General features: G+C 63.8%; 57 protein-coding genes (2 of these 57 cut by a window edge). 28 read left to right on the top strand and 29 right to left on the bottom strand.

The genetic code is table 11. The features are described 5' to 3' along the window. On the bottom strand, positions 1-213 hold the beginning of the coding sequence (locus GB927_RS05345; protein WP_256115610.1) for an alpha/beta hydrolase. It extends 696 nt beyond the left edge of the window; the window shows 213 of its 909 coding nt (coding positions 1-213); its start codon is at positions 211-213; its stop codon lies beyond the left edge, outside the window. A gap of 48 nt (positions 214-261) precedes the next feature. On the opposite strand from GB927_RS05345, the gene GB927_RS05340 reads away from it, so the two are divergent. After that, on the top strand, positions 262-741 hold the full coding sequence (locus GB927_RS05340) for a MarR family winged helix-turn-helix transcriptional regulator (protein WP_256115609.1): 480 nt from the start codon (positions 262-264) through the stop codon (positions 739-741). A gap of 102 nt (positions 742-843) precedes the next feature. Here the strand turns inward: GB927_RS05340 and GB927_RS05335 are convergent, their stop codons facing one another. The 6 genes from GB927_RS05335 to GB927_RS05310 all read right to left on the bottom strand — a co-directional run bounded on the left by GB927_RS05335 (position 844) and on the right by GB927_RS05310 (position 6,324). Then, the gene (locus GB927_RS05335) at positions 844-1,158 is read right to left on the bottom strand and encodes an antibiotic biosynthesis monooxygenase family protein (protein WP_256115608.1); all 315 of its coding nucleotides are present in this window, start codon (positions 1,156-1,158) and stop codon (positions 844-846) included. Positions 1,159-1,185: 27 nt separating this feature from the next. Next, a complete protein-coding gene (locus GB927_RS05330; RefSeq protein WP_256115607.1) occupies positions 1,186-2,175 on the bottom strand; it encodes a zinc-dependent alcohol dehydrogenase family protein in 990 nt (329 codons plus the stop codon). A 61-nt stretch (positions 2,176-2,236) separates the two neighbouring features. Continuing rightward, on the bottom strand, positions 2,237-2,539 hold the full coding sequence (locus GB927_RS05325; RefSeq protein ID WP_256115606.1) for an ArsR/SmtB family transcription factor: 303 nt from the start codon (positions 2,537-2,539) through the stop codon (positions 2,237-2,239). 217 nt (positions 2,540-2,756) lie between these two features. Next, positions 2,757-3,968 carry a low temperature requirement protein A gene (locus tag GB927_RS05320; RefSeq protein WP_256115605.1) on the bottom strand — a complete coding sequence of 404 codons (1,212 nt, stop codon included), beginning with the start codon at positions 3,966-3,968 and terminating at the stop codon, positions 2,757-2,759. Positions 3,969-4,059: 91 nt separating this feature from the next. Continuing rightward, positions 4,060-5,892 (bottom strand): monovalent cation:proton antiporter-2 (CPA2) family protein, encoded by a 1,833-nt coding sequence (locus tag GB927_RS05315; protein ID WP_256115604.1) that lies wholly within the window; start codon positions 5,890-5,892, stop codon positions 4,060-4,062. A 57-nt stretch (positions 5,893-5,949) separates the two neighbouring features. Continuing rightward, positions 5,950-6,324, bottom strand: a complete 375-nt coding sequence (locus GB927_RS05310; protein ID WP_256115603.1) for a gamma-butyrobetaine hydroxylase family protein — start codon at positions 6,322-6,324, stop codon at positions 5,950-5,952. Between the two features lie 202 nt (positions 6,325-6,526). On the opposite strand from GB927_RS05310, the gene moaA reads away from it, so the two are divergent. Both moaA and GB927_RS05300 read left to right on the top strand, forming a co-directional pair. Continuing rightward, positions 6,527-7,513 (top strand): GTP 3',8-cyclase MoaA, encoded by a 987-nt coding sequence (gene moaA / locus GB927_RS05305; protein ID WP_256116170.1) that lies wholly within the window; start codon positions 6,527-6,529, stop codon positions 7,511-7,513. 24 nt (positions 7,514-7,537) lie between these two features. Further along, on the top strand, positions 7,538-8,179 hold the full coding sequence (locus GB927_RS05300; protein ID WP_256115602.1) for a DUF1176 domain-containing protein: 642 nt from the start codon (positions 7,538-7,540) through the stop codon (positions 8,177-8,179). 204 nt (positions 8,180-8,383) lie between these two features. Here GB927_RS05300 and GB927_RS05295 read toward each other — a convergent pair whose 3' ends face one another. Continuing rightward, complete coding sequence (locus tag GB927_RS05295; protein WP_256115601.1) at positions 8,384-10,924, bottom strand: methyl-accepting chemotaxis protein; 2,541 nt, start codon at positions 10,922-10,924, stop codon at positions 8,384-8,386. Positions 10,925-11,311: 387 nt separating this feature from the next. Here GB927_RS05295 and GB927_RS05290 point away from each other — a divergent pair, with 387 nt between their 5' ends. From GB927_RS05290 to mobB, 3 genes are all read left to right on the top strand, one after another. Next, a complete protein-coding gene (locus GB927_RS05290) occupies positions 11,312-12,217 on the top strand; it encodes a DMT family transporter (protein WP_256115600.1) in 906 nt (301 codons plus the stop codon). A gap of 65 nt (positions 12,218-12,282) precedes the next feature. After that, positions 12,283-12,918: a molybdenum cofactor guanylyltransferase MobA gene (gene mobA / locus GB927_RS05285; protein WP_256115598.1), complete on the top strand. Its 636-nt coding sequence runs from the start codon at positions 12,283-12,285 to the stop codon at positions 12,916-12,918. Continuing rightward, complete coding sequence (gene mobB / locus GB927_RS05280; RefSeq protein WP_256115597.1) at positions 12,915-13,439, top strand: molybdopterin-guanine dinucleotide biosynthesis protein B; 525 nt, start codon at positions 12,915-12,917, stop codon at positions 13,437-13,439. Before mobA ends, mobB begins: the two co-directional genes overlap by 4 nt. Positions 13,440-13,451: 12 nt before the next feature. Here the strand turns inward: mobB and GB927_RS05275 are convergent, their stop codons facing one another. From GB927_RS05275 to GB927_RS05265, 3 genes are all read right to left on the bottom strand, one after another. Then, positions 13,452-14,084, bottom strand: coding sequence for a glutathione S-transferase family protein (locus GB927_RS05275; RefSeq protein WP_256115596.1), 633 nt, complete (start codon positions 14,082-14,084; stop codon positions 13,452-13,454). A 148-nt stretch (positions 14,085-14,232) separates the two neighbouring features. After that, the gene (locus tag GB927_RS05270; protein WP_256115595.1) at positions 14,233-16,299 is read right to left on the bottom strand and encodes an OmpA family protein; all 2,067 of its coding nucleotides are present in this window, start codon (positions 16,297-16,299) and stop codon (positions 14,233-14,235) included. Between the two features lie 181 nt (positions 16,300-16,480). Next, entirely contained in the window at positions 16,481-18,613 is a 2,133-nt protein-coding gene (locus GB927_RS05265) for an OmpA family protein (protein WP_256115593.1), read from the bottom strand. Between the two features lie 343 nt (positions 18,614-18,956). Between GB927_RS05265 and GB927_RS05260 the strand changes: the two genes are divergently transcribed. The 8 genes from GB927_RS05260 (at position 18,957) to tolA (ending at position 24,957) form a co-directional block, all read left to right on the top strand. Continuing rightward, on the top strand, positions 18,957-19,739 hold the full coding sequence (locus tag GB927_RS05260; RefSeq protein ID WP_256115592.1) for an ABC transporter substrate-binding protein: 783 nt from the start codon (positions 18,957-18,959) through the stop codon (positions 19,737-19,739). 172 nt (positions 19,740-19,911) lie between these two features. Continuing rightward, positions 19,912-20,715 (top strand): ABC transporter permease, encoded by an 804-nt coding sequence (locus GB927_RS05255; RefSeq protein WP_256115591.1) that lies wholly within the window; start codon positions 19,912-19,914, stop codon positions 20,713-20,715. Next, positions 20,712-21,542: an ABC transporter permease gene (locus tag GB927_RS05250; protein ID WP_256115590.1), complete on the top strand. Its 831-nt coding sequence runs from the start codon at positions 20,712-20,714 to the stop codon at positions 21,540-21,542. The genes GB927_RS05255 and GB927_RS05250 overlap by 4 nt, the downstream gene beginning before the upstream one ends. 144 nt (positions 21,543-21,686) lie before the next feature. Continuing rightward, positions 21,687-21,953, top strand: coding sequence for an usg protein (locus tag GB927_RS05245; RefSeq protein WP_256115589.1), 267 nt, complete (start codon positions 21,687-21,689; stop codon positions 21,951-21,953). A 126-nt stretch (positions 21,954-22,079) separates the two neighbouring features. Continuing rightward, positions 22,080-22,745, top strand: coding sequence for a TIGR02117 family protein (locus GB927_RS05240; protein ID WP_256115588.1), 666 nt, complete (start codon positions 22,080-22,082; stop codon positions 22,743-22,745). Positions 22,746-22,826: 81 nt separating this feature from the next. Beyond that, positions 22,827-23,642 (top strand): class I SAM-dependent DNA methyltransferase, encoded by an 816-nt coding sequence (locus tag GB927_RS05235; RefSeq protein ID WP_256115587.1) that lies wholly within the window; start codon positions 22,827-22,829, stop codon positions 23,640-23,642. Between the two features lie 48 nt (positions 23,643-23,690). Then, a complete protein-coding gene (locus tag GB927_RS05230) occupies positions 23,691-24,581 on the top strand; it encodes an NAD(P)-dependent oxidoreductase (RefSeq protein WP_256116169.1) in 891 nt (296 codons plus the stop codon). Between the two features lies 1 nt (position 24,582). Next, positions 24,583-24,957 carry a cell envelope integrity protein TolA gene (gene tolA, locus GB927_RS05225; protein ID WP_256115586.1) on the top strand — a complete coding sequence of 125 codons (375 nt, stop codon included), beginning with the start codon at positions 24,583-24,585 and terminating at the stop codon, positions 24,955-24,957. A gap of 5 nt (positions 24,958-24,962) precedes the next feature. On the opposite strand, the gene GB927_RS05220 is transcribed toward tolA, so the two are convergent. The 3 genes from GB927_RS05220 to GB927_RS05210 all read right to left on the bottom strand — a co-directional run bounded on the left by GB927_RS05220 (position 24,963) and on the right by GB927_RS05210 (position 26,727). Then, positions 24,963-25,451, bottom strand: a complete 489-nt coding sequence (locus tag GB927_RS05220; RefSeq protein WP_256115585.1) for an Lrp/AsnC family transcriptional regulator — start codon at positions 25,449-25,451, stop codon at positions 24,963-24,965. A 67-nt stretch (positions 25,452-25,518) separates the two neighbouring features. Beyond that, positions 25,519-26,133 carry a uracil-DNA glycosylase family protein gene (locus tag GB927_RS05215; protein ID WP_256115584.1) on the bottom strand — a complete coding sequence of 205 codons (615 nt, stop codon included), beginning with the start codon at positions 26,131-26,133 and terminating at the stop codon, positions 25,519-25,521. 27 nt (positions 26,134-26,160) lie between these two features. Continuing rightward, on the bottom strand, positions 26,161-26,727 hold the full coding sequence (locus tag GB927_RS05210; RefSeq protein ID WP_256115583.1) for a thermonuclease family protein: 567 nt from the start codon (positions 26,725-26,727) through the stop codon (positions 26,161-26,163). Between the two features lie 169 nt (positions 26,728-26,896). On the opposite strand from GB927_RS05210, the gene GB927_RS05205 reads away from it, so the two are divergent. Continuing rightward, the gene (locus GB927_RS05205) at positions 26,897-28,432 is read left to right on the top strand and encodes a sensor histidine kinase (RefSeq protein ID WP_256115582.1); all 1,536 of its coding nucleotides are present in this window, start codon (positions 26,897-26,899) and stop codon (positions 28,430-28,432) included. 2 nt (positions 28,433-28,434) lie between these two features. Here GB927_RS05205 and GB927_RS05200 read toward each other — a convergent pair whose 3' ends face one another. Both GB927_RS05200 and cobT read right to left on the bottom strand, forming a co-directional pair. Further along, positions 28,435-28,812: a diacylglycerol kinase gene (locus GB927_RS05200; protein ID WP_256115580.1), complete on the bottom strand. Its 378-nt coding sequence runs from the start codon at positions 28,810-28,812 to the stop codon at positions 28,435-28,437. A gap of 99 nt (positions 28,813-28,911) precedes the next feature. Next, positions 28,912-29,928, bottom strand: coding sequence for a nicotinate-nucleotide--dimethylbenzimidazole phosphoribosyltransferase (gene cobT / locus GB927_RS05195; protein ID WP_256115579.1), 1,017 nt, complete (start codon positions 29,926-29,928; stop codon positions 28,912-28,914). Between the two features lie 193 nt (positions 29,929-30,121). On the opposite strand from cobT, the gene GB927_RS05190 reads away from it, so the two are divergent. Genes GB927_RS05190 through GB927_RS05175 form a run of 4 tightly spaced genes read left to right on the top strand, consistent with a single transcriptional unit; the run spans position 30,122 to position 32,359 of the window. Next, positions 30,122-30,904 (top strand): adenosylcobinamide-GDP ribazoletransferase, encoded by a 783-nt coding sequence (locus GB927_RS05190; RefSeq protein ID WP_256115578.1) that lies wholly within the window; start codon positions 30,122-30,124, stop codon positions 30,902-30,904. A gap of 37 nt (positions 30,905-30,941) precedes the next feature. Further along, positions 30,942-31,163, top strand: a complete 222-nt coding sequence (locus tag GB927_RS05185; RefSeq protein WP_256115577.1) for a DUF1289 domain-containing protein — start codon at positions 30,942-30,944, stop codon at positions 31,161-31,163. Beyond that, positions 31,160-31,858 carry a retropepsin-like aspartic protease family protein gene (locus GB927_RS05180; protein WP_256115575.1) on the top strand — a complete coding sequence of 233 codons (699 nt, stop codon included), beginning with the start codon at positions 31,160-31,162 and terminating at the stop codon, positions 31,856-31,858. Before GB927_RS05185 ends, GB927_RS05180 begins: the two co-directional genes overlap by 4 nt. A 21-nt stretch (positions 31,859-31,879) precedes the next feature. Further along, positions 31,880-32,359, top strand: coding sequence for an SRPBCC family protein (locus GB927_RS05175; RefSeq protein ID WP_256115574.1), 480 nt, complete (start codon positions 31,880-31,882; stop codon positions 32,357-32,359). 43 nt (positions 32,360-32,402) lie between these two features. Here the strand turns inward: GB927_RS05175 and GB927_RS05170 are convergent, their stop codons facing one another. From GB927_RS05170 to GB927_RS05160, 3 genes are read right to left on the bottom strand one after another with little or no spacing between them, the layout of a single operon-like run. Continuing rightward, on the bottom strand, positions 32,403-32,786 hold the full coding sequence (locus GB927_RS05170) for an ACT domain-containing protein (protein ID WP_256115573.1): 384 nt from the start codon (positions 32,784-32,786) through the stop codon (positions 32,403-32,405). A 16-nt stretch (positions 32,787-32,802) separates the two neighbouring features. Beyond that, positions 32,803-33,564, bottom strand: a complete 762-nt coding sequence (locus GB927_RS05165) for an ABC transporter permease (protein WP_256115572.1) — start codon at positions 33,562-33,564, stop codon at positions 32,803-32,805. Next, positions 33,561-34,487 carry an ABC transporter ATP-binding protein gene (locus GB927_RS05160; RefSeq protein WP_256115571.1) on the bottom strand — a complete coding sequence of 309 codons (927 nt, stop codon included), beginning with the start codon at positions 34,485-34,487 and terminating at the stop codon, positions 33,561-33,563. Before GB927_RS05160 ends, GB927_RS05165 begins: the two co-directional genes overlap by 4 nt. Before the next feature lie 611 nt (positions 34,488-35,098). Here GB927_RS05160 and GB927_RS05155 point away from each other — a divergent pair. Then, complete coding sequence (locus tag GB927_RS05155) at positions 35,099-35,488, top strand: VOC family protein (RefSeq protein WP_256115570.1); 390 nt, start codon at positions 35,099-35,101, stop codon at positions 35,486-35,488. Here the strand turns inward: GB927_RS05155 and GB927_RS05150 are convergent. Both GB927_RS05150 and GB927_RS05145 read right to left on the bottom strand, forming a co-directional pair. After that, complete coding sequence (locus GB927_RS05150; protein ID WP_256116168.1) at positions 35,447-36,670, bottom strand: extensin-like domain-containing protein; 1,224 nt, start codon at positions 36,668-36,670, stop codon at positions 35,447-35,449. The two genes, GB927_RS05155 and GB927_RS05150, sit on opposite strands and share 42 nt — an antisense overlap. 277 nt (positions 36,671-36,947) lie before the next feature. Beyond that, positions 36,948-38,768 (bottom strand): methyl-accepting chemotaxis protein, encoded by a 1,821-nt coding sequence (locus tag GB927_RS05145; RefSeq protein ID WP_256115569.1) that lies wholly within the window; start codon positions 38,766-38,768, stop codon positions 36,948-36,950. A 204-nt stretch (positions 38,769-38,972) separates the two neighbouring features. Between GB927_RS05145 and GB927_RS05140 the strand changes: the two genes are divergently transcribed. Both GB927_RS05140 and GB927_RS05135 read left to right on the top strand, forming a co-directional pair. After that, complete coding sequence (locus GB927_RS05140; RefSeq protein WP_256115568.1) at positions 38,973-39,353, top strand: acyl-CoA thioesterase; 381 nt, start codon at positions 38,973-38,975, stop codon at positions 39,351-39,353. A gap of 20 nt (positions 39,354-39,373) precedes the next feature. Continuing rightward, positions 39,374-39,964, top strand: coding sequence for a hypothetical protein (locus tag GB927_RS05135; protein WP_256115567.1), 591 nt, complete (start codon positions 39,374-39,376; stop codon positions 39,962-39,964). Between the two features lies 1 nt (position 39,965). Here the strand turns inward: GB927_RS05135 and GB927_RS05130 are convergent, their stop codons facing one another. The 3 genes from GB927_RS05130 to GB927_RS05120 form a co-directional block, all read right to left on the bottom strand. Next, positions 39,966-41,138: a DUF1501 domain-containing protein gene (locus GB927_RS05130; RefSeq protein WP_256115565.1), complete on the bottom strand. Its 1,173-nt coding sequence runs from the start codon at positions 41,136-41,138 to the stop codon at positions 39,966-39,968. A gap of 10 nt (positions 41,139-41,148) precedes the next feature. Next, on the bottom strand, positions 41,149-42,621 hold the full coding sequence (locus GB927_RS05125) for a DUF1800 domain-containing protein (protein WP_256115564.1): 1,473 nt from the start codon (positions 42,619-42,621) through the stop codon (positions 41,149-41,151). Positions 42,622-42,686: 65 nt separating this feature from the next. After that, positions 42,687-43,040: a DMT family protein gene (locus GB927_RS05120; RefSeq protein ID WP_256115563.1), complete on the bottom strand. Its 354-nt coding sequence runs from the start codon at positions 43,038-43,040 to the stop codon at positions 42,687-42,689. Positions 43,041-43,315: 275 nt separating this feature from the next. On the opposite strand from GB927_RS05120, the gene GB927_RS05115 reads away from it, so the two are divergent. Further along, a complete protein-coding gene (locus tag GB927_RS05115) occupies positions 43,316-45,313 on the top strand; it encodes a putative bifunctional diguanylate cyclase/phosphodiesterase (protein WP_256115562.1) in 1,998 nt (665 codons plus the stop codon). 4 nt (positions 45,314-45,317) lie between these two features. Here GB927_RS05115 and GB927_RS05110 read toward each other — a convergent pair whose 3' ends face one another. Then, positions 45,318-45,731, bottom strand: coding sequence for a DUF6220 domain-containing protein (locus GB927_RS05110; protein ID WP_256115561.1), 414 nt, complete (start codon positions 45,729-45,731; stop codon positions 45,318-45,320). A 3-nt stretch (positions 45,732-45,734) separates the two neighbouring features. Further along, on the bottom strand, positions 45,735-46,322 hold the full coding sequence (locus tag GB927_RS05105; RefSeq protein WP_256115560.1) for an NAD(P)H-dependent oxidoreductase: 588 nt from the start codon (positions 46,320-46,322) through the stop codon (positions 45,735-45,737). A gap of 87 nt (positions 46,323-46,409) precedes the next feature. On the opposite strand from GB927_RS05105, the gene GB927_RS05100 reads away from it, so the two are divergent. Then, positions 46,410-47,315 carry a LysR family transcriptional regulator gene (locus GB927_RS05100; protein WP_256115559.1) on the top strand — a complete coding sequence of 302 codons (906 nt, stop codon included), beginning with the start codon at positions 46,410-46,412 and terminating at the stop codon, positions 47,313-47,315. A gap of 9 nt (positions 47,316-47,324) precedes the next feature. Here GB927_RS05100 and GB927_RS05095 read toward each other — a convergent pair whose 3' ends face one another. Beyond that, positions 47,325-48,101, bottom strand: a complete 777-nt coding sequence (locus tag GB927_RS05095) for a LytR/AlgR family response regulator transcription factor (RefSeq protein WP_256115557.1) — start codon at positions 48,099-48,101, stop codon at positions 47,325-47,327. Continuing rightward, the gene (locus GB927_RS05090; protein ID WP_256115556.1) at positions 48,098-49,189 is read right to left on the bottom strand and encodes a sensor histidine kinase; all 1,092 of its coding nucleotides are present in this window, start codon (positions 49,187-49,189) and stop codon (positions 48,098-48,100) included. The genes GB927_RS05095 and GB927_RS05090 overlap by 4 nt, the downstream gene beginning before the upstream one ends. A 204-nt stretch (positions 49,190-49,393) precedes the next feature. Here GB927_RS05090 and GB927_RS05085 point away from each other — a divergent pair, with 204 nt between their 5' ends. Further along, on the top strand, positions 49,394-50,026 hold the full coding sequence (locus tag GB927_RS05085) for a calcium-binding protein (RefSeq protein ID WP_256115555.1): 633 nt from the start codon (positions 49,394-49,396) through the stop codon (positions 50,024-50,026). A gap of 53 nt (positions 50,027-50,079) precedes the next feature. On the opposite strand, the gene GB927_RS05080 is transcribed toward GB927_RS05085, so the two are convergent. After that, positions 50,080-51,024 (bottom strand): DUF3137 domain-containing protein, encoded by a 945-nt coding sequence (locus GB927_RS05080; protein WP_256115553.1) that lies wholly within the window; start codon positions 51,022-51,024, stop codon positions 50,080-50,082. Between the two features lie 111 nt (positions 51,025-51,135). Here GB927_RS05080 and uvrB point away from each other — a divergent pair, with 111 nt between their 5' ends. From uvrB to GB927_RS05065, 3 genes are all read left to right on the top strand, one after another. Further along, entirely contained in the window at positions 51,136-54,147 is a 3,012-nt protein-coding gene (gene uvrB / locus GB927_RS05075) for an excinuclease ABC subunit UvrB (RefSeq protein WP_256115552.1), read from the top strand. Between the two features lie 88 nt (positions 54,148-54,235). Further along, positions 54,236-55,036, top strand: coding sequence for a hypothetical protein (locus GB927_RS05070; protein ID WP_256115551.1), 801 nt, complete (start codon positions 54,236-54,238; stop codon positions 55,034-55,036). Then, positions 55,036-55,116 carry the beginning of a hypothetical protein gene (locus GB927_RS05065; RefSeq protein ID WP_256115550.1) on the top strand. It continues 1,023 nt past the right edge of the window, so the window shows 81 of its 1,104 coding nt (coding positions 1-81); it begins with the start codon at positions 55,036-55,038; the stop codon falls past the right edge of the window. Before GB927_RS05070 ends, GB927_RS05065 begins: the two co-directional genes overlap by 1 nt.

Raw genomic sequence — 55,116 nt, 5'->3', positions numbered from 1 at the left:
GGCGGTGCCGCCGGCAAAGGCGAGCGTCACGCGCTCAGCCTGCCGCATCCAGCCCTCGGAGCGGGCGAACAGTTCCTTCTCCTTCGCCGTACGCGGCCGGCGGCCCGGCGTCGTCGCGAACAGCCGGAACGCGGCGCGGCCGGCGGCCGTGGGAGAGACGGCGGCAGCCCCCTGGAGCGCCAGCCGGATGACCTTCAAGCCAAAGGATGCCATAGTGGGAATCCATAAAAAATGTTCAATGCTGAACAATAAAGTACAACGATGAACAAAAATCAAGCCTTCCCTTGGGATCATCCGCGCTTTCGCAGCTGGATCGGCGTGGCGCGCGCCTGCCAGCTCATGCAGCAGGCGGTGACAAGGGCGATCGCCGATCTCGGCATCAAGCCGCCGCATCTCGATATCCTGGTCAACCTCTACCGTTTCGACGGCATCTCCCAGCAGGAACTCGCGCGAAAACTGCTCGTCGGCCGCTCGAACATGAGCATGCTGCTGCCGCAACTCGAAAAGCGCGACCTCATCCTGCGCAAGGCCGACGCCAAGGACAAGCGCGTGCTGCGCCTGTCGCTGACGAAGGCGGGCCGCAGCCTTACCGAACAGGCGATGGTCATACAGACCGGCCTGATCGACCGCATCCTGTCGCAGACCCCGGAAGACCGTTGCCTGCAAGTGGCCGAATCGATGGAGGACATCATCCGCATCCTCCAGACGATGGATGCCGACGAGGTGGCCGAAGACGCCTAGGCCGGATCGACTTTTGAGCGATAAACTCTCATCGGCGAGGCTGGACAGGACTCTGCTGGCTTTTCGTTGCCACAGCTTCCGCGACGTGCGCTGTGTAAGATTTTAGACAAGATATTCGCCTGTAGCAAAAGCTGCCCCCTCGATATGATAGACCGTCGGTTCTTCCGAAAAATACCGCTGCAAGCCCATCATGAACATCCGATGGTCTTCACTCGCTTCGAAGCCCGGCGTGTGATCCTCAAAGGACTTCCAGCGCACGATGAGGTGGAATAGTTCGGGTGTTTCGATCCCTTGTGCGAGAACGTGACCGCAATATCCCTCTGCGCGGCTTAGCAACGGAGCGACCTCGGCAAACGCGGCTCTGAACGTTTCAATTTGCTCTTTGTGAACCGGGAGTTGAGCGATTTCATAAATCATGGCGTTCTCCTAAAGTGAGTTCAACGGTTAAAAGCCCGCACTTGCGAGATGAGCCGAAGGCCCGACTGCTATCGCGATTTTTCCTCGAACACCGTTGTTAGGGGTCTCCAGCCGGGCATGGGCGAGCGGAATGTCGGCAAGCGAGTAGACGGCGCCGACGTGTGGCCGCAGCTGACCGCGCTCTATCAATGCGCTCAACTCATCGAGCTTGCCGCGGTTTTGTCTCGTGAAAACGAAGTGATAACTCGCGTTCTTGCCCCAGGCCTGAACGACGTTTTGTGGCTGTGCAATGTCCACGATCGTGACAACACGGCCAAGTTGTGCGAGCGCGTCGGGGCTGCGTGACAATGTGTTACCGCCGATGGTGTCGAATACGACATCTACCCCGCGGCCAGCCGTTTCCCGCATGACAGCGTCGACATAATCTTCCCTTTGGTAGTCGATGACCACATCGGCACCCAAACTATGTGCGAACTCAAAGTTTGCTTCGCGCACGGTCGTGAACACTCTTGCTCCCATGGCCTTTGCGATTTGGATCGCCACATGACCGACCCCTCCCGCGCCGCCATGTACCAGAATGCTTTCCCCCACTCTTAGCGCCGCACGCACGACCAGTGCTTCCCACACCGTACCGCCAACCAGGGTCAAGCTTGCGGCTTCAAGGTGGCTCAGCGAGGGAGGCTTCTTCCCCACAACGCCTTCGGCAGCAACGTGGTACTCGGCATAACTTCCTGGCCCGTCAAATATTTGCGGGGTGTACCAAACTTCGTCTCCTGGAGAGAAGGCCGTCACACCCGGCCCGACCGCTTCGACAACGCCGGATACGTCGTGCCCGGTAATAGCCGGCAGTTGCACCAAATCACGATAATCGCCACGTCGGACTTGGTAATCCAACGGATTGATGGAGGTTGCATGTACCTGGACCAGCACTTGCCCCGCATGAGGCACCGGCTTGGGCACGTCGCTAAGCGCGAACGAATCCGGGCCGCCAAATGATTTGAGTGTCATCGCTTTCATTGCACATCCTCGTTTCGGTAAAAAGGAATATAGAGAATTCTCGATATTATGCGGTAGAAAATCACAGTTGCTTCCCGATGATCTCGGCAAGAGCACTGATGGTGGCTTCGTTCCGCTTGTAGTAGGTCCACTGGCCGATACGCCTGACTTCCACCAAGCCTGCTCGTTGCAGGGTTGCAAGATAATCAGACACCGTCGACTGCGACAGTCCCACGCCTTCTTGAATGCTACTGACGCAGACCCCGACCGTTAGAACGTCGCCTTCATCCTGTGGAGGGAAGTTCTTCGCGGGGTCCTTCAAACCTTTCAAGATTTCAAGGCGCGTGCGGTTTGAGAGGGCTTTGAATATTTCGAGCAATTCCATAGCCTGATAATATCGAGATTTACCGATATGTCAATGGCGGCCGTGTTTGCAGCTTTTGTAACGGGATACCGCATGGCAGCGCAGCGACGGGCTGGTGTCGCTGTTGTCCTCTACGACCTCACGCCCAGCTGCCATCGGCCAGAACCAACGAAAGGCTGATCAACCTCCGGCGATCGCGGGGACAGCGGCTTCAGTTCAACCTAAATGTCGATCCGATCTAGACCTTCGCGACCGCATCCGCCCGCGTCGATTTCAGCGACTGGAATTCCCAGAGCGCCACGCCGAACAGCACTGCGGACGCCGCCATGAAGAGCTGGTAGGGTTCGACGAAGGGCACGGCTGCGGCGAGCGCGAGAAGCGCGCCGATGCCGGCGAGATGCGATAGCGGCGCCCGTCCGCGCACCGCACGCTTGAACCAGGTATTGCCCGAGAGGAAGACGATCGGTCCGCCGAGGATGGCGCTCGCGGTCTTGAAATCGACGTGCCCATGCGGATGGGCGAGCGCGAATTCCTCTGCCACGGCCGACAGGATGATGCCGCCGACGATCGGGATGTGCGCATAGGTGAAGGCAAGCCGGGCGACGCGACCGGGCGTCGCCGAATGCTCGATCAGGTGCGCCGCCTCGCCATGGCCGAAGCGGAAATAGATCCACCACATGGTGGCGGTCGAGAAGAAGGCGGTGGCGAGCAGGATGATGGTGAAGCCGTCGAGCAGCTCCATGCCGGCGACCGTGCGGCCGGTAACGAGGATCGTCTCGCCGAGGCAGATGATGACGAAGAGCGCGCAGCGCTCCGAAATATGCTCGCCGGAGACCTGCCAGTCGCTGACCGACGATCGCCCGATGCCGGGCGTGACGAAGCCGAGCGCCGGCGCGCTGTATTCGATGATGAGCGCCAACAGCCAGAGCGCCAGTCGCGCCTCCTCCTCGACGAAGGCGCCGGCGATCCAGAACACGGCGGCAAAGGCCGACCAGGCGGTGATGCGGATGAAGTTGCGGCTGTTTTCCGGCCAGTCGCGCCGCATCACATAGGCGGTGAAAGCCGAGCGGCCGACCTGCATGGCGACATAGGTGAGCGCGAAGAGCAGGCCGCCGGTGCTAAAGGCGACCGGAATGGCGACCGACAGCATCAGGCCGAGGAACATCAGCACGAAGAGCAGGATGCGCACCGGCGCCTTGTCGGGATCGAGCCAGTTGGTCGCCCAGGTCGTGTAGATCCACACCCACCAGACCGCGAGCGTCAGCATCGCCGCCTCGACGAGGCCGAGCGCCGAATAATGCCCCGCCAGCGAATGGGAAAGCTGGATGATGGTCAGCACGAAGACGAGGTCGAAGAAGAGTTCGGCGAAGCCGACCTTGCCTTCCTGTGCGGTTCCCCGGGCACGCAGAAAGGCGGAATGGGCGAAGCGTTCGTCGTTCGTCGCCGTCATGCGGGCGGGTCCTTTTCCAAGTGTGATCGAGCCGGGCGGCGTCGACCCCATGGGAAACCACCCGGCGCGCGAAGGCAAGCCCGATCCGCGGTCAGCCGGCCTCTTCCTGCTGTTCCCTTTCGCGGCGCTCGCGCTCCTCCTCAGCTGCCGCGCGTTCGCGGGCGGTGCGCGCCGCAACGAGGTCGGCCGGCTGCGCATTGCCGCGCACGAGCTGGCGGCCGGCATAGATGCCGCCGACGGTTTCAAGTGCCAGGCGCTCGCGGTCGACATCGCGGAATTCCTCGACCACTTCAATGGCGAGATCCTCGTCCTCGCCGAGCACCTTCAGCGTCTCGCGGCTGAAGACCGTGGCGGATTCGAAGGTCTCGCGGATCTGGTAGTCGACGCCGGCATGGATGAGGTCGATGGCGTGGCCGCGGTCGTAGGCGCGCGCCAGAAGCGGCACCAGCGGAAACTCCTCGTGCACGATCTGCGCGATCTTCACCGCTGCTTCCTTGTCGTCGACGCAGATGAGGATCGCCTTGGCGGTCGCCGCACCCGCGGCATGCAGGATATCGATGCGCGAGCCGTCGCCGTAATAGACCTTGAAGCCGAACTCCGCGGCATCGCGCACGAATTCCGCGTCCTTGTCGATCAGCGAAAGCGTATAGCCGCGGGCGAGCAACGGCTGGCTGACGATCTGGCCGAAGCGGCCAAAACCGATCATCAGCACCGTGCCCTCGACATTCTCCGGCAACGTCAGCCCCTCGGTGGAGGGCTGCTGCTTCGGCACGACGCGGTCGTGCAGGATGACCATCAGCGGCGTCAGCACCATCGAGATGATGATGGTCGCCGTCAGGATCGCATTGTCCTCGCCATCGAAAATGCCGGCGGACACGGCGGCCGCATAGAGCACGAAGGCGAATTCGCCGCCCTGCGCCATCAGCACGGCGCGTTCCAGGCTTTCGGCGTGGCAGGTGCCGAGCACGCGGGCGACGAGATAGATGATCAGGATCTTGGCGATCATGTAGCCGACGACGCTCGCCACCACGAGCTGCCAGTTGGCCGCGATGACCGAAAGGTCGATCGCCATGCCGACGCCAAGGAAGAACAGGCCGAGCAGGATGCCGCGGAACGGCTCGATATCGGCTTCGAGCTGGTGGCGGAAGGACGATTCGGAGAGCAGCACGCCGGCAAGGAAGGCGCCCATCGCCATCGAAAGCCCGGAGACCTGCATGGCGAGCGCCGAGCCGAGCACCACAAGAAGCGCTGCGGCCGTCATCACTTCGCGCGCACCGGACGCCGCCAGCACGCGAAACAGCGGATTGAGCAGGTAGCGCCCCGCCAGCACCAGCGCGACGGTGGCGCCTATGGCGATGCCGACCGAAAGCCAGCGGTCGGAGGTATCCGTGGCAGCGCCCCCCGTGCCGAGCAGCACGACGATGGCGAGCAGCGGCACGATGGCGAGATCCTCGAAGAGCAGGATCGCGATGATGCGCTGGCCCTTCAGCGTCGACATGGTGCCGCGCTCCTGCAGCATCTGCATGACGATGGCGGTCGATGTCAGGACGAAGCCGGTGCCGGCGACGAAGGAGGGAATGAGCGGGAAGCCGAAGGAAAGCCCGATGCAGGTCAGCGCCGCCATGGCGCCCATAACCTGGATGGCGCCGAGCCCGAAAATGTCCTTGCGCATGCCCCAGAGCCGCGAGGGCTGCATTTCGAGGCCGATGATGAAGAGGAACATCACCACGCCGAGTTCGGCAACATGGATGATCGCCTGCGGATCGGCAAAGAAGCCGAGCCCGAAAGGACCGATCGCCAGCCCCGCCGCCAGATAGCCGAGCACGGAGCCGAGCCCGATCTTCTTGAAGACCGGCACCGCCGCCACGCCCGCCGCCAGCAGGACGACGACCTGGGTGAGATCATTTGCATTCGCTTCTGCCAAAAGGGCATCTCCCGTTGGTTGTCGGTGGACGCTACCTTCGCGAGGCAGTCCGAAATGTTACCGCGGTTTCTCCGACATATCGCGGCTCATGCCTTTCTCCGCAAGGTCGCGTTCGTAGTCGGCGAAGAGCTCCGCGCCCTTTTCCCCGAGTTCGCGCAGATAGGACCACGTGAAGATACCAGTATCGTGAAGGTCGTCGAAGCCGATGCGCACGGCATAATTGCCGGTCGGGATCATGGAGATGATCGCGACATTGCGCTTGCCCGGCACGGTCACCTTCTGGCCCGGCCCATGGCCCTGCACTTCCGCGGAGGGCGAAAGCACGCGCAAAAGTTCCGCCGAAAGGTCGAAACTCTGGTTGTCGTTGAACGTCACGACGAGGCGCTGGCGGTCCTTGGAGACCCGCAGTTCCGTCGGCCACAGATCGCTCATGCCATTCCCTTTCCATCGCCTTTGCGCGAAGGACTATGCCGCAAGCCGGGGATGTGCAAGGCGGAAAATGCTGTCATAATCGCCGCACCGGCTTGACGGTGCGCCCCGCGCGCACGACATATCCGGGAACGGAGGCTGTGTTTTGAATTGGTTTGCAGGACCATGGGATGGCGCGGGCCGCATCGCGCAGTCCGACGCACCGATGATCGACCCCTTCGGGCGGGCGATCACCTATCTGCGCGTTTCGGTGACAGATCGCTGCGATTTCCGGTGTACCTATTGCATGGCGGAAAACATGACCTTCCTGCCGAAGAAGGACCTGCTGACGCTGGAAGAGCTTACCCGGCTCTGTTCCGCCTTCATCGCCAAGGGCGTGCGCAAGCTGCGGCTGACCGGCGGCGAGCCGCTGGTGCGCAAGAACATCATGCATCTCGTACGCGAACTCGGCCACCAGGTGCAGGACGGCCGCCTCGACGAACTGACGCTCACAACCAACGGTTCACAGCTCGCCAAACACGCGGCCGAGCTTGCCGATTGCGGCGTGCGCCGCATCAACGTGTCGCTCGATACGCTCGATCCGCAGAAATTCAAGACGATCACCCGCTGGGGCGAGCTTTCCAAGGTCATGGAAGGCATCGATGCGGCGCAGGCCGCCGGCCTAAAGATCAAGATCAACGCGGTCGCGCTGAAGGATTTCAACGACCGCGAGATCCCCGAGCTGATGCGCTGGGCGCATGGCCGCGGCATGGACCTCACCCTCATCGAAACCATGCCGATGGGCGAGATCGAGGAAGACCGCACCGACCGCTACCTGCCGCTCTCCGAAATGCGCGAACGGCTCGCGGAAGAGTTCACGCTCACCGAAAACGCCTACCGCACCGGCGGGCCGGCGCGTTACGTCACGGTCGCAGAGACCGGCGGCCGCCTCGGCTTCATCACGCCGATGACGCATAATTTCTGCGAGAGCTGCAACCGCGTGCGCCTCACCTGCACGGGCACGCTCTATATGTGCCTCGGCCAGAACGACGCGGCCGACCTGCGCCTGCCGCTGCGCGCCTCGGAGGACGACGCCCTGCTGTCGCAGGCGATCGACGAGGCGATCGGCCGCAAGCCGAAGGGCCACGATTTCATCATCGACCGCCGCAACCGCCCGGCCGTCGCCCGCCACATGAGCGTCACCGGCGGCTAAGCGCTGCCCAAAAGCGAGGTTTCGGTGAAAACCCTTCTGGCCGCCCTCCTCTGCGCCGCCCTGCCCTCCATCACCTTCGCAGCCGATCGCCCGGAGGGTCTTGCCGCCGCGGAAGCCGTCGCCAAGGCCGCCTTCGGCACGGATTGCGACATGAACGGCATGACGGAAGTGCCGATGGCCGAGCCGGACGGCGAAGGCTTCGGCCATTCGGTCTATCGCTTCTCCTATCGCGCCAGCTACCAGTCGGCCACCGATCCGGAAATAGAGGCGGAACTCTACCAGCTGTTCTGCGGCTCCGGCGCCTACAATGTCCGCCACGCCTTCGTGCTGAAGGTGAGCGACACGGAATCGCCGAAACTTGTCTCCTTCGCCACGCCCGATCTCGACTATGCCTATACCGACGACGAGATGGGCAGGCTCAAGGCCGAGCCGAAGGTGCGCGGCTACCGCGCCACCGGCCTCCTGGTGAACGCGACCTACGACGCGGAAAAACGCATCATCACCAGCCACACCGCCTGGCGCGGCATCGGCGATGCCTGGGACAGTGGCACCTGGACCTTCATCAACGGCGACTTCGTACTGACCCGTTTCGAAGTCGACCCGACCTATGGCGAGCAGGACCCGGCAGTGCCGGAGAGCTACGTCGTCTACGAGGCCGGCAAATAGGCGACCCGCTTGCCGTCGAATAACAAACAAAATGCCGTGCCCTCCTCCGTCATGGTCGGGCCTGACCCGACCATCCATGCTGCGAGCACGCCGGTGGATCCTCGGCTCAAGGCCGAGGATGACGGTGTGGGGTGAGGTCGCGTTGTCAACAAACGAAAAGGCCGGGCTTTCGCCCGGCCTTTTCAATTCCAGTTAAGCCGATGCTCAGGCCGCGTAGTGCTGACGCCCGAAACCGTCCCGGGTATCGAGATCGCGTGTCTTGAAATGGTCGATCTTCTCGTTGAGGTTTTCGACGCGGCGGCGCAGGCCGTGGATTTCCGCGGTGTTCTCCTCCACCATCGCCGCGTTCTGCTGCGTGATGAGCTCGACCTGGTGCACCGCCTGGTTCACCTCGTTGATACCCTCGTACTGCGCGGCGGCGGCGGCTTCGATCTTGCCGACCAGCGTGTGGATCGACGAGATGTGCTCGTTGATGACCGTCAGCGCCTCGCCGGTCTCGGTGACGAGCGAAACGCCGTTGCGGACCTGCGCCGAGCTGTCGGAAATCAGGTCCTTGATCTCGCGGGCCGCACCGGCGCAACGCTGGGCAAGCTCGCGCACTTCCTGCGCGACCACCGCAAACCCGCGGCCGGCTTCACCGGCGCGCGCCGCTTCCACACCGGCATTCAGCGCCAGGAGGTTGGTCTGGAAGGCGATCTCGTCGATGACGCCGATGATCGTGCTGATCTTCTCCGAGGACTTCTTGATCTGGTCCATGGCATCGACCGCCTTGGACACGACCTCGCCGGAGCGCTTGGCATAGCTATGCGTCTCGTCGACCGAAACCGCCGTCTTCTGGGCGCTTTCGGCGGTGGAGCGGACGATCTCGGTCAGCTGGCGCAGTGCCCGCGAGCTTTCCTCCAGCGCTGCCGCTTGCTGTTCGGTGCGGCGCGCCAGATCGTCGGCGGAGGTGGCGAGGTTGCTGGTGCCGCCGTTGATCTCGACCGTCGTCGCACGAACGTCCGACAGCGTGACGCGCAGCGCCTCGACGGCATTGTTGTAGGTGCGGGCCATCGCGACATATTCGGCGGCGAGCGCCTCCGTCATGCTCTCTTCGAGATTGCCGGCGGCAAGCTGGCCGAGCACGTCGGACAGGGCGGTGAGCGCCTCGGTCTGGTCGGCTTCGATGCGGGCCTGCTCGCTTGCACGGCGTGCCTGCTCCTCGGCCGTCAGCTGGCGCTGGGTTTCCGCTTCCTGTTCGAGGCGCACGTTTTCGCGCGCGGCATCGCGGAAGACGGCGACCGAGCGCACCATGTCGCCGATCTCGTCGCCGCGGTTGCGGCCGTCGATGCTGATGTCGAGATCGCCGCTCGCCAGCCGCGACATGGCTTCGTTGACGCGACGCAGCGGTCCACGCAGCGTTTCGACGAGCATCAGGCCGCCGATGATGGCGAGCAGCGTGCCGGCGACCATCGCGATGATCGAGACGTTGGCCGAGCGCTGGCTGTCCTTTTTGCCGGCCTCCTGGGCGCTCGACACGAACTGCTCGAGCGTCTGGCTGGCATCCGCCACCGAAGCGGAGGCAGCGACGCGCGCGGCCTGCCACTTCTCGCCGACGGAGATCAGGTCCTGCGTGCCCTTCTCGATCTTGACGAGCGAGGGCGCGAGCTTGTCCGAAAGATCGCGTAGCGCCGCATTCTTCGTGCCGAGCTTTGCCAGTTCCGCGGCACTTGCGGCCACGGCCTTCACGTCCGCAAGCACGGCGTCGCGGCTCGGCTGGTCGAGCTTGCGGTGCAGTTCGCTGATATGCAGGCGGGTTTCGTCAATGCCCTTGAAGGTGTCGCCCATCAGCGTGATCAGCGTCTTGAGCAGCACGATCTCCGCATCCATGCCGACGAAGCGCTTGGCGGCGGTGTCGGAGTTCTTGCCGGCTTCCTTCAGGAAATCGGCATCGAACTTCGCGAGCTTGGACAGCACCGGCACGAATTTCGCCTTTTTGGCTTCCGCGTCGTCGGTGCCTGCAAGGATAGCCTGTACCGCGGCGACTTCCACCTCGAAGACCTTGATCTGTTCCAGCGCCTTGGGCGAGGCGATCGCCTTCGATTCGGCAAGCTGCTTGAGAAGCTGCGGCAGGTAGGTCTCGGCCGCCTTCACCTTGTCCTCCGGCTTCATCGCCAGCGCGACGGGCTTGCGGAACTTGCCGATGCGTTCGGCAAGGCCCTGATAGGCGGCGGCATCGAACAGAAGAGCCTTGGCGAAGGCTTCCTTCTCGCCGGATTCGCTGCGGATGACGCCGATCTGCTTTTCGGCAAAGGCGCCGTCCTTGGCCATCGCCGCAAGCGATCCTTCGAGCTCCGCGGTCACGGCGTTGCGCTCCTGGTCGATTGCCCAGAGCGTCTCGGTCTGGGCGCGCATGGTGCCGGCCAGCGCCACGACGGAGGCGATCTTGGCCTTTTCGCCCGCATCGGGCAGCAGCGCGTCGAGATCGTGGATGCCGGCATCTTGCTCGTCGATCCGCGCAGAGAGCGCGTCGCGCGTCTCCTGCGCGGGCTTGTCGACGAAATCCTGCAATCCGCTGCGCAGGTTCTGGAAATGCGACAGGCTGTTGATCGTCTCGCGGGTGACCGTCATGTGGCCGTTCAGCGTGCTCGCGGTGAAATAACCGACAAGGCCGATACCGGCGATCAGCGCGACGAGAGGAATGACGAACAGCAGCACCTTTGTAACGATGCGGCGCTGCTGGAGCAGGCGGTCAATGAAGGACATGGGTTCCCCGACGTTTTTATGACGACCAAGATCCCGTCGGGTGTCTGTCAAAGCCGAAGGGGCCGCTCGGCTCACCATCGGGAGCGCGGCCGGCACTTCATGTCGGGGCATTCGGCCGATCTTCCACCAGACGGCCTGCCCTCACCCGTCGCATCATGCGATCGTTCATTGGGATGACGCAACGATAGGTGGGGAAGCTTAATGAAATGCTTCGCCAAAGCAGCAGAAATTCAAGCTGTTGCGCCGAAATCGTCATCGTTTCGTGCCCAAAACACGCTCATTCGCCGCTTCCTTCGGCAACCATCCCGTTTGTTCCAGTCGATCTAGTGATGGCACCCGGCCGACAATGTGCCTATGAGGGAAGGACAATCGCCTGGAATCACCCGCATGAACTCCACCGCAAATGCCAAGGGCGCCCTCTTCATGGTGGTCGCCATGGCCGGCTTCACCTGCAACGACGCACTGGTCAAATCCGTCACCGATGCCATGAATGTCGGCCAGATCATGTTCGTGCGCGGGCTGATGACGACCGTGCTCGTCGTCGCCATCGCCTGGTGGATGGGCGCACTCGGCTCCTGGCGCGTCGTGCTGCAGCCGGCGCTCTTGCTGCGGCTCGTCGCCGAAATCCTCGCCTCGCTCGCCTATATTTCCGCACTCGGCGCCATGCCGCTCGCCAACACCGCCTCGATCCTCCAGGCGCTGCCGCTCGCCGTCACCCTCGGCGCCGCCCTCTTCCTCGGCGAAAAGGTCGGCTGGCGGCGCTGGCTGGCCATCATCGCCGGTTTTGCCGGCGTGCTCATCGTCATCCGCCCCGGCCCGGAAGGATTTTCGATGGCGGCGGTCTATGTCATCGCCTCGGTCGTGGGTGCTGCGGCGCGCGATCTTGCGACCCGCCGAATCGACCCGAACGTCTCCACCCTCTTCATCAGCGTCATCACCGCAACCTCGATCACCGTCGTCGGCGGGGCGCTGATCGTGCCGATGGGCGGCTGGCAGCCGATGTCGGGCGATGTGCTTAGCCGGCTAGCGATTGCCAGCGTGCTGCTGCTTGTCGGCTACCAGGCGATCATCCTTGCCATGCGCACCGGCGAAATCTCCTTCATCGCCCCCTTTCGCTATACGAGCCTCATCTGGGCGATCGCCATCGGCTTCCTGTTCTTCGGCGAGATACCGGATATCTGGATGACGGTCGGCGTTTTGATCATCGTCGCCTCCGGCCTCTACACCTTCTATCGCGAGAACCGCCGCCGGGTGCCGGCCGTCGCACAGGAGTCGAAGCCGGAATCGCCCTGAAAGGGTTGCGAGCCAGAGCCGCACCGACTAGATCGGATGGGAACCAACCTGCCGATGGGAGCGAGATGGCACCGGCACAAGCGATATTGGGCGTGATCCTCGCCGGCGGGCTTTCCTCCCGCATGGGGCAGGACAAGGCGCGCATCCGCCTCGGCGGCGCCGCGCTCATCGATCGCGCCGCCCGGCGGCTGCGCCCGCAGGTCTCCGCCGTCGCCGTCAATGCCAACGGTCCCGTGCTGTTCGAGCGCGGCGAGGAACTGCCGGTCTTCGCCGATCTCGATGCCGCGCGCGCCGGCCCGCTCGGCGGCGTGCTCGCCGCCCTCGATTACGCGAAACGCCACCACCCGCAGACGAGCCACGTCGCCACAGTGCCGACGGATAGCCCGTTCTTCCCGACCGATCTCGTCGCCCGGCTCGCCCGCGTCGTCGACACGCCGGAGCGCATGGCCGTCGCCCGCTCGGTCAGCGGCCTGCATCCCGTCTTCGCGCTGTGGCCGGTCACACTCGCCACCGACCTCTCGGAATGGCTCGCAGGCGGCGGGGCGTTGCGCGTGCGCAGCTACCTCGAACGCCACCAGGCGCGCGACATCACCTTCCCGCTGATCGACACGCCGCGCGGCGAATTCGACCCGTTCTTCAACATCAACACGCCGGACGATCTCGACGAGGCGGAAAACTGGCTCTGGGTGCTGGAGCGATGACGCGGCCAAAGATCTTCGGCATTGCCGGCTGGAAGAATTCCGGCAAGACCGGGCTTGCCGTGCGGCTGGTGACGGAGCTCGTCGCCCGCGGCTACCTGGTCTCGACCATCAAGCACGCCCACCACGATTTCGACATCGACAAGGTCGGCGCCGACAGCTACCGCCACCGCCAGGCCGGTGCGCATGAGGTAACCATCGTCTCCGGCACGCGCTACGCCATCATGCATGAGCTGCGCGGCGCGCCGGAGCCGAGTTTCGAAGAAATCCTCGCCCGCCTTGCCCCCTGCGACCTCGTGCTGATCGAAGGCTACAAGCGCGAGCCGATCCCGAAGATGGAGGCCCGCCGGCTGGAGGCCGCCAACCGCGTCCCGCTTGCGCCGGAAGACCCGCATATCGCGGCCATCGCCGCCGATCACCCGGTCACCGACACCACGCTGCCCGTCTTCGATCTCGACGACACCAAAGCGATCGCCGATTTCGTCGTGGCAGTAACCGGCCTCGCAAGCCCCTCAACCGTCTGAAGCGATCCGCCGTCAGGCGGCTGACTGGACGTCCGCGAAGGCTTTGGCAATGCGCTGCGGCGCCTCGGGACGCGCATACATCCGCTCAAGATAGGCCTGGAGACCGGGACAGCCGTCCAGAAGCTCGCATTCATTGGCCCAGTCGAGCACATAGGCGGTGACGCAATCGGCGACGCTCATCCGGTCGCCGACGATGTATGTACGCCCCTCCATGTGGCGCTCCAGCACCTTTGCCATGGCCGAAAACTCTTCCCGGGCGAGCGCGATATCGCCGGGCAGGCGCTTGTCCTCGTCATACAACATCGTGTGTTTGGTGATGCGCCACACCGGCTGTTCCAGCTCGGTGACGGCGAACAAGGCCCAGCGATAGGCCTGCGCTCGTTCTTTCAGGTCGGCCGGCATCAGGCCCTTGGCGCCGTACTTCTCCGCCAGATAGAAGACGATCGCCGCGGATTCCGTCAGGACGAGATCGCCATCCACCAGGACAGGGATTTTCCCGGCCGGATTGAGGCGCAGAAAATCGGGCTGGTAGTTTTCGCCGGCCATCACGTTAACGGGCACGAATTCGAATTCAGCATTGAGCGTCTGCAGTGCCCACAGCGCGCGAAGCGAGCGCGTCGGGCCAAATCCATAGAGTTTCATCATCGCGGTTCTCCTCCAGCTTCTTACCGTTTCCAAAGGACGCCTGAAGAATGCCCGAGCCGACAGCCGGCGCCAGAAAAACTTTCCGCGCCAAAAAAGAAGGCCGCGGGATTTCTCCCGCGGCCTTGTTCATCTCGTTGGCTAACGCCGATTATTCGGCCATCGCCACCGGCTTCACCAGCGGCGTGACGCGGCGGATGGTGACGCGGCGGTTGAGCTGTTCCGAAGCATCGGTATCGATCTTCAGGAAGCGCTCGCCGTAGCCCTGCGTCGCCAGGTTTTCCGGCGCGATGTCGTAGACGTCGGTCAGGATGTTGGCGACGGCCTCGGCGCGTTCGTCCGAAAGCACGAGGTTCGATTGGTCTGAACCGACGGCATCCGTATGGCCCTCGATCAGGAAGGTCTCGCCCGGATCCTTGTCGAGGATCTCGTTCATCGCATCCGCGACCCGCTTCAGCGTCGAGGCCTGGTTCATGGAAATATCCGCCGACCCGGTCGCAAAGGTGATCGTATCGAGGTCGATACGGCGCACCTTGTCGCGGATACGGGCGGAATATTTTACCTCGTCGAGCGTGTAGACACGCTCGACCGGCTCGACCGGAGGCCGCTCGAGAAAGTCGCGATAGTCGGCCTCGTCTTCCGCCGACGTGTCGATGATATATTCATCGACCGGAATCGTCAGGCGCATCGGCGGCAGGCGTTCGCCAGGATCGACGAAGGTCGGCCGGCTGTCGCGGTCGATTTCCGGGGCGTAGTACATGACATATTCGCGGCTGCCGCCATCGATGCGCGAGCGCTGGATGATGTCGCCGTAGCGGTTGCGGATGGTGACGACGCGGTCGCCATTTGGCCGCACGATGACCTCACGGACGCGGCCGTTCGGCAGATCCTCGTAATAGGTCTCCGTGGCGCGACGCGACAGGCGCCGCCCGTCGTCTGAGCGCACAATGATGCCACCGTCGAAATTGATCACGGTGCGGTCATCGATCTCGCGCTCGACGCGCCAGCCGTCCCGCTCGTCGTAGCGGGGCCGGCGGTCACGGCGCTCGCCGCGCTCGCGGTCACCCGATTCGTAGCGAACCCGGTCGCGACCCTCCCAGCCGACCTGCGCATCCCGGTCGGACTCGGGAATGCGCACGACCTCACGCCGCTTTTCTCTGCGCTCCCGGCGCAGTTCCTCGCGCGAGCGGTCGCGGCGGTTGTCCCAGTCCTTGTCGCTGTCGAGCACGGCGGCACCGTCGGTGAACGGCAGCTCGATCGTGTCCGTCGTGCCGGACGGGTCGCGCGCGATGCGCTCGCGGTCCTTGTCGCGCTCGCGGCGCGGTCGGCCGGCCGTCTCGTCCGGACGCTTGCCTTCCCGCTCGGCCTCGCGCTGCTTTTCGCGGCGTTCCTGGCGCACCTTCTGGTCGTCCTGCTTCTGGTTGGCTTCCGCCTCACGCTGTTTCTTGCGGCGTTCCTCGCGGGCACGCTGCTGGTCCGCATCCTGACGCTGCTGATCCGCCTCGGCATCACGCTGTTTCTGGCGCCGTTCTTCACGGGTCTTCTGCGTGTTTTCCTGCTTTTGGCGGTCCGCTTCGCGCTCACGCTGATCCTTGCGGTCCTCAGCGCGCCAGGTTCCCTGGTTTTGCTCCTGCTGCTGATCCGCTTCGGCTTCACGCTGCTTCTTGCGGCGTTCCTGGCGATTTTCCTGCTGCTGCTGGTCCGCCTCGGCTTCGCGCTGCTTCTTGCGACGCTCCTGGCGGTTCTCCTGCTGCTGCTGGTCGGCTTCAGCCTCACGCTGCTTCTTGCGGCGCTCCTGGCGGTTTTCCTGCTGCTGCAGGTCGCCTTCAGCTTCGCGTTGTTTCTTGCGGCGTTCCTGGCGGTTCTCCTGCTGCTGCTGGTCGCCTTCAGCCTCACGCTGCTTCTTACGGCGCTCCTGACGGTTTTCCTGTTGCTGCTGATCGCCCTCGGCTTCACGCTGTTTCTTGCGGCGCTCCTGGCGATTGTCCTGCTGCTGTTCGGCCTCGCGGTTGCGTTCGCGCTTGTTCTGGCCGCCGCCCTGCTCCTCGCGATTGCGCTTCTTGCGAATGATTTCTTCTTCTTCGCTCTGCACAGTCGTCACATCGGATTTTTCGACTTGCGGCAGCACCGGCCGCACCATGGCCGCTTCGACCGGCTGCCAGACCAGCGAAAAGATGGGCAGGGCCACCGTCGCCAGAAGTGTTGTTCTCTTAGCCATTGGCGTTTCCTCGTTTGCCAGCGTTTGACGCACTTGCTTCAGGGTTTGGGGCGATTTTGTGTTTCAATGCAAGCCGCCACTGTTCAAAAAGACGCTAAATCATCGCAGATGAATCCGCGCTGAATGCGACATGGCCGCCGGCAATATACCGGCGGCCATATTAGAACGCTTGAAAGCGCGATCAGTTCGCCCGCGCCATCGGGCGTACCAGCGTCGTCACCCGGCGGATGGTGACGCGGCGGTTCTGCTGTTCGGCAATGCTCGTCTTCACCTTCAGGAACCGCTCGCCATACCCCTGCGTCTGGAGGTTTTCCGGCGGAATGCCATAAACGTCCGTCAGCAGGCTCGCGACCGATTCGGCGCGCTCGTCGGAGAGAACGAGGTTCGACTTGTCCGAACCCACCGCATCGGTGTGGCCTTCGATCAGGAAGGTCTCGCCCGGATCCTTGTCGAGCACCTTCTGCATGGCGTCGGCGACGCTGCGCAGCGTGCGGGCCTGGGACATCGGCACTTCCGCGCTCGCCGTGGCGAAGGTGATCGTGTCGAGGTCGATGCGGCGGACCTTGTCGCGCAGGCGGGCCGAGTGCTTCACCTCGTCGATCGTGTAGACGCGCTCGACGCGCTCGACCGGCGGCTCGGACAGGAACTCGTAATAATCGCGGTCCGGATTGCTCGACGTGTCAATGATGTAGTCGCTGACCGGAATGCGCAGGCGCATCGGCGGCAGCTCGTAGCCGACATCGACGAGGCCCGGACGCGGCGAGTCGTCCTCCAGCTCCGGCGCATAGACGAGGATATATTCCCGCCCGTCCCGGCCGACGCGCGAGCGCTGGATGATATCGCCGTACCGGTTATAGATCGTGACGATCTGCACGCCGCCGGGGCGCACGATCGTCTCGCGCACGCGGCCACGGGCGAGGTTGTCGTAATAGACCTCTTCCGAATCGCGGCGCAGGCGCGGCCGGTCGTCGCCGCGCACGATCAACTGGTCGCCGACCTCAAGCACCGTGCGGTTCTCGACGCGCTCAATGACGTTGACCTGCGTGACGCTGTTGTCGATCGTCGTGTTGTTGTTGATGACCGTATTGTTGATCACGGTGTTGTTGATGATGTTGGTCGTCTCCGGCACCTCGAAGTCCGGCGCGCGCTTGACGCGCCTGCCCTCTTCCCTGTTGCCGGCCTCGATCTTGCCCGAGACGGCCTCGCGCACCTCTTCGGAAATCGCCGTCTGGGCGGAATCATCCGAATCGGGAACCGGGGCCTCTTCTTCCTGGGCGCGCAGCTCTTCGCGCTGCTTGCGTCGTTGGTCGCGGCTCTTCTGGCCGCCGGAATTGTCGGCGTCCTTGTCGCTGTCGAGCACGGCCGCACCGTTCTCGACGGGCAGCACGACGGTCTCGTCGCTCTTGCCCGGATCTTCGGCGATCTCCTGCTTCTGTTCTTCCGTCAGCGTGTCGACCACCTCCGGCACCGGCTCGGTGGCGGGCGTCTCGCCGGTCTCGGCCGTCGCGGGTTGCTCTGTGCCGGTCTCGGCCGGGGTTTCCTCGCCGGCGACCGCGGGCTGCTCGCCCTCGCCGGTGGTCGGCTGCTGTTCGCTCTCGCCGGTCGTGGTCGCCGGCTGCTCTTCGCCCGTCGTCGTTTCGGCAGCGCTGCCATCCGGCTGTTCTACTGGCTGCTCGGCCTGCTGGTCTTCGGCCGGCTTTTGCTCTTCCGCAGCCTTCTGCTCTTCCGCCTGGCGCTGCTCCTCAGCCGCGCGCTGGGCCTCGTCCTCGGCGGCCTTCTGTTCGGAAGCAGCCTTCTCTGCGTCCTCCGCGGCTTTCTGCTCGTCGGCCTGGCGTTGCTGCTCTTCTGCGGCGGCACGCTGGGCTTCGTCTTCCGCAGCCTTCTGCTCTGAAGCCGCCTTCTCGGCCTCTTCGGCGGCCTGCTGTTCTTCCGCGGCCGCGCGTTGCGCTTCTTCCTCGGCAGCCTTCTGTTCGGCAGCGGCGCGCTCCGCCTCCTCGGCGGCCTTCTGCTCGTCCGCAGCGGCGCGCTGGGCTTCCTCTTCCGCAGCCTTCTGCTCGGCGGCGGCGCGCTCTGCCTCTTCGGCGGCCTTCTGTTCCTCGGCCTGGCCCTGCTGTTCCTCTTCAGCCGCGGGCTGGGTATCCTGCTGTTGCTGCAGCAGTTCTTCCTCGCTCGGCTGGCCCTGGCCCTGGTCGGTGCTCTCCTGCGCAACCTCGAACGGCTTCATCAGCGCATCGGCGAGCGTCGGCGTGGCGATCAGCGCGCTCGACAGCACCGGCAGTGCCACGGTTGCGAATAGTCTGGAGCGGAAACTCATTTTTTCTGTCCTCACGGTGTCCCGTCTGTTGCATCGAGAGGGGTGCATCCGGCTCTTTCGGCCGGTGGGTGAACCCGTCATGGTCGTCCAAAGGCCTAGCCATCGGCGCCTTAACCCTGCCTGAACGGCTCCGGTTGACGCAGGAGATAGGTCGCGCCGCCAGCCCGGCCAGTGGAGGGGCCGTGAAATTGTCGGGGAAACCGGGCGGAAAGACGGCTGAAAACCAGTTGATTTTTTGGCGAAAATTGGTCGATTATCCGACCCAAGCGGGCAGCCCTGCCCGCTTCACATCAAGGCCCGGACAACAAGAAGAACCCGAGAGCCTATAATAGAGAGGATCAAAATGCGTATTTCCAAACGTTTCACGCTTGCAGCTTCGGCTGCGGTCATCGCCCTCTTCGCCTCCTCCGCGATGGCTGAAGGCGAGAAGATCGTGATCGGAACGGAAGGCGCCTACCCGCCCTTCAACAACCTCGAATCCGACGGCACGCTGACCGGCTTCGACATCGATATCGCCAAGGCGATGTGCGAGGAAATGAAGGCCGAATGCACCTTCGTGACGCAGGACTGGGACGGCATCATTCCGGCACTCATCGCCAAGAAGTTCGACGCGATCATCGCCTCCATGTCGATCACCGAAGAGCGCAAGCAGCAGGTCGACTTCTCCAAGAAGTACTACAACACGCCGCCGGCCATCGTCGTGCCGAAGGATAGCGAGATCACGGAAGCCACCCCGGAAGCGCTCGCCGGCAAGCTGCTCGGCGCCCAGGGCTCGACGACCCATTCCAACTATGCCGAAGCGCATATGAAGGATTCCGAGGTCAAGCTCTACCCGACGGCTGACGAGTACAAGCTCGACATCGCCAACGGCCGCATCGACGCCGTGATCGACGACGTGGTGGTGCTCTCCGAATGGCTGAAGTCCGAGGATGGCGCCTGCTGCAAGTTGCTCGGCACCCTGCCGATCGATCCGGTCATCAACGGCGAAGGCGCAGGCGTGGCCGTTCGCAAGGGCGACACGGCGCTTGCCGACAAGTTCACGGCAGCGGTCGCGGCAATCCGCGCCAATGGCAAGTATCAGGAAATCAACGCCAAGTACTTCCCCTTCGACGTCTACGGCGACTGATCGCGGCACGTACTGCTTCATGCGGGTTTTTTCTGACCCCATCAGCAGAATGCACGGGCGGGAGGGCTTGCTCTCCCGCCCCTTTTGTTTGAGAACTTGTACATAAAGAAAAGACGGGCGCATAAGGCGCCTTAACAAGAAGCGCGAAGCGCGCATCGGGGGTTCTTCTGGCATGAGCGGGTTTTTCGCCGCCATCGTCGAGGCGGTATCCGCATTTCTCGGGATCATCGATCCCCTCTGCGGACCGATCGGCATCTTCAATCTATTTGCGGGCAATACGCTCCTGGCATGCGGCGACGCCGGCTGGGGCGACGAGATCGCGCTGGGCTTCCTGGTCACGGCCAGCCTCGCCATCGCGACCCTGCCCGTCGGCCTGTTCTTCGGCTTCTTCATCGCGCTGGCTAAACAGTCGGAAGAACGCTCGCTGCGGCTTTCGGCGAACATCTACACCACGCTCTTCCGCGGCCTGCCGGAGCTTCTGACGCTCTTCATCGTCTACTACGGCCTGCAGATCCTCGTGCAGAACCTCATGGCTGCGGTCGGCTATGACGGTGCGGTGGAAATCAACGCCTTCTTCGCCGGCATGATCGCGCTCGGCGTGGTGTTCTCCGCCTATTGTTCGGAAGTGCTGCTGTCGGCCTTCAAGGCGATCCCGCGCGGCCAGTACGAGGCGGGGTATGCGCTCGGCCTGCACAAGGGCCGCACCATGCGCCTGATCGTCCTTCCGCAGTTGATCCGCGTGGCCCTTCCCGGCCTCGGCAATCTCTGGATGGCGCTTCTGAAAGACACCGCGCTGGTCTCCGTCATCGGCCTGCCGGATATCCTGCGCCAGACGAGTGTGGCCGCACGCGTCACCAAGGAAGCCTTTGAGTTCTACGCCATCGCCTGCCTGCTCTTCCTGGTGCTCGCCTTCCTGTCCTCGCTGGTCTTCTCCTCGATCGAAAGCTGGGCCAAACGGTCGGAGGCCGCACGATGAGCTACGTCACCACCCTCATCCCGCCGCAGGCTCCGCCGCCGGCCCCGCCGAAAACCTTCACCGCCGGCCGCTTCTTCGGCAATATCTTCATGGGCGTCTGGCTGGCGCTGACCGTCGGCATCTTCCTGATGATTGTCGGCGGCTGGGATCCGGAAAAATTCACCAAATACGGCCCGAGCTACCTCTCCGGCCTCGGCGTCACGCTGCTGCTCGTGGCGCTGTCGGTGGTGCTCGGCGGTCTCATTTCGCTGCCGCTCGCCTTCGCGCGCATGTCGAAGAACCCGGTCTTCTCGTGGATTGCCTACGGCTACGTCTATTTCTTCCGCGGCACGCCGCTGCTCACCCAGCTCTTCCTCGTCTATTACGGCCTCGGCAGCTTCTCCGCCGAGTTGAAATCGCTTGGCCTCTGGTGGTTCTTTCGCGATGCCTGGAACTGCGCCCTGCTCACCTTCACGCTCAACACCGCCGCCTACCAGGCCGAAATCCTGCGCGGCGCCATCGAGAGCGTGGCGCGTGGGCAGCATGAGGGCGCCGCCGCCCTCGGCCTGCCCAAGAAGGTCGCCTTCTTCAAGGTGATCCTGCCGCAGGCGCTGATCGTGGCGCTCAGGCCCTATGGCAACGAGATCATCCTGATGATCAAGGGCTCGGCCATTGTCGCCATCGTCACGGTCTTCGACCTGATGGGCGAGACCCGCCGCGCCTTCTCGCGCACCTTCGACTACCAGGCCTATCTCTGGGCAGCGCTTATGTATCTCCTGATCGTGGAGCTGCTGCGCAATCTCTGGGCCTGGCTGGAACTGCGCCTGACGCGCCATCTGAAACGGTGACACCCTTGGCAGCACTCGCAGGCGAGAGCTGCCAAGGCCCTGTTTTCAAAGAAAAATTCTCACTATCCATCAAAAATCAATATTTCATTAACCCTGTAAGCGCTCAATCATAGGGACCATCATTCACCAAGCAATGAGGTCCCTATGACGAACGACATGGCAATGCAGCTCAAGGGCTACGGGATGACCACGGCCCAGATCCTCTACCGCATGCCGGATCACCAGCAGTTCCTGCAAACCTATATCTGGCAGCACTACGACCTCGCCCCGGATTTCCCGGAGATGAAGCGCTTTCTCAAATTCTGGCAGGAGAAGCTGGACGGCCCGCTGCATTCGGTGCGCTACGTCCACCGCCGGCTGATCTCGGCGTCCGAATGGCGCGCGCTGAAGGGCGAATTCATCATTCACTGACGAAACGATGAAAATCCCGGCGGGCTGTCGACAGACCGTGTATGAGTGCCGGATCGCCGCTGACGATTGTGGCCCGAATGGCCACTGCCGCCAGCATTGAATATCCCGGTACGCACCTTCGAGACAATGCGAAAGACCGCACGGTACACCCTGTTCGTCGTCCTGGTGATCGCCGTCGCGGTTACGATCGGCACGCTGTTTCCGCGACCGATCTGGCATGACGGCGAAACCGCGAGGACGCGCGATATTCTCGTCCTGTCCAATCCCATCCACACGGATATCGCCATACCGCTCGATGACAATACGCGCGCCACTTTCGCCTTCCTTGCAGAATCCGGAATGCCGCTCGCACATCCCGACGCACGATGGATCATCTTCGGTTGGGGTGGTCGCGCCTTTTATCTCGAAACACCGACCTGGTCGGATCTGAAACCGATTCCTGTGTTGAAGGCATTCACCGTCGACAGCGCGGTCATGCATGTGGACGTCGCCGGAGACATCACACCCAACGGCTCTTCCATTACCCGTTTCCAGATTGGAGATGACGGCTTCAAACGGCTGGTCGGCTTCGCGTCGGACAGCTTCGCGACCGACCCCAATGGTGATCGGCGGCATATCCAGAATGCAGGATACGGAACAAACGACCGCTTCTTCGAGGCCAAGGGCTATTTCAACGCGCTGATCGGCTGCAACACCTGGACGGCACAGGCGCTCCGCGCAGCGGGACTGCGAACGGGTCTGTGGAACCCGGTTCCAAAGACGCTGTTACTGTCTCTCGACCTCTATAACTGAAAGCTGACGCCTTCTCTAACGGGAGATCTACCCACGGCAGCGGCATTGCCAAAGTCCCGCCCGGCCCTTATGAGACCCGCCATGACCAAGATCGACGAAGACGCGCTCGCGGACGCCTACAACCGCGCCCTTTCGCTGGAAAAATCCGGCGATTTCGATGCCGCCGCCAAGGCCTATGCCGACGTGCTGGCGCTCGACCCCGAGGACCATGGCGGCGCCGCCGTACGGCTTGCCTCGATGGGCCGCGGCGAGACGCCGGAAAAGGCGCCCGACGCCTATGTCACCACCCTCTTCGACCAGCATGCCGAAGTCTTCGACAATGTGCTGGTCGAGCAACTCGGCTATTGCGTGCCGCTGCTCGTGCGCCAGCGGTTCCAGGCGCTCGGCCTCGGTCCCTTCAAGCGCGTGCTCGACCTCGGCTGCGGCACCGGCTTGACCGGCGGGGCGCTGCGCGACATGGCGGAAGACATTACCGGCGTCGACCTTTCGGAGAACATGGTCGAGATCGCGCATGACAAGGAGCTCTACGAAACGCTCTACGTCGCCGAAGCGATCGATTTTCTCGAAGACAACGACGACGAGCCCTTCGACCTCATCACGGCGACCGACGTGCTGCCCTATCTCGGCGCGCTCGAACCGCTGTTCTTCGGCGTCGGCGAAAACCTCGTTGCCGGCGGCCATTTCATCTTCTCCTCCGAGACGCTGCCGGAAGACACATTTGCCGGCCGGCCCTTCATGGTCGGCCCGCACCAGCGTTTCGCACACGGCGCCGGCTATGTCCGCCAGCGCCTCGACGAAACCGGTTTCGACCTCGTCGAGATGACCGACATCACCGTGCGCATGGAGGAAGGCGAGCCCATCCCCGGCCATCTGGTGCTTGCCAAGTATCGCGGCTGACGAAACACTTTCGCTGAAATCAATGATCCGCTACACCTCCTGCCAAAGATTGCAGGAGGTTACGGCATGGCAAAGGTTGCATTCATCGGTCTCGGCGTCATGGGCTATCCCATGGCTGGCCACCTGAAGGTCAAGGGTGGGCATGAGGTGGCGGTCTACAACCGCACCTTTGCCAAAGCGGAAAAATGGGCAGCCGAGTTCGGCGGCAAGGCCTTCGCGACGCCCGCCGAGGCCGCGAAGGATGCCGATTTCGTCTTCACCTGCGTCGGCAACGACGACGACCTGCGTTCCGTTACGATAGCCAAGGACGGCGTGCTCGACGGCATGAAACCCGGCGCCATCCTCATCGACAACACCACCGCCTCGGCCGAGGTCGCCCGTGAACTCGACGCCGCCACCCGGGCCAAGGGTTTTAGCTTCATCGATGCCCCCGTTTCCGGCGGCCAGGCCGGCGCGGAAAACGGCGTGCTCACCGTCATGTGCGGTGGCGAGGAAGAAACCTTCGAAAAGGCGAGACCGGTCATCGACGCCTATGCCCGCATGGTCGGCCTGATGGGGCCGGCCGGCGCCGGCCAGCTTGCCAAGATGGTCAACCAGATCTGCGTTGCCGGCGTCGTGCAGGGGCTCGCCGAAGGCATCCATTTCGGCAAGCAGGCCGGGCTCGACATGGAGAAGGTTATCGAGGTCATCTCCAAGGGTGCTGCCGGCTCCTGGCAGATGGACAACCGCCACAAGACGATGATCGCCGGCAAGTATGATTTCGGCTTTGCCATCGACTGGATGCGCAAGGACCTCGGCATCGTCCTGTCCGAAGCCCGGCTCAACGGCGCCAAGCTCCCGGTCAGCGCCCTCATCGACCAGTTCTACGGCGACGTGCAGGACATGGGCGGCAACCGCTGGGACACGTCGTCCCTGCTCGCCCGGCTGGAGAAGAAATAACATGGCGCACCATCGCGCCCTGCTCGCCGTCGCGGCCCTGGCGGGCCTCGCAGCACCAGCACGGGCGGACGATAGCGCCGCGCTGGCGCTCGCCACCGCGCTGCACCAGAAGATCGCGCAATGCTGGAATGTCCCGGCGGACCTTCCCGCCCATGTCGAAGCCGTCCGGGTGGCTTTCACGCTGACGGAAGCAGGCGAGCTCGATGGCGCGCCCAAGGTGGACGGCCCCGTCGCCGGCGATCCGGCGACGAAGACCTTCGTGGCGAGCGCCGTGCGCGCGGTCGTGCGCTGCGCGCCGTTCACGGGCCTCGAAAAGCTCGCACCCTACGACACCTGGAAATCGGTGTCGGTGACCTTCAGGCGGCCGGAGATGTAGGCGCCTTACTCTTCGCCGCTCTTCTGGTTGTCCACCATCATGTAGTCGAGCGGCAGCTCGGTCGTGTACTTGATCTGCTCCATCGCGAACGCGGAAGAGACGTCGCGGATCTCGATGCGGGCGATCATGCGCTTGTAGAAGGCGTCATAGGCGCCGATATCCGGCACGACGACGCGCAGCAGGTAATCCACTTCGCCGCTCATGCGGTAGAACTCGACGACCTCGGGAAACTCGACGATCACCTCGGAAAAGCGCTTCAGCCATTCCGTCGAGTGCGAATTGGTGCGGATCGAGACGAAAACCGTAACCTTGGTGTTGATCTTGATCGGATCGAGCAGCGCGACGCGCTTGCGGATCACGCCGTCCTCTTCCATCTTCTGGATGCGCCGCCAGCACGGCGTGGTCGACAGACCCACCTTCTTGGCGAGGTCCGCCACTGCCAGCGTAGAATCTTCCTGCAAAAGGCGCAGGATCTTGCGGTCCAGACGATCCATCGATTTCCCCTAACGAAATTTAATTCCCTCATATACCGTGATAGCGGCAAAATGAAAGAAATGCATTTCATTCCGTAAGAGTTTTCACCCGCTTTCGCAACTCCGGAAGAACCTCTTGCTCAAACCACGGATTGCGCTTCAGCCAGCCGGTGTTGCGCCAGCTCGGATGCGGCAGCGGCAGCACCGCCGGCCCCTCGTTGCGCCCGAGGTGGCGCCGCCAGTCGCGCACCGTCTCGGTCATGCTCGCGGCCTTCGCCGCCCCCAGGTGCCAGGCTTGCGCATATTGGCCAATCGCCAGCACCAGCTCGACCTGCGGCATGGCGCCGATCACCCGGGCGCGCCAGAGCGGCGCGCATTCGCGTCGCGGCGGCAGGTCGCTGCCATGGGCGTCGTAGCCCGGAAAACAGAAGCCCATCGGCACGATGGCGAATTTTGCCGGATCGTAGAATTCCTCGCGCGTCACGCCGAGCCAGGTGCGCAGCCGATCGCCCGAGGCATCGTTGAACGGCAGGCCGCTGCCATGCACCCGCAGCCCCGGCGCCTGGCCGGCGATCAAGATGCGCGCAGTTTCGGAGATGACCGCGACCGGCCGCGGCTCGTGCGGCAGGCGGTGGGCGGGCCCCCTTGCCGGCGCGTCGCGACAGAGCCGACAGGCCGCAATCGCGGCGCGAAGTTCTGCCAATCCCGCATCATCCATCGCGTCGTCCGTTCAAATCAGTCCCAATGCGCCCAGAATGCTGCCGAGCACGCCCGGTTCCGCATCATGCACGTCTTCCTGCGGCCGCCCGTTCGTGCGGCGCCATTGCTGCGGCATGTCGAACTCGGAGCCCCACAGCCCCTTGCGCTCGGCCTTGGCGAACTGTTCCTCGTCCTCATAGCCGCCATAGGCAACCGCCAGCCCCTCCCGCACCATGCGCTCGCCGAGGTCGCCCTCCAGCGTTTCGCAGCGCGCGAGCCAGCGGTTGTACTTGTCGGTGCCCTCGGTGCGGCAGGTAATGGCACCGCCGCGCAATAGCTCGGCGAGCCGCGAGCGCGCGGCAACGCCACACCGCCAGTCGGCGCCGTCGCGCTTGCAGACCTGCGTCAGTTCCGGCGTATCGATGCCGACGAGGCGGATGCGGTGACCATCGAGCGTCAGCGTGTCGCCGTCCGCCGCGCGCGCGGCACCGGTGATCGTCTCGCCGGTTTCGCCGCTCACGCGCGCCACCACGAGCGCCGTCAGCGCCAGGATCGCCATCGCCACGCCGACATCACGCGCGCGCCTCGTAAGTCCCATGCAACCCCGTTCCTGTCCTAGAGTCCTGACGTTTCGTCATATGGCGGCGCGAGGCCCAATTCACGTTACGGAAAATGCCGGAATGGTTCGCAAATGGTTTATGCGCGGCAGCATCTTCTTAAGGATTCGACCCTAGAATTCAACGCTGTCCGTAACAGTTGCAAGTGTGATGAGTACCGGCGTCAGTACCTCGACCGACAAGATCATCGTCGACAAGTCGCGCAGCCACCGAAACAAGGCTGTCTCGCGGGCTGTCCGCACGACTCGCGAGCGGTTGCAGACGGCGACGGGGCTGGCGCCCGGCTTCGAGCGCGAGATGCTGCAACTCCACATCGCCTCGGCCGCACAGAGCGCGCTCGCCGTGCCTGTCGTCGTGGTGCTGATCGCGGCCGGCGGCATCTATCTCACGCAGGAAATCGGCCTGATCGCCTGGGCGATCCTGGCGCTCAGCGTGCATGCGCTCGGCATGATCGTGGCGCGCCGCGCCCGCAAGCAGGAAATCACCGCCGACAACACGCGCCGCTGGCAGCAGATCTTCCTCATCGCGCAGGTCTTCATGGGCCTCACCTGGGCCGCCTTCGCGTTGCAGACCTGCGGCCAGTGCTCGGGCGTCACTTTCGATTTCTACAAGGGCTCCTCCCTGCTCGTGGCGCTCGCCGTCACCGCCATCAGCACGCTGATGCTGCGCCACGCCGTGCTCTATGCCTTCCTGCCGACGGTCGGCGCGCTTTCGATTTCCGCCCTGTTGCGTCCGGATCCTGCAACGGTCGGCATGGCCGCGATCATCGCGGCCGCCATGATGTTCCTCGTCTTCATGACGCATCGCCTGCGCCACACGAGCGCGCAGCTCCTCTCATCGCAATCGGAAAAGGACGACCTGATCGCCGAGCTGGAAGTGGCGAAATCCATGTCCGATGAGGCTCGCCGCCGGGCGGAGGAAGCCAACCTCGCGAAGTCCCGTTTCCTCGCCTCCATGTCGCATGAGTTGCGCACGCCGCTCAACGCCATCCTCGGTTTCTCCGAGGTCATGTCGACGGAGGTGCTCGGGCCGCTCAACAACCCGGTCTATAAGGAATACACGTCCGATATCCACCGCTCCGGCCAGCATCTCCTCAATCTCATCAACGAGATCCTCGACCTGTCGCGCATCGAGGCCGGGAAATACGACCTGTCGGAGGACTCGGTGCACCTCGTCGACATCGCCGAGGACTGCATCGGCATGGTCCAGCTCCGTGCCCGCGCAAAAAACATCACCATCGCCGAGCAGGTCGAGGGCGACATGCCGGCGGTCTGGGCGGATGAGAAGGCGTTGCGCCAGGTCATCCTGAACCTTCTGTCCAATGCGGTGAAATTTACGCCCCAGGGCGGCGAAATCCTCGTCAAGGCCGGCTGGACGGCCGGCGGCGGGCAGTACGTCTCGATCAAGGATAACGGCCCCGGCATTCCGGAAGAGGAAATCCCGGTCGTGCTTTCGGCCTTCGGCCAGGGCTCTATCGCCATCAAGAGCGCCGAACAGGGCACCGGCCTCGGCCTGCCGATCGTCCAGGCCATCCTCGCCAAGCACAATGGCGAGTTCATCCTGAAATCGAAGCTGCGCGAAGGCACCGAGGCGATCGCCATCCTGCCGGCAAAACGCGTGCTCCAGAGCCTGCCCGCCGTCACCGAGACGCAGGCCGTCGCCCCCCGCAAGAAGAGCTTCGCCTGAGTTCAGATGAACTTGGAGGCGACGACGTAGCCGGCGTAGACGGCATTCGAGATGATCAGGCAGAAGACGGCGAAGGACCCGAGATCCTTCGAATGTTTGCCCATTTCCGAAATCTCCGGCGAGACCCGGTCGACGATCTCCTCGATTGCCGTGTTGAGCGCCTCGAAGGCGACCATCAGCAGGAAGAGGATCGCCATGGCGACATATTGGAAGAACGAGGCACCGACCACGGTGAAGAGCACCATGGCGACGCCGAAGGCGATCAGCTCGTGGCGGAAGGCGGATTCGCTGAGCAGGCGCCGCGCGCCGTCGGCGGAATAGGTCGCCGCCGCAATGAGATGGCTGAAGCCCGTCTTTTTCTTGATTGGTGCCTGACCCATTCCAACATCCTGATTCTGCCGCGCCCATAAAGCATGCCCGTATGACGGGAATGCCCTGGGTCTCATTCATACCATTTGGGGCTTTTTGCCGACCGCGCTTTAAGAACGGTTGCTGACGCCCGCCTGAACGAAGGTCGCCATGCCGGAATGGCAGGCCGCCGCCGCCTTGACGATGCTGGCGGCAAGCGCCGCGCCGGTGCCCTCGCCCAGCCGCATGCCGAGCGCCAGGAGCGGCGTCTTGCCGAGCTTCTCGATCGACTTCAGGTGGCCGGGTTCGGCCGAAACATGGCCGATCAGGCAATGGTCGAGCGCCGAGGGATTGGCGGAGCGCAGGATGGCGCCGGCGGCGGTCGCGACATAACCGTCGAGGATAACCGGGATCTTCTGCATGCGGGCGGCCAGGATGGCGCCGGCCATCGCCGCGATCTCGCGCCCGCCAAGGCGGCGCAGCACTTCGAGCGGATCGGACAGGTGCGCACGATGCAGATCGACGGCTTTTTTCACGGCCGCGACCTTGCGCTTCAGCACCTCGCCTTCCGAACCCGTGCCGGGGCCGACCCATTCCTCCGCCGTGCCGCCATAGAGCGCGAGGTTGATCGCGGCGGCGATCGTCGTGTTTCCGATGCCCATCTCGCCGATGCAGATCAGGTCCGTGCCGCCGGCAACCGCCTCCATGCCGAAGGCCATCGTGGCCGCGCAGTCGCGCTCGGAAAGCGCCGCCTCTTCGGTGATATCGGCGGTCGGGTAATCCAGTGCGAGGTCGAAAACCTTCAGGCCGAGATCATAGGCGACGCAGATCTGGTTGATCGCCGCACCGCCGGCCGCAAAGTTCTCCACCATCTGCGCCGTCACCGAGGACGGATAGGGCGTGATGCCCTGCTTGGTGACGCCGTGATTGCCGGCAAAGATCGCGACGAGCGGGCGCGTCACGGCCGGCGGACGGCCGGTCCAGGCGGCGAGCCAGAAGGCGATTTCCTCCATGCGGCCGAGCGCGCCCGGCGGCTTGGTGAGCTGCTTGTCGCGTTCACGCGCAGCCACGAGCGCTGCCGAATCGGGACCGGGCAGGTTGCGCAGCAAATCACGAAAATCATCGAACGGCAGGCCGCTGGCACTCATCTTGGGGAATTCCTTGCTTTGGGCTTTCGAAGGCGGGTTTGGTGGCGTCTGAAGCAATCAATTTTACGCAGTTCCGGCGCGCAAAACGCTCACGCACTTTTGCTGGAACTGCTCTAATAGAGGCAGGGCGCGAATCCGACAACCGCATTTGCAGCGGCTTGCCTCGCCCTTTTGCCGGGAGGGGCTCTTCGACGTGGATATCCGGGATTTCATTGACGACACGGCTCGCTCGGTCGCCTTCCTGTCGCGCGTGCCGGTGCCGCAGCGCCATTTTGCCGGCCATGACGGGCGGCTGTCGCGCGCGGTGCGTGCCTTTCCCCTCGCCGGCCTGCTGGTCATGCTGCCCTCCGCCGCACTCGCAGCCGTCCTGGCGGCGATCGACGCCCCGCCGCTGCTTCTCGCCTTCGCCACGCTGGCGCTCCAGGTGCTCGTCACCGGCGCGCTGCACGAGGACGGGCTTTCCGACAGCGCCGACGGCATCGGCGGCGGGCGGGATCGGGAAAGCGCGCTTGCCATCATGAAGGACAGCCGCGTCGGCTCCTACGGCGCCGTCGCCCTCGTGCTCTCCTTCGGGCTGCGCGCCGCGGCGATCGCGGCCCTTGCCGCCGTGCTCACGCCCTCCGGCCTCGGCATGGTGCTGCTTGCCGTGGCCGCCGCCAGCCGCACCGCCATGGTCTGGCACTGGTCGCTCCTGCCGCCCGCCCGGCGCGACGGCGTCGCCGCGTCGGTCGGCGAGCCGGACAAGGGTGCGACGACGATGGCGCTCGTCAGCGGCATCCTGCTCGCCGCCCTGCTGCTCCTGCCGCATGGCACGCTGCTCTCGCTCGTCCTCACCCTCATCGCCGCCGCCGCGGCCGTTCTCGTGTTCAACCGCATCGCGATGCGCAAGATCGGCGGGCATACGGGCGACACGATCGGCGCGACCGAGCAGCTCGCGGAAATGTCAGTGCTCTTCGCTCTTGCCCTCACGCTCTGACCCACCGATATAGGAGGGGCAAACACCCGGAGACGCGATGGAATCGCCCTGCATTCTCGTCTGTTCGATCGATATGGTGACCGGCTACTGTTTCGGCTGCGGCCGCACGCGTGACGAGATCGGCGCCTGGACGCTCTATAGCGCGGAGGAGAGGCGCGCCATCATGGCGGCGCTGCCGGCGCGGCTTGCCACCGTCGAACGCAAACCCCGGCGCGAAACGCGCCGCACCCGCATGGCCAGGGAGCGCGGCGACGCATGAGGTTCTATTTTCTTCTCGCCATCCTCGCCGTCGGCCTTGCCTTCCTGATTCTCAACCATGACAGCGGCCGCACGATGGGCATGGACAACAACGATTTCGGCCGCCTCGTGACACTGTCGGCCATCGCTACGATGATGGCGGCGGGCATCCTGGCCGGCCGGCGGCAGATCGGCGAAAGCGTGCGCCAGGCTGGCATCTGGCTGCTGATCATCCTCATGCTCGTCGCCGGCTATCTCTACCGCTTCGACCTGCAGGACTTCGGCAACCGCCTGACCGCCGGCCTCATCCCCGGCCGCGCCATCTTGACGACGAGCGCCAGCGGCGAACAGATCATGGTGATCCACAAGGGCGTCTCCGGCCATTTCGAGGCCGACGTATCGATCGACGGCACGCCGCTGCGCATGCTCGTCGATACCGGCGCAAGCTCGGTCGTGCTCTCTTACGAGGACGCCATGCGCCTCGGCATCAATCCGGACAACCTAGTCTTCTCGATCGACGTCTCCACCGCCAACGGCCGCGCGCTTGCCGCCCCTGTGACGCTGCGCGAAGTCGCGATCGGCCCGATCCTGCGCGGCACCATCCGCGGCATGGTCACCGAACAGGGCCGCCTCGACCAGAGCCTGCTCGGCATGAGCTTCCTGGAAACGCTCGGCTCGATCGAGATCGCGCGCGACGAGTTGCGGCTGAAGGACTAAACGGCAAGAAAAGGAGACGGCATGAGCCCCAAGCCAACCGGCCACGTTCGTGGCAATGACCTGATCCTCACGCGCACGTTCCGCGCGCCCGTCGATGACGTCTGGAGGAGCGTGACGAAGTCCGAGAGCACCGCACTCTGGTTCGGCAGTTGGGAAGGAGATGCCGGCCCGGGCAAGATCGTGCGGCTGCAACTTCTCCATGAGAAGGGCCAGCCTTGGACGAACCTGATGATCGAAGAATGCGACGCGCCAAGCCGGCTGGTCGTCACGATGAAGGATGACTTCGGAGACTGGCGCATCGAGCTGACAATGACGCAGACGGACGACATGACCGAGCTGCATTTTGTGCAACGCCTCAGCGACAGGAAACTCGCGGGCGACGTAGGTCCGGGCTGGGAGTACTACCTCGACATGCTGGTCGCGGCGCGCGAAGGCGAGGCGCTTCCGTCATTCAACGATTATTACCCGTCGCAGAAGGCTTACTACTTGGAAGGCATGTGACAATCGGCACGCCTCCGCAGGAGGCACTTGATCGCAACAGCCCTTACAGCAGCGTGTGGCCGGCCGCCGTCAGCAGATCGCGCGCCTTCTCGAGATCGGCCGACTTCACCAGCAGGTGATCCCCGTCGAAGGTGGAGACGACGAAAATCCCCATCCTGTTCTCGGAAAGCGGTGCGATCACGGAGAGCACGATCCCGGTCTCATCGAAGGCGAACGGCCCGACGAGTTTGAAGCAGGACCAGTCGCCGTCCTTGAGCACACCGTGCGGCACGCGCTCCTCGCGGCAGACGATGGAAAGCTCGTCATCCGTCCGGCTGATGCTGACGAGGCCGGCGCCATCCGCCCAGGCCGGAATGGCATCGGACGCGCCAAGCCGGGCCACACAATAGGCGCCGTCCAGGCCCTTGAGTTTTACGCGTGCGGCCATGGCAGCAGGACCCTTCTCAGTTCTTCAGCTTGTAGCCCGTCTTGAATATCCACGCCGTGATCCCCAGGCAGACGACCAAGAAGCCCAGCACCGTGACGAGGCTGACGACCGGGTTGACGTCGGCGATCTCGTAAAAGCTCCATCGGAAGCCGGAGACGAGGTAGAGCACCGGGTTGAAGTGGCTGACCGTCTGCCAGAAGGGCGGCAGCATGTCGATCGAGTAGAAGCTGCCGCCGAGGAAGACGAGCGGCGGCACGATGAGCATCGGGAACAGGTTCAGCTGCTCGAAATCCTTGGCCCAGATGCCGATCATGAAGCCGAACAGGCTGAAGCTCACGGCGGTCAGCACGAAGAACAGGATCATCATCAACGGGTGCTTGATCGATATGTCGACGAAGAGCGAGGCGGTGATGAGGATGATCGTGCCGACGATCAACCCCTTCGTTGCCGCTGCCCCGACATAGCCGATGACGATCTCGATCATCGAGACGGGCGCGGAGAGGATCTCGTAGATCGTACCGGTGAATTTCGGGAAATAGATGCCGAAGGAGCCGTTGCCGATACATTGGTTGAGCAGCGTCAGCATGATGAGGCCGGGCGCGATGAAGGCGCCGTAGGGCACGCCCTCCACCTCCTGCATGCGCGAGCCGATGGCGGCACCGAAGACGATGAAATAGAGCGAGGTGGTGATGACGGGCGAAACGACGCTTTGCACAAGCGTGCGGCGCGTGCGCGCCATCTCGAAGGCATAGATGGATTTGATCGCCTCGAAGTTCATTTTCCCTCTCCCACCAGTTCCACGAAAATGTCTTCCAGCGAACTCTGCTCGGTGGAGATGTCCTTGACCCGAAGGCCTGCCTGCGACAGCGCGGAGAGCAGCGAGGAAATGCCCGTGCGCTCGCCGGATGTGTTGAATTCATAGGTAAGCCGCGTGCCCGCCTCGCCGAGCGTCAGCCCGAAGGGCGAAAGCGTATCGGGAATGGCACCGACAGGCTCGCCGAGCTCCACGGTCAACTGCTTGCGCCCGAGCTTTGCCATCAGCGCCTTCTTGTCCTCGACCAGCAGGATTTCCCCATGGTTGATGACGCCGATGCGGTCGGCGATCTCTTCGGCCTCCTCGATATAGTGCGTCGTGAGAATGATCGTGACGCCGGCCGCGCGCAGCTTTTCCACGAGCAGCCACATGTCCTTGCGGAGATTCACGTCGACGCCCGCCGTCGGCTCGTCGAGGAACAGCACTTTCGGCTCGTAAGACAGCGCCTTGGCGATCAGCACGCGCCGCCGCATGCCGCCTGAGAGGTGGCGCAGCATCGTGTCCTTCTTGTCGAACAGCGAGAGGTCGCGCAGGATGCGCTCGATCAGCGCCGGGTCCGGCGCGCAGCCATGCAGGCCGCGCGAGAAGGCGACGGTGTTCCACACCGTCTCGAAGGCGTCGAGCGTCAGCTCCTGCGGAACGAGGCCGATGATCGAGCGGGTCTGGCGGTAGTCGCGCAGGATATCGTGCCCGGCGACGGTGACGCTGCCGCCGCTCGGCGTGACGATGCCGCAGATGATCGAGATCATCGTCGTCTTGCCGGCGCCGTTCGGCCCGAGCAGCGCGAGGATCTCGCCCTCCTCGATATCGAGATCGACGCCTTTCAGCGCCTTGAACCCCGATGCGTAGCTCTTGGTGAGATTGCGAATGGAAACGATGGGCGCCATGAGATGGTCCGGAATGGAGGAAATTCATGCGGAAGGACACCCTATATGGCGCGTCCCTTGCCGAGTTTCACCCGTGCAGCGCAAAAAATTCGCTCAGCCATCGCTGCTGACGCGGAAGCGTGGCAGAGAGCGCCAACGCGAACAGGAGAGGATCGGCGATGGGCGGCACGAAGGGCTCCGAGGGAGACCACCGTGGGGCGGCGGCGGGCGAAAATTTCGCTTGGCACGGGTGCCCAATTGTCATCAAACCGTGACCCACTTCAACCATCGTCTGCGCGAGGCCGACGGGACGATCCTGCACCCCGCTCACCCCAACGTCCCCACTGCCCCTGGCAGCGACCTTGCTCCCGGACCCTGAGGGAGCCCTATCGGCGGTCCCCATCCGCCCGCTTCCCCCGCGGAAGCCCCGCATGCATCCTCGCCGACGCACCGGCGCGGGTGATGGAATGTGACGTTCCAGGCAGACGCCTCCAAGCGTGCTGCCGCCCCTTTTCGACCGGCGCCCCGCCGGTCTTTTTTTGCCCGCTCGCCATCACGAGGCGTTCTTCGGGAACTTGTCCGCGCCGCACCCATTTCGTCCAGCAGGAGCAACTACCTCGGGAGATGAGACGATGACATTGCGCAAGGTCTATGCCCATCTGAGCTGTTCGGATCTCGACGCCAGCATCCGCTGGTTCTCCGCCATCTTCAACCGCGGACCGGATGCCCATCCCATGGAAGGGCTTGCTGAGTGGCACCATCAAGAGACAGCCGGTTTCCAACTCTTCCAGAATGCCAAGGATGCCGGTCACGGCACCCTCACCCTGATCGTGGGCGAGCTGGAGGCAGAGCGGGAGCGGCTCGACGGCGCCGGCCTATCACCGGGCGACGTGGAGGCCGCCAGCTACGTCAAGCTGATCCGCCTCAAGGACCCCGATGGAAATCTCGTCGTGCTTGCGCAGGAAACCGCACAACCAGAATCAGAGGCTGCAATGCCGGTAGCCGGATTTGCGGGCCCGTAGGTCGAAGTGGAAATGGTCCTTGTGGTAGCGGTCGCTGCCCGGGCCGAGCACGGTGGAGAAGTATTTGCAGCTATCGCTGCGCACCGATTTCAGCAGACCCTTTTCGCGGAAGGCGAAGAAGCCCTTCTTCTCGATGGCGATCGCCTTGCCGTTCTTCAGCACGATCTTGCCAACGTCGATCGCGTTGCCCTTGGAATGTTCCGACATGGCCGCACCGCGCTGCGAGTTCATCGTGCGGCAGGAATAGGAAGACATCTGGTGGATGGCCGCGACGCCCGAGAGGTAGCGCGTGCGCGACGACGGAACGAGCTCCTGCTTCACCCAGCGCGCAAAGGCCTCGGTGATCTGGCAATTGACGTTCGCCGCCGGCTTGATCTGGATACCGCCGGAAAGTCCCGACAGCTCGACCGGCCACGCGATGCCGCAGGAACGCCCCTTGGAAATCCGCGGCACGTCACGAAACTTCACGCCGAGTTTCTGCAGCCGCTGCCGGCAGGCCTTTTCCGAGGCCGGCATGCCGCCCATGGTTTCCGGTATCTGCATCGGATTGTTCAGCCGCGGCAGGAAGGCGACCTGCTGCTCCTCCTCGACCGCCGGCATGCGGCGCGTCGAGCCCTTGGCCGGAACGCGCACATAATCGCCGCTCTCGGCCGGCGTGCCGAGCTCCATGCCCGCCTCCGACATCGGTAGCGTCTCCGGCTCGCCGAGCTGCTGCGGCGTGTCCGTGCCGATGCCGTCGACGACCACCTGCGTGACATTGCCCTCGGCGATCTCGTTGGCCTGCGCTTCCGCCAGCCCCTCGACGCGCTGGACGCCGAGCCCCTCGTCCATGTTGACGCCGCCTTCGGGAACCGTCAGCACGCCAGAGGAGGCCTGCACGGGCTCGTTGATGCCCATCGCCTCGTCGCTGTCGATCATCGGCAGGCGCTTCTTCTCGGCGACCGGTTCCGGCAAGGCCGTGTCGGCGGCGCCAAAATCGTCGGACGGATAGGAAGAGACGTCGTTGCCGGTATCGCCCATTTCCCGGGCCGGGCGGCGGTTGCCATTGTCCGCCGGCATGATCGCGCTGACGCCGGCACCGTCGATATCGTCGGGCGGGGTCAGGCCGCCCGAACAGGCGGCAAGCATGGCCGGGATGAGGAGCAGGCCAAGTGGTCTGCGAAGACGAGCTACAAACGCAATACCCATTGTCACTTCCGCCTGGCAGCCGCCTCGCCCTATCGCGAAGTCCCGGTTGCGCACACCTTTGTCCGGTGATGGTGCAGGCCGCTTTTGTCCGCATTCCGGACGACAGGGCCTCAAACCGGACGCGCAGGCCGATCCGCCTGCATTTCCAGGCAATTTTGTCGCAACAGGGTAAAGGAACCGTTGTCAGCCGACCCGCGACATTAACGGGTGCAACGAAAAACCCCGGCGCTTGTGGCGCCGGGGCAAGGTCGTCCGGAGATCGTCTTTTGCTTTATGCAGCGCGGCGCCTGTGGTCTGCCGCTCCGGCCGGGTTCAGCCGGAAGTTTCCGAGCAGCGTCTTCAGCTGCTCGCTTTCCTGGGTCAGCGTCTGGCCGGCGGCGTTGGTTTCCTCCACCATCGCGGCATTCTGCTGGGTCATCTGGTCCATCTGGTTGACTGCGGTATTAACCTCGGCAAGGCCGGTGGCCTGCTCGCGGGCGGCCGTCGCAATCGACGTCACCTGGTCGTTCACCTTGTTGACGAGCACCTCGATCTCGGTCAGCGCATCGCCCGTCGAGCGCACCAGCGCCACGCCGGTGCCGACCTCTGTGGCGGAGTTGCTGATGAGGCCCTTGATCTCCTTGGCCGCATTGGCCGAGCGCTGGGCAAGCTCGCGCACCTCCTGCGCCACGACCGCAAAACCGCGCCCCGCCTCGCCCGCACGCGCCGCTTCGACGCCGGCGTTCAGCGCCAAGAGGTTGGTCTGGAAGGCGATCTCGTCGATCACGCCGATGATCTGGCTGATGCGGCTGGAGGCGTCCTCGATGCGGCTCATCGCGGCGACGGCGTCGCGCACGATCGTGCCGGAACGGCCGGTCGACTGTTTGGTCTCGGCCACCATGCGGCTGGCTTCCGCCGCACGTTCGGAGGCGTTGCGCACGGTCGCGGTAATCTCGTCGAGCGCCGCCGCGGTTTCCTCCAACGAGGCCGCCTGCTGTTCCGTGCGGTGGGAGAGGTTATTGGCCGCCTCCGCAATGCCGCCGGCGCTGCCATGCACGATCTCGGTGGAATGCGCGATGGCATTGATGACGCTGGACAGCGCATCGACGGCGCGGTTGAAGTCGTCGCGCAGTTTTGCATATTCCGGCGCGATCGCGCCGATGGAGACCGTGAGATCGCCATTGGCAAGGCGCTCCAGCGCACCGCCGACGACATGCATGGCATCCGCCTGGCTCTGGCTCACCTGGCGCTGGCGGCGCTCGCCCTCGCTGCGCTCCTCGTCAAGGCGAACCTGCTGCTCGCCCTCGCGGACCCGAAGCTGCGCGCGCTCGGCCACCGACTGGCGCAGCACCGATACGACCTTCGCCATCTCGCCGATCTCATCCTTGCGATCAGTTTCCGGCACCTCGCCGGACACATCCTCGTCGGCAATCGCCTGCATCGACGCCTGGAGACGGCGCACGGGGTTCGTCACGCTCTTCACGATGCCGTAGGCCGCGAGCATGATGACGAGACCGCCGATGCCGAGGATCATCGCCGTCTCGATCGCGTTGCGGCGGAACATGGCGGCAAGGTCGTCCGCATAGACGCCGGTGCCGACGATCCAGCCCCAAGGCGCGAAGCCTGCGACATGCGAATATTTCAGCACCGGCTCCTCGAAGCCCGGCTTCGGCCAGTAATAGTCGACGAAATCCTGGCCGGTCGGGCTGGATTTCACGGCCTTCACGAATTCGGTGAAGATGTGCTTGCCCGTCGGGTCGGCCATGCCGGTCTGGTCCGTGCCGTCAAGCGCCGGCTTGATTGGATGCATGATGATCACGGCGTTCATGTCGTTGATCCAGAAGTAGCCGCTGTCCTCGTAGCGAAGCGCGCGCACGGCGTCCTTCGCCCGGGTCTGCGCCTCTTCGCGCGTCAGCGTGCCGGCCGTCTCAAGCTCATGGTAGTGCTTGAACAGCGTCAGCATGCTCTGGTCCATCGCCGCAAGTTTCGACTTGCGCTCCACGACCATCGCATCCTGATAGTGATAAAGGCTGTAGACGAGCGCCGCCGCGAAGATGGTCAAGGCAAGACCGACAAGCAATGAAAGACGCGTGGATATTCTGAAATTCTTCACCGGGCTCTCCTCGACATTCCAGGGCGCAATGCTCCTCATACCGAAAGTCCGGGAAACCCTTTAAAATCATCTAAAATTGCAATCATCAATTCTTAGAGTCTGAGCATACTCGAAAATGCGCTTTGCACGCTCCGACGCGACGCATGCTCCCTCTTTCTCCCTCGCGCGCATTCGGCTAGACCGGAGGAAAGTGGAGACGACCCGATGACCCTGACGCCGAACGGACAGCTCACCCTTCGCACGCTCGCCATGCCGGGCGATGCCAATGCCGCGGGCGATATTTTCGGCGGCTGGGTCATGGCGCAGATGGACTTGGCTTCCGGCATCCGCGCCGCCGAGCGCGCGCAGGGCCGCGTCGTCACCGCCGCCGTCAAGGAAATGGCCTTCGACCTGCCGGTGAAGATCGGCGACACGCTCAGCATCTACACCCATATCGCCCGCGTCGGCCGCACCTCCATCACGCTGTCTGTCGAGGCCTGGGCGCAGCGCTACCTCACCACGACGCTGGAAAAGGTGACGGGCGCCACCTTCGTCATGGTCGCGCTCGACAAGGACGGCCACCCGACCCCCGTTCCCGTCGAATAAACGCCGCCCGGAGGCTGAGCATGGAGCACACGACCCCGGACCCCGCCATCTTCAGCCATGTGCGCGTCGTGATCGGCATGGTGGTGAGCCTCAGCCTCGCTCGCGTGCTGACGGGCGTCGCCCTCTTCATCCAGCATCCCGGCAAGATGAAGGTCTACCCGGTCCACCTCGCCTGGGCCGGCTTCCTGCTGATCTTCCTCCTGCATTTCTGGTGGTGGGAATTCCGCCTGCAGGCGCTGACAACGATCGGCTTCGGCGTCTATCTCTTCCTGATCAGCTATTGCTGCCTGTTCTTCATGCTGGCCGTGCTGCTGTTTCCCACAACGCTCGACGACTATGCCGGCTACGAAGACTACTTCTACTCCCGCCGCAAATGGTTCTTCGGCGTGCTGGCCCTGGTCTTCGCCGTCGACCTGCTCGACACCGCCTTGAAGGGCGAAGCCTATTTCGGCTCCTTCGGCTACGAATACCCGATCCGCAACATCACCTTCATCGCCCTCTGCCTCATCGCCGCCGGAACACGCAATCGCACCTTCCACACAACCTTCGTAAGCCTCGGCATCGTCTATCAACTAAGCTGGATTTTCCGCGCGTTCGATGTGCTGGAATGAGCTATCCGCGCAGGTAGGCCCCGGATTTATCGAACGACAGGCCCGGAAAGACCGCGCTTTCCAGGTCGCGGGTGGACACGCCGAACTGCTGGCGCAGCATGGCGGCCGCAAGCTGGCGAAGATCCACGGTGGGCTTGAGGTCGCGGCCGTCCAGCAGGTCGCCGTCGGAAAGCGACGGCCAGTTGCGATAGACCTTGCCACCCGCAACCGCACCGCCGGCAAGAATGGCGACGCCGCCCGTGCCATGGTCCGTGCCTTCCGAGCCGTTTTCGCGCGCCGTCCGCCCGAATTCGGTGATCGCGAGGATCGCCGTCCTGCGCCAGATCGCCGGGGACAGGTTCGCCTTCAGCGTCGTGATCGCCGTTGCGAGGTCCGTGACGGGCCGCTTGAAGGTCCGCGCCTGGCTCAGATGCGTGTCCCATCCGTTGATGGAGAAACTGGCAATGCGATGGTCGGCCGACAGCATGCCCGCAGTGAGCTTCGCAACCGACCGGATGCCCGCGCTTCGCTTCTTGTCCGTGCCGTGGATCGTGTCCGACAGCATGTCCGTCTCCGCCGCCTCCCGCATCGCCGCCGCGAAGGCCGGATCGTTGCGATAAAGCCGCACGAAGAAGGCCTGCTCGTCCTCGGCCAGCGCCAGATCAGCGCGCGTCGACCAGACATCGACGGGGTTCGTGCCCGAGAGGATCAGCTCGGCAGTCGTGGTGATGTCGATTGCCTTGCGGTCGGCAGCCCGCGGAATGCTGGCAATGGCGCGGTTGAGCCAACCCGTACGCTCATCCTTCACCGCGGCCCCGCCGCTTTCCAGCATGTCCTGCCCGTCGAAATGGCTGCGGCCGGCACGGTAGGGCGTCGAGGTCGCATGCACAAAACTGAGTTCACCGGCTGTCCAAAGCGGCATCAGATCCCCCGCAAGCGGATGAAGGCCGAAGAAGCCATCGAGATCGATAAGGCCGTCCTCCGGCGTCAGCGCCAGCTTGGGCCGCAAAAGCCGCAGCGCCGGCTCGCCATAGGGCTGCACCAGCGCCAGCCCGTCCATCGCACCGCGCAGCACGATCGTCACCAGCCGGTTTTCGCCCGGCATGGCGGCAAAGCTAACGGGCGTCACGAGCGGCGAGGCGGCGAGGCAGCAGGCGCCTGAGAGGAAAGTACGGCGGTTGATGTCGCTCGTCATCGCGCTCCCTCTAACGCCGGTTGAATTCGGGAGAGGCCAGCACCATTGCCAACCCCACCACGCGGTTCGGCGCGCGCGAAACAGTCTCGATCGTGTCCGCCCGCGCCGCATCCGCCATCGTCGCTTCCAGCAGCATACGCGGATCGTCGGTCCCGCCAAAACGCGCGACAAGCCGACGCGCCCAGGCGATGCGCTCGGTGAGTTGGCTTCCGGTGACCCAGGCCGAAAGGTTTTCCTCCCAGCCTGCCGGGCTCGGCGCCGACCAGATCGGCTGGCCGAGCCGGTCGATGATGCCGACGGAGAGCGGATTGGCCCCGAGCGCCGGCTTGCCCGCTGCGGTCATCGTCGCCACATCCTGCAATGCCGTAACGTCGGTCGCTGGTCGCACCCCAGCCTTCTTTGCGTCTTCGCCCGGACCGAGCGCCTCCGCCGGCACGTTCAGTGCACGAAGCGCGGCAACGACGAAATCAAACGGCTGCCGAGCCTTCCGGCCCTCCTCTTCGAAACTCAGCGGATGCTCCAGCATCGCCCGGTAGACGTCGACCAGTTGCCCGCCGCTTCTGCCCCAGACCTTTACCATCGCGTCCACCACCGGCTGCGGCGGGTCGTCGGCGATGAAATGCACGACAAGCTTGCGACAGATATGCCGGCGGGTCTCCTTGCGGTCGGCGAGGTCGTCAAGCAGGGCGTAGACCTGCTCGATCTGCCGCGCCCGCCCGCCGTAACTTTTCCCAAGCACCCGATAGCTGCCGGGCTCAGCCGAGCGCGTGCGATAGACGGTCTCGTAGACCGGGTTGCGGAACCAGAGCCCCGTCAACACGAAGGCCGTCGAGCGCACGTCCTTCTGGCTGTAGCCGCTCCCCGCCCCCATCGTGTGCAGCTCGATGAGTTCGCGCGCCAGGTTCTCGTTGAGCCCGCGCCCCGACTTCAGGCCGACCGGCGAATTTGGCCCGATGGAGCGGGTCTGGTCGAGATAAGCAAGCATGGCCGGATGCAGCACCGCAGCCTTCAGCAGGTCCGAAAAGGATCCGCCGAGATTCGGTCGGATGGCCTCCGCCTCGTGCAGGCCTGCGAGAATGCGCATGGCACCGCCCTTGCGCGCATTGATCGCGAAATGATCGCCCCAAAAAGCGGCAAGCCGCTCGAAAAAACCGTTCGGCGAAAAGACCGCCTGGCGAACCTTCAGGTGCTGGTCGCGCCGGAAGGCGTTGGCCATGACGATGTTGTAGGGATTGACGCTTTGCTCGCCGACCATCACGAGCATGTTGGCATCGCGCGCCGCATTATAGGCCTGCTGAACCTCGCGAAAGGCAGAAAAGCGCGCCCGACGCCCGGCAATGCCTTCGAAGGGGAAAAGGCAGGTCTCGCGGGTTCCGCGCTCGACCTGCCGGATCAGCGCCTCGACGCTCTCCGGCGGCGTCTCGCCCGGTCGCCGGCCGTAACCGAAACGTATGGCGGCCATGGTAGAGAAAGATGTCGTCACGCGAACCTCATCTTATCCGTCTTCCATGCTTGCGCCCGATTGCGACCGTTTTGGGAACGTCGAAACTATCCCTTGAACACGAAGGCCGCCCCCGCGGCGATCAGCACGAAGCCGATGGCGTGGTTCCAGGTGAGGCTTTCCTTCAGCCAGAACACCGAGAAGCCGGCGAAGACGATCAGCGTAATCACCTCCTGCATCGTCTTCAATTGCGCGGCGGAATAGACTGCGGAGCCGAAGCGGTTTGCCGGCACCGCCAGGCAATATTCAAAGAAGGCGATGCCCCAGCTTGCCAGGATCGCGATGAACAGCGGCGAGGACTTGAACTTCAGGTGGCCGTACCAGGCGAAAGTCATGAAGACATTGGAGAGGCAGAGCAGCACGATCGGCCAGACGGCCGCGGGGGTGAGGCTGAAGGGCATCGACGAATCCTGAAACCGAGAGCATTTCCATCCGAAGCGACATTGCTTCGGCGTTGGACAATGCGGCCAAACAAAAATCGAGAACATTTCCGGTGAATCAAAGCTCACCGGACATGTTCTAGAGAGATCTGCGACCGGCATAACCGAGCCGCCGCCGCCGTCAAGTCCGCGCCGTCATGGATTCTCGCGATCCCCTGTTAAGACAATCTTATGCCCACCACCACACCATCCGCCCCAGCCGCTCGGACGGCACAGTTTTAAAACCGGGAACCCAAATGACGGATGCGACCCGGTTGATGCCGGTGGATGAACCGACTAGACGCCAGATCATGTCCGCACAGGCCCTGTCTGTGCTGGACAGCATCGTGCTGTCGCTCTCCGCCAACAGCTTTCTCGCCGCAACGACGGCCGCCGTGCTCTGGCTCGACGGGCCGAGCGTCGAAATCCTGCTATGGCTCGCCGCCGTGCTGGCGATCAACCTGGCGCGTTATGTCGGCGTACGCATCGTCAAGCGGCTGAACTGCGCGGTCGAACGGCCGCAGCGGGCGCTGAAGGTGCTGTCGCTCGGGGCGCTCGGCGGCGGCATCGCTTGGAGCCTGCCGCCCTTCATCGGCGCCGTGCATGGGGCGAACGGCCTCAACCCCTATCTCATCTTCATCATCGGCGGCATCTGCGCCGGATCGCTGATGCAGAGCACGGCCTATTCCCGCACGGCGCTGTTCTTCGCCGGCCCGCCGCTCGCCTCCGCTTTCATCTCGCTGCTGGTCTCCGGCACGACGGAGGCCCTGGTCATCGCCGCCGATGCGCTGCTGCTCGCCGTCATGATGGTGCGCGCCAGCCAGCTCAGCGAGGCGGGCTTCATCCGCAGCCAGATCGACCGGCTGAAGGCCGTCGCACTCGCCTCCTCGCTTTCCGATGCCAATGCCGAAATCCGCCAGTCCTACCACCAGCTTGCGTCCCTCGCGAACCGCGACCCGCTGACCGGTCTCGGCAACCGCGCGCTCTTCAACCAGCGCCTGCGCGACCTGCTCGACAGCGGCGTGCCCTCCGGCACGCTCGCTTTGCTCGCCATCGACCTCGACCGCTTCAAGGCGATCAACGACACGATGGGCCACGGTGCGGGCGACGCCGTGCTCGTCGAGATCGCCGGGCGGCTGACCGGGCTCACCGGCCCGACCGACACGGTCGTGCGCCTCGGCGGCGACGAATTCGCCGTCATCATCGAGGGGGAAGAGGCGGAAATGCGTGGCCGGGAGATCGGCGAAGGCATCGTGCGGCTTGCCGGCAATCCCATCCATATCGACGACCGGCCTGTCACCGTCGGCGCCAGTGCGGGTCTGGCGCTCCATCCGCAGCACGGCGAAACGGCCGACCATCTTTTCGCCAGCGCCGATATTGCGCTCTATGCCGCGAAGGAAGGCGGGCGCCGCCGGCTCGGCCTGTTCAATCCGGAGCTGAAGGCGCGCATCGAGCGGCAGCGCCTGATCGAGGCGACGCTGACCGAGGCGATCGACAAGCGGCAATTGATGGTGGTCTTCCAGCCGCAGGTGGAGCTTGCCACCGGCCGCGTCACCGGTTTCGAGGCGCTGCTGCGCTGGGCGCATCCGGAACTCGGACCGGTCAGCCCGCCGGATATCGTGCGCGCGGCCCATGCCTTGCATATTTCATCCGCGCTGACCGGCTATGTCGCGACGCGCGCCGCCGAGCTGCTGCGCACCCTGCCCCGCCTCGGCCTGCCGGAGGCGGCGGTCGCGGTGAACGTCTCTCCGCGTGAGTTTTCCGGCGACACGCTGTCGCGCCTGCTGATCGCCATCGCCAGCGAGCACGAGGTCTCACCCGCGCTGATGGAGATCGAGATCACCGAGGAGGCGACGCTCGACACGCAGGCGGCGGGTGCCGAGCTCGCCCGGCTGGAGGCCGCCGGTTTCCGCCTCGCTGTCGACGATTTCGGCATGGGCCATTCCTCGCTCGCCTATCTCGTCAGCCTGCATATCGACCGGCTGAAGATCGACCGCAGCTTCGTCAAGGGCATCGCCACCAGCCGGGAGAACCAGGCGCTGATCGCCGCGCTCATCGGCATCGGCCGCGCACTTTCCATCGATATCGTGGTGGAAGGCGTGGAGGAGGAAGAGGAAGCCGAAGTGCTGCGCATGCTCGGCTGCCGCCATGCCCAGGGTTATCATTTCGCCCGCCCCATGCCGGCGGCGGAAATCCCGCGCTGGCTGGACCAGCATGCCGTGCGCTTCGGCCGCAGCACGGCCGGCGCGCCGTAAGGTTTCATCGCGCCGTCCGCGCCCGGTTGCGCTCGACCTTCGCCACGAGGACGAGCGAGGCGACGAGCATCAGGCCGCCATTGAAGGGATGCAGCGCCTGCAACAGGCCGGAGCCAAAACTCTGGCCGCTGACGATCAGAACGACCTGGAGGACATAAAGCACCACCAGCAGCCCCGTCCACCAGCGCAAGGCCCGCGCCGGGCGTGCAAGCCATGCCGCCAAAGCCATCGCGGCAATCGGCAGGAAGATGGCAAGGCCGAGCCCGCCGTGCCACGCCCAGAACAGGCCGTCCTGGAAGAGCGCCAGCCCTGCCAGCAGGTATTGCGCGAGAATGCCGGCCGGCACGGCGCGTGCCGCCCGCAGGAACCAGAACGGCACGACGGGCCGCGGCTGCGGCGCAGAAGCGATCGTCGTCATGGCTCACCCCCAGGCTTCCACGAGATAACGCCGGGGATCCTCCTGCGGCTCGCTCGCTTTGCGCCATTCTTCGAGCAGCGCCATGTATTGCAGCCCCGCCCTGCGCAGCGACAGGTCGTCGAGCTTGTCCGCCCGGTAGGTGAGATGCGGCGGCTGCCACGGCAGGCCGCAGCGGTGTGCCGTCGCCTCCAGCGGACGCAGCAATTCGGCCATGGTGAACTTGTTGACGCCGGCCGGGGCATAGGCTTCCGGCACATTCCCGGCCGTCGCGACCACGAGCAGCGGCTTGCCTTCCATGAGGCGGCCTTCGGTCTCGTAGGCCATGTAAAACATGCGGGTCAGCACGACATCCTGCCAGGCCTTCAGCAGCGGCGGCGTGGAATACCACTGGATCGGAAACTGGAAGACGATGCGGTCGGCCGAAAGCAGCCGGGCCACTTCCTGGTCGGCGTCGATCTCGCCATCCGGATAGAGCGAATAGAGGTCGATGACCTCGACTTCCGGCAGTCGCAGGGCGGCGCCGGCAAGCGCGGCGTTGGCGCGCGAACGACCGAGATCGGGGTGGAAAAGAAGGATCAATGTCTTGCTCATGGCGGCATCTCCGTGTTGACGCCCACAGAATGCCGCGGACAAAGAAATCACTCCAATGGATGATTTATATATGCTATTATTGACAGCATGAATTTAAGATCGATCGACCTCAACCTTCTCGTCGTGCTCGACGCGCTGCTCGACGAGGCGCATGTTTCACGCGCCGCCGCCAAGCTGAACCTCTCGCAGCCGGCGACCTCCAGCGCGCTGGAGCGCTGCCGCCACCTCTTCGGCGATCCCCTGCTGGAGCGCGGCAAGGGCGGCATGCGGCTGACGCCGAAGGCGGAGGCGCTGCGCGATCCGCTGAAAAACCTGCTCGTCGGCATTGCCGCCGTCGTCGATGCGCCGGAAGAGCCGCTGCACGAGATCCGGCAATGCGTGCGCGTCGTCACGGCGGATCATCCCGGCATCCTCATCACCGGCCCACTACACCGGGCGCTCGCCCGCTCCGCCCCCGGCATCGATATCGTCATCCAGCCCTGGCACGGCGCGCCGGCGGCGCTCGAATCGCTGGCCCGCGGCGCGAGCGACATCGCCGTCTCGGTGTTCCCGAGCCTGGACGACGCCGCCTTCCACTGTGAGACGCTGCTCGACGAAGACTATGTCGTGGCCATGCGCAACGACCATCCCGCCGCCGCGGGCTTTTCCCTCGATCGCTGGCTCGACTATCCGCACATCATCGTCTCCGGCCGCGGCGAGACGCGCAGCGGGCTCGACGACCAGCTTGCAGCGCTGGGAAAATTCCGTCGCGTCGGCATCGTCGTCCCGAGCTTCCTGATGGTGCCGCCGCTGCTGGAGGAGAGCGACCTTATCGTCATGATGCCGCGCCATTGCCTGCCGCCGGATGCCGCAAGCCGCTTCCACATCGTGGAGCCGCCCATTCCAGTGCCCGGCTTTCCGCTGCACCTCGCCTGGCATCGCCGCCGCGACAAGGATCGCGCCGTGCAGCACGTCGCCGATCATCTGCGCGATATTCTCACCAGCGCCGTCTGAACCGCGGCCTCATTCCTGGATCAGGCCGTCGCGCACCACGCGCAGATAGGTGCGACCGACCTTGACCTCGCTTTCGTCGCGCAGCACGACGTGCAGCACGCCGAGCGGCCCGCGCTTCACCCGCGTCACCTGGTCCCGCCGCACGATCGCGCTGCGGCTGACGCGCAAAAAGTCCTCGGCGGGCAGCCGGCGCTCCAGCCCGGCGAGGCTCTCGTTGTAGAGGAAGGTGCCCTGTTCCGCGTGGAGCTGCACATAGTCGCCATCCGCCTGGAACCGCGTCACCTTTTCCGCCGGAATGCGGATCGTCTCGCGCCGCGATTTCACCCAGAACTGCGTCGGCCGGGCGGATTGCTCGCGCAGCGCCTTGCGAAGCGCCGCCACTGTTTCGCGCAGCTCCTCCACCGTGTCCCGGTTCTCGCGCGCCGCGATCGCCGCCTGCGCGCGGCCGAGCGCCTGGCGCAGCCGCTCCGGCGTCACCGGCTTGGTCAGATAGTCCACCGCATTGCATTCGAAGGCGCGGATGGCGTGATGGTCGAAGGCGGTGACGAAGATCGGCAGCGGTGTCTGCGGCGCCATCTGCTCCAGCACGTCGAAACCGCTGCCGCCGGGCATCTGGATGTCGAGCAGCAGCACATCCGGCGAAAGCGCCGCGATCTGCGCGATCGCCTGCGGCACGTCGCCCGCCTCGCCGGCATGGATCACGCCGTCGATGGTTGCAAGCATGCGGGCCATGCGACGGCGCGCGATGGGTTCGTCATCGATGATAAGAACGGAAATTTCGGTCATGCGGTCCTGAAAGGCATTGTCAACGTGACGCGGAAGCGGCCGTCGTCAGTGCGGCCGTAATCCAGGCCGCTGACGCCCGGAAAGCGCCGCGACAGCCGCTCTCCGACATTCTTCAAGCCGATGCCGAAGCTCTCGCTGCCCGGCAGCGGATCGCCGCCCGCCATGTCGTTCTCGACGTCGAGCCGCAGCCGGCCCGCCTCCGCCCTGGCGCGGATGACGATCGCCACGCTGCCCGTCTTGCGGCCGGCGCCGTGCTTGACGGCATTTTCCACCAGCGGCTGGAGGATGAGGCTCGGCACCAGCACCTCGCGCAGCGCCTCCGGCACGTCGATTTCCACCCGCATGCGATCGGAAAAGCGCCGCCGCTCGATGGCGAGATAACCGGCCTGCAACGCGATCTCTTCCTCCAGCAGCAGGTCCTGCAGGGGATCAAGCGCCAGCGTCGTGCGCAGATAGGCCGACAGCGACAACACCATGTCGCGCGCGTCGTCGCGCTCCCCCTCCTCGATCAGCCCGGCCATGGAATTCAAAGTGTTGAACAGGAAATGCGGGTTGAGCTGATAGCGTAGCGCCCGCATCTGCGCCGCCATCGCCTCCTCCCGCATCTGCGCCAGCCGCCGCTCGCGGTCGCGCAGCTCGAAACTGTAGGAAAGCGCGAGAAACAGGCAGCTCCAGCCGAAAAACAGCGATGTCCCGTGGATCATCACATAGGCGGCGATCTGGTTGTCCCAGATGGCCGGCTCCGGATAGACGCAGACGATGTAGATGACATAGTCGATGAGACAGTAAAGCACGCCGCCGACGAGCGACAGCACGAAGCAGAGCGCCGATTTGACCGGCAAGGCGAGCGCCTGAAGCCGGATCAGCAGCGCCGTCAGCAGCGCCGCCAGCAGCGCGGCCGCCGCAAGCAGAAAAACCTTGCCGATTGCCGATTCGATCGGGTCCGTGCCCGCCAGCCCCCAGAGCAGGCTGGAACTCAGGAACACCGCAACCAGATAGAGCCCACCGAACCGCACGGTTGCCCGTTGCAGGTCCGAATCAGGGCGCTCGGTACGGGGGATATAGGGGAGGCTCGGCGCGATGGTCATCTCATCGATAATCCGTTTTCCCTTTGAGGTTGTCGAGTGCCGTTCGGCGACGAAAACCGACGGTTCGTCGAAAGAGCAGCAGTTTGCCGGCCCTTAAAGCCGCTTCATCGCGCCGATGCTTCACAGATCACGACGCGCGCGACCATTGATGCGAACCGGCTGGTCGCAGGACCGCCGCTTATTTCACGATACCGGAGACATTCTATGGCTACCCTTAAAGGTGACAACAAGAACAACTTCCTCCTCGCAGATCCGCTGAACAGCGACTCCGTCTACAAGATCTATGGTTACGGTGGAAACGACCAGATTTTCGGGAACGATCGCGCGCACAACATCATCGACGGCGGTACCGGCAACGACGCCATCTATGGAGGCAATTTCAAGAACACCATCAACGGCGGAAAGGGCAACGACGACATCCACGGCGGCGACGGCCGCGATGTCATCACCGGTGGTGCAGGTGTGGACAGGTTGTGGGGCGGCGGCAGCGGTGACCGTTTCGTCTTCAAGAGCGCCGCCGAAATCGGCAGGGCGGAAGGCCGCCGCGACGTCATCGAACAGTTCAAGGCCGATAGCTTCAACGGTCGCGACAAGATCGACTTCTCCGCGATCGACGCCATCGCCGGCACCAAGAAGAACGACGCCTTCACCTGGGTCGCCAAGGAAGGCGCCGCCTTCAGCGGCAAGAAAGGCGAACTGACGTGGACGGAAACCGAACTCAGCAACGGCCACTACACGAAGCTCGTCATGGGCGACATCAACGGTGACAAGAAAGCCGACTTCATCCTGGAAGTCGAAGCATTCGGCAATCTCTACAAGGGCGATTTCATCCTCTAACCATCCTCCCAGGACTGACACGAAGCGCCGGCCCCTGCCGGCGTTTCGTTTGCCTACCCGATCTTGCGCACCAACTGCGCCGTCGCCAGCAACAGCACGAGATCGCGGATCATCGGCCGGATATGCCGGTCGAAGTCGATGGGCGTGTCCACGGACGGCAACTCGAAAAAGTCCTTCTTCGTCGGCACCAGCAGGTAACATTGCCTCTGGTTGAGGGCGATGCGCACCACGTCGTCCCGCCACTCGCTGGCGAGATAGTCCAGCGCCTTGGCGAGCGTGCCCTGCACGAGGGGCGTGGCGGCCTCGGGCCGGTCGGTGCGGAATTCGTGCGAAGCGTCCACCTCCGGGTTGCCGCTCGTGACGAGCGCGAGCGCGGTGCCGCCGAACAGGTTTCGCATGAAGCGGTGCACCGCGTTCGGCTTGCGCGCCGCCAGCAGCAGGCCGGGAAACGCCTCCTCGCGTTCGAAGTGGAAGATTACGCCCTTGAACGTCGTCTCGCGGCTCTTCCCGCTGCCGGTGCTCAGCTCCGTTTCCGACAGCGTGAAGGCGAGCCCGTCATGTTTTCCGGCGATCATGTCGCCATGTTCGCTGCGGCTGCGCCTGACGAAATCCTTGTCCGGCATGCCGGAGAGGAAATGCGGCGTCGCGCCGTGCACATATTGCACCTCATCGACGAAGCCGAAGACGATCGGCAGCATGCGGTCGCGCAGGTTCTGCTGGAACGCCTTGGCCGGTGCCAGGGCGAAGCGCCAGACGAAGCCGCCCGCCACGAACAGCAACCCGAGCACGATGCCGACAACATCCGACTCGATCTCCGTTATGGCCAGATAGCTGGCAAAGCCCGCGAACACCAGGAAGCCGCCGAATATCAGCACCACGCGGATATACATGTGGTGGGTCACCCCGCCTCGCGAGGCATTGTAGCTCGCCACCGCGGCGTGCAGGTCCTCCAGCGCCGCTTCCTTCGGCATCAATGCCGCTTCATCCACCTTGTCCATGATCGCCCCCGCCAACCTTGGAAGATAACGCACGGGGACGGCCGCAAATTCGTTTCCCTTTTGTACTCATGCCCTCTTTTCTTTCCGGATGACTCTCTCCATATTCCCCGCATGGCCAGATCACCGAAGAAACCCTCGCCCTCGAACCCCGGTTTCGAGGAAGCCCCGCAATCGCCTTTCGAGGGAGAACCCCTTTCGGGCAGCGTCTCCGATTGGGTGAAGCAGCTCGAAGCCGAGGCGGAAGCCGCGAGCATCGAGAGCCGCCGCGAGGTCGCCTCCAAGGCCGGCAAACACCGCAAGACGGTGGAGAACGCCGCCCGCCGCCATACGGAAAACGTCACGGTCTCCAAAACCTCGCGCGGCGTCTCCATCGGCAGCTCGTCCGATCCGAAGACGCGCGCCGCCGCCGGCCTCAATCCGGTCTCGGGCATGGATACCTCGCTGGAGGACGCCGTCTCTTCCAATGCCGGCACGGCCGTCACCGCAACGGTGGAAGCGCTCTCAGCGCTCATCGAGAGCGGCAACCCGCTGTTCAAGGACGGCAAGCTGTGGACGCCGCACCGTCCCGCCCGGCCGGAAAAGTCGGAGGGCGGCATCCCCATCCGCATGATCAGCGAATACCAGCCCGCCGGCGACCAGCCGACGGCGATCCGCGACCTCGTCGAAGGCCTCGATTCCGGCGAGCGCAGCCAGGTGCTGCTCGGCGTCACCGGCTCCGGCAAGACCTTCACCATGGCCAAGGTGATCGAGGCGACGCAGCGCCCCGCCGTCATCCTCGCGCCGAACAAGACGCTCGCCGCGCAGCTCTATTCCGAGTTCAAGAACTTCTTCCCGGAAAACGCGGTCGAATATTTCGTCTCCTACTACGATTATTACCAGCCGGAAGCCTATGTGCCGCGCTCGGATACGTTCATCGAGAAGGAATCCTCGATCAACGAGCAGATCGACCGCATGCGCCACTCGGCCACCCGCTCGCTGATCGAGCGCGACGACTGCATCATCGTCGCCTCCGTCTCCTGCATCTACGGTATCGGCTCGGTCGAGACCTATACGGCGATGACCTTCCAGATGCAGGTCGGCGACCGGCTCGACCAGCGCCAGCTCCTCGCCGACCTCGTCGCCCAGCAATACAAGCGCCGCGAGATGGATTTTCAGCGCGGCAGTTTTCGCGTGCGCGGCGACACGATCGAAATCTTCCCCGCCCACCTTGAGGATGCCGCCTGGCGCATCTCGATGTTCGGCGACGAGATAGACGCGATCACCGAGTTCGATCCGCTGACCGGCCAGAAGACCGGCGACCTGAAGTCGGTGAAGATCTACGCCAACTCGCACTACGTCACCCCCCGCCCGACGCTGAATGGCGCCATCAAGGCGATCAAGGAGGAGCTGAAGCACCGCCTCGTCGAGTTGGAAAAGGCCGGCCGCCTGCTGGAGGCGCAGCGCCTCGAACAGCGCACGCGCTACGATATCGAGATGCTGGAGGCCACCGGCTCCTGCGCCGGTATCGAGAACTATTCGCGCTATCTCACGGGCCGCAAGCCCGGCGAGCCGCCGCCGACGCTCTTCGAATATATCCCCGACAACGCGCTGATCTTCATCGACGAAAGCCACGTCACCATCCCGCAGATCGGCGGCATGTATCGCGGCGACTTTCGGCGCAAGGCAACGCTGGCCGAATACGGCTTCCGCCTGCCCTCGTGCATGGACAACCGCCCGCTGCGCTTCGAGGAATGGGACGCCATGCGCCCCGACACGATCGCCGTGTCCGCCACGCCGGGCGGCTGGGAAATGGACCAGTCCGGCGGCGTCTTCGCCGAACAGGTCATCCGCCCGACCGGCCTCATCGACCCGCCGGTCGAGGTGCGCCCGGCGAAAAGCCAGGTGGACGACGTGCTGGGCGAAATCCGCGAGACCAGCCAGGCCGGCTACCGCACGCTCGTCACCGTGCTCACCAAGCGCATGGCGGAAGACCTCACCGAATACCTGCACGAACAGGGTGTTCGCGTGCGCTATATGCACAGTGATATCGACACGCTGGAGCGCATCGAGATCATCCGCGATCTTCGTCTGGGTGCTTTCGACGTACTGGTCGGCATCAACCTGCTGCGCGAAGGCCTCGACATTCCGGAATGCGGCTTCGTCGCCATCCTCGACGCCGACAAGGAAGGTTTTCTGCGGTCCGAAACCTCCCTCGTCCAGACCATCGGCCGCGCGGCGCGTAACGTCGACGGCAAGGTCATCCTCTATGCCGACCAGATCACCGGCTCCATGCAGCGCGCCATGGAGGAGACGACCCGCCGCCGCGAAAAGCAGGTCGCCTACAACGAGGCCCACGGCATCACCCCGGAATCGGTGAAGGCGAAAATCTCCGACATCCTCGACTCGGTCTACGAGCGCGACCACGTCCGCGCCGACATTTCTGGCGTCTCCGGCAAGGGTTTTGCGGATGGCGGCAACCTCGTCGGCAACAACCTCCAGACCCATCTCAACGCGCTGGAAAAAGCCATGCGCGACGCCGCCGCCGATCTCGACTTCGAAAAGGCCGCGCGCCTGCGCGACGAGATCAAGCGCCTCAAGGCCGCCGAACTGGCCGTCATGGACGACCCGATGGCGCGCGAAGAGGCGAAGGCCCAGGAAAAAGGCGGGGCAAAAACCCCATCATCCTCGGCCGCCACGCGCACATCCAAGACCAAGGACGCCGCCGCCGGCAGCCTCTTCCAGAAACCCTCGCTCGACGACATGGGCCCGGGCACCGACACCGAACGCCCGCTCTTCCGCAAGCCCGAGCTGAATGAGATGGGCCGCGACATTGCCGAACCCGCCGGAAAATCGCTGTTCCGCAAGAACAGCCTCGACGAAATGACCGTCGGCCGCACCGAAAAACCCATCGCCGGCCGCACCGAAAAACCCATCGCCGGCAGCACCCCCACCCGCCCGGACGAAACCCTCGCCAGCAAGAAACGCACCGGCCCCTTGCTGGAAGGCCAACCGGAACGCGCCGCCGGTGCGGAGGATGCCAAGCCCGTTCGCCGGGGGAAGATCGGCGCCGGGAGCTATGAGGATCCAGGTGACGCTAAGCGCAAGGGGCGGACCAAGGGGAAAACGGGGCGGCCGGGGCAATAAACCAAAAATTGCAGTGGTTTCATGCTGCAATTTTAAAAAACCTATATATTATCGATGCCTACTGGGAGCACACGAGGTATAGGAATAGATGGTCAAGAGGTCAGCCGAGAGCAGGTTTTCGGATTTTTTGCTACATGCGAACGAAAAAATACCGGAACTTCCTTTGGTACATATTTCAGATGGTTATCACCTTCTAGATATACTCCAACCTGGCGTCATTAGAGCGACGCCATGTAAAGTTTTTGATAGAGACATTCTCTATATGTTTTATGGAAAACCCGCCTACAGAACAAAGCACAATGGAAATGCATTTTTGTCATGCCACTTACCATGTGCATTTATTTTTAAAACAGACAATATTTCAGAGAGAATAAAATCCGTATTTCCATTTGATACTGGGGCGTTCCACAATAATTTCTATAAATCATTTTTCCACAATAGCTCCCTTATAACCGACTTTTTACTACCCCCATCAATTGAATCAGCTAAGCGAGTTGTCAGCACGTTCTACTGCTCCAATCATGAATACTACTGTGGATCATCAAGAAAGAACGTAGATATTCCGTTACTGAATTTTGAAGCGGAAGGTTACCATGAGCTTTCGCGGGCTCCCGCTCATCCCGACGCCAATTCAAAATTCTCACCAGACGAGCGGGCGTCAGCTATAGAAGTTCATTTTCATGAAGATGTTGATCTTGCGGATCGCCTTCTTGGTTGTGTTTTACCAGTAACATTCCTCGACGATGAGACAGTCAAAGAAAACCTCGATAAATTAAATCCAGAAATAATAAAAACTTATTCCACAATAAACAAACATACATCGGAAGCAATAGCGGGTAAGCTTTACGAAATCGTGGAAGAAATATACAAAGCAAAAGGAATTGTTTAATGAAATTTCTCGCCTTTTATAGAATTCTTCCGAAGTCTCCAGCGCCTGTAATCCCCATATTCACCGATGGAAAAAATAAT

Source organism: Shinella lacus, from assembly GCF_010994755.1.
GTDB classification, from domain to species: Bacteria; Pseudomonadota; Alphaproteobacteria; order Rhizobiales; family Rhizobiaceae; genus Shinella; species Shinella lacus.
Note: the sequence above shows the minus strand (reverse complement) of the source record. Positions and strands in the feature narration are given on the sequence as shown.

What these genes read in the sequence shown, in the direction of transcription:
- GB927_RS05140 (WP_256115568.1), top strand. Translation starts at nt 38,973, where the DNA reads ATGACCCTGACGCCGAACGGACAGCTCACCCTTCGCACGCTCGCCATG.
- mobB (WP_256115597.1), top strand. Translation starts at nt 12,915, where the DNA reads ATGACGCGGCCAAAGATCTTCGGCATTGCCGGCTGGAAGAATTCCGGC.
- GB927_RS05325 (WP_256115606.1), bottom strand. Translation starts at nt 2,539, where the DNA reads ATGGAATTGCTCGAAATATTCAAAGCCCTCTCAAACCGCACGCGCCTT.
- cobT (WP_256115579.1), bottom strand. Translation starts at nt 29,928, where the DNA reads ATGAGTGCCAGCGGCCTGCCGTTCGATGATTTTCGTGATTTGCTGCGC.
- GB927_RS05260 (WP_256115592.1), top strand. Translation starts at nt 18,957, where the DNA reads ATGCGTATTTCCAAACGTTTCACGCTTGCAGCTTCGGCTGCGGTCATC.
- GB927_RS05290 (WP_256115600.1), top strand. Translation starts at nt 11,312, where the DNA reads ATGAACTCCACCGCAAATGCCAAGGGCGCCCTCTTCATGGTGGTCGCC.
- GB927_RS05170 (WP_256115573.1), bottom strand. Translation starts at nt 32,786, where the DNA reads ATGGCCGCACGCGTAAAACTCAAGGGCCTGGACGGCGCCTATTGTGTG.
- GB927_RS05130 (WP_256115565.1), bottom strand. Translation starts at nt 41,138, where the DNA reads ATGACGAGCGACATCAACCGCCGTACTTTCCTCTCAGGCGCCTGCTGC.
- GB927_RS05155 (WP_256115570.1), top strand. Translation starts at nt 35,099, where the DNA reads ATGACATTGCGCAAGGTCTATGCCCATCTGAGCTGTTCGGATCTCGAC.
- GB927_RS05320 (WP_256115605.1), bottom strand. Translation starts at nt 3,968, where the DNA reads ATGACGGCGACGAACGACGAACGCTTCGCCCATTCCGCCTTTCTGCGT.
- GB927_RS05330 (WP_256115607.1), bottom strand. Translation starts at nt 2,175, where the DNA reads ATGAAAGCGATGACACTCAAATCATTTGGCGGCCCGGATTCGTTCGCG.
- GB927_RS05240 (WP_256115588.1), top strand. Translation starts at nt 22,080, where the DNA reads ATGCGAAAGACCGCACGGTACACCCTGTTCGTCGTCCTGGTGATCGCC.
- GB927_RS05335 (WP_256115608.1), bottom strand. Translation starts at nt 1,158, where the DNA reads ATGATTTATGAAATCGCTCAACTCCCGGTTCACAAAGAGCAAATTGAA.
- GB927_RS05090 (WP_256115556.1), bottom strand. Translation starts at nt 49,189, where the DNA reads ATGACCATCGCGCCGAGCCTCCCCTATATCCCCCGTACCGAGCGCCCT.
- GB927_RS05110 (WP_256115561.1), bottom strand. Translation starts at nt 45,731, where the DNA reads ATGACGACGATCGCTTCTGCGCCGCAGCCGCGGCCCGTCGTGCCGTTC.
- GB927_RS05120 (WP_256115563.1), bottom strand. Translation starts at nt 43,040, where the DNA reads ATGCCCTTCAGCCTCACCCCCGCGGCCGTCTGGCCGATCGTGCTGCTC.
- GB927_RS05210 (WP_256115583.1), bottom strand. Translation starts at nt 26,727, where the DNA reads ATGGGACTTACGAGGCGCGCGCGTGATGTCGGCGTGGCGATGGCGATC.
- GB927_RS05235 (WP_256115587.1), top strand. Translation starts at nt 22,827, where the DNA reads ATGACCAAGATCGACGAAGACGCGCTCGCGGACGCCTACAACCGCGCC.
- GB927_RS05275 (WP_256115596.1), bottom strand. Translation starts at nt 14,084, where the DNA reads ATGATGAAACTCTATGGATTTGGCCCGACGCGCTCGCTTCGCGCGCTG.
- GB927_RS05085 (WP_256115555.1), top strand. Translation starts at nt 49,394, where the DNA reads ATGGCTACCCTTAAAGGTGACAACAAGAACAACTTCCTCCTCGCAGAT.
- GB927_RS05310 (WP_256115603.1), bottom strand. Translation starts at nt 6,324, where the DNA reads ATGAGCGATCTGTGGCCGACGGAACTGCGGGTCTCCAAGGACCGCCAG.
- GB927_RS05270 (WP_256115595.1), bottom strand. Translation starts at nt 16,299, where the DNA reads ATGGCTAAGAGAACAACACTTCTGGCGACGGTGGCCCTGCCCATCTTT.
- GB927_RS05200 (WP_256115580.1), bottom strand. Translation starts at nt 28,812, where the DNA reads ATGGGTCAGGCACCAATCAAGAAAAAGACGGGCTTCAGCCATCTCATT.
- tolA (WP_256115586.1), top strand. Translation starts at nt 24,583, where the DNA reads ATGGCGCACCATCGCGCCCTGCTCGCCGTCGCGGCCCTGGCGGGCCTC.
- GB927_RS05165 (WP_256115572.1), bottom strand. Translation starts at nt 33,564, where the DNA reads ATGAACTTCGAGGCGATCAAATCCATCTATGCCTTCGAGATGGCGCGC.
- GB927_RS05255 (WP_256115591.1), top strand. Translation starts at nt 19,912, where the DNA reads ATGAGCGGGTTTTTCGCCGCCATCGTCGAGGCGGTATCCGCATTTCTC.
- GB927_RS05205 (WP_256115582.1), top strand. Translation starts at nt 26,897, where the DNA reads ATGAGTACCGGCGTCAGTACCTCGACCGACAAGATCATCGTCGACAAG.
- GB927_RS05115 (WP_256115562.1), top strand. Translation starts at nt 43,316, where the DNA reads ATGACGGATGCGACCCGGTTGATGCCGGTGGATGAACCGACTAGACGC.
- GB927_RS05095 (WP_256115557.1), bottom strand. Translation starts at nt 48,101, where the DNA reads ATGACCGAAATTTCCGTTCTTATCATCGATGACGAACCCATCGCGCGC.
- GB927_RS05100 (WP_256115559.1), top strand. Translation starts at nt 46,410, where the DNA reads ATGAATTTAAGATCGATCGACCTCAACCTTCTCGTCGTGCTCGACGCG.
- moaA (WP_256116170.1), top strand. Translation starts at nt 6,527, where the DNA reads ATGATCGACCCCTTCGGGCGGGCGATCACCTATCTGCGCGTTTCGGTG.
- GB927_RS05160 (WP_256115571.1), bottom strand. Translation starts at nt 34,487, where the DNA reads ATGGCGCCCATCGTTTCCATTCGCAATCTCACCAAGAGCTACGCATCG.
- GB927_RS05295 (WP_256115601.1), bottom strand. Translation starts at nt 10,924, where the DNA reads ATGTCCTTCATTGACCGCCTGCTCCAGCAGCGCCGCATCGTTACAAAG.
- GB927_RS05245 (WP_256115589.1), top strand. Translation starts at nt 21,687, where the DNA reads ATGACGAACGACATGGCAATGCAGCTCAAGGGCTACGGGATGACCACG.
- mobA (WP_256115598.1), top strand. Translation starts at nt 12,283, where the DNA reads ATGGCACCGGCACAAGCGATATTGGGCGTGATCCTCGCCGGCGGGCTT.
- GB927_RS05180 (WP_256115575.1), top strand. Translation starts at nt 31,160, where the DNA reads ATGAGGTTCTATTTTCTTCTCGCCATCCTCGCCGTCGGCCTTGCCTTC.
- GB927_RS05185 (WP_256115577.1), top strand. Translation starts at nt 30,942, where the DNA reads ATGGAATCGCCCTGCATTCTCGTCTGTTCGATCGATATGGTGACCGGC.
- uvrB (WP_256115552.1), top strand. Translation starts at nt 51,136, where the DNA reads ATGGCCAGATCACCGAAGAAACCCTCGCCCTCGAACCCCGGTTTCGAG.
- GB927_RS05105 (WP_256115560.1), bottom strand. Translation starts at nt 46,322, where the DNA reads ATGAGCAAGACATTGATCCTTCTTTTCCACCCCGATCTCGGTCGTTCG.
- GB927_RS05070 (WP_256115551.1), top strand. Translation starts at nt 54,236, where the DNA reads ATGGTCAAGAGGTCAGCCGAGAGCAGGTTTTCGGATTTTTTGCTACAT.
- GB927_RS05080 (WP_256115553.1), bottom strand. Translation starts at nt 51,024, where the DNA reads ATGGACAAGGTGGATGAAGCGGCATTGATGCCGAAGGAAGCGGCGCTG.
- GB927_RS05220 (WP_256115585.1), bottom strand. Translation starts at nt 25,451, where the DNA reads ATGGATCGTCTGGACCGCAAGATCCTGCGCCTTTTGCAGGAAGATTCT.
- GB927_RS05265 (WP_256115593.1), bottom strand. Translation starts at nt 18,613, where the DNA reads ATGAGTTTCCGCTCCAGACTATTCGCAACCGTGGCACTGCCGGTGCTG.
- GB927_RS05135 (WP_256115567.1), top strand. Translation starts at nt 39,374, where the DNA reads ATGGAGCACACGACCCCGGACCCCGCCATCTTCAGCCATGTGCGCGTC.
- GB927_RS05250 (WP_256115590.1), top strand. Translation starts at nt 20,712, where the DNA reads ATGAGCTACGTCACCACCCTCATCCCGCCGCAGGCTCCGCCGCCGGCC.
- GB927_RS05340 (WP_256115609.1), top strand. Translation starts at nt 262, where the DNA reads ATGAACAAAAATCAAGCCTTCCCTTGGGATCATCCGCGCTTTCGCAGC.
- GB927_RS05175 (WP_256115574.1), top strand. Translation starts at nt 31,880, where the DNA reads ATGAGCCCCAAGCCAACCGGCCACGTTCGTGGCAATGACCTGATCCTC.